We start from the raw sequence: 46,956 nt of genomic DNA on the forward strand, positions 1-46,956 counted from the left end.
GAGCAGCGCGTCGGGGACGCTGGGGGCGATCTCCAGGTTGCCGTTGCCGCCGAAGTCGTCGAACTCGCCCGAGACCCGGGCCTGGACGCCGCCCGTGCCGGTCAGCAGCAGGTAGAGGGCGAGGAAGAAGCCGGCCGTCAGCAGCCGCCCGCGGCCGTCGGGCGAGCGGCGGGCCGCCCAGAGGCCGGCCGTGAGAGCGGCGGCCACGCCCAGGGCGACCAGCCCCGTCACGATGCCGCCGCCCAGTTCGTCGCCGATCTCCGGGAGACCGACGGTGCCCTGCTCCGCGCCGGAGCCGAAGAACCCGAGCCGCCCCTGGACCTGGTACTCCACGGGCACGCCCCAGCCGAGGCCGAGCACCGCGAGGCCGATGTTCGGCAGGATCGGCAGGACGATCAGCAGGGATGTGCCGTCCACCTCGTCGATGTTGGCGTACCAGATGAACCCGGCCAGCGCGCACACCGCGACCAGCACGCCCAGTGCCCGGACCGCCGTACCCAGGGCGCGCACCGCGGCGTGGGCGGCCGGCCGCGCCGCCAGCCACTGCGCGAGGTCGTCGCGCTGGAGGACGCCCAGCGTGACGGTGAGGGAGAGCAGGAGGGCGCCGAGCGCGGCGAGCAGCGGGGAGGAGGACACCTCGACGCCGAGGATCTCGGGCTGGGCGAACAGGCCGAGGACCAGGACGCCCCCGGTGACGAGCACGGAGATCCGCACGGCCGCGTCGACACCCGCGCCGCGGGCGCGCAGCATCCGGGCGCCCAGGTAGAGGGCGCCGATCCACAGGAGGGTGACCGTCAGCGGTACGAGGGAGAGTTCGGCGCCGCCCCGGGCGACGGCCTCGGCGTGGAAGTCCCCCTCGTATCCGTAGTCGGAGCCGTAACGGGACCCGCCGCCGTAGTCCGAGCCGTGCTCCCCGCCGAAGGGCGAGGCCGCCGACGCCGTGATCCGGACGCCGCCGCCGAACGCCTGGAGCAGCAGGGCCAGCGCGATCCGCAGCCGGTCGTCCCAGCGGACGACGACCTCGTCCCCCTGGCCGTAGGAGGGGACGGCCAGCGCGACGGACAGGGCGAGCAGCAGGGCGAGAGGCCAGGCGGCGGCCTTCGCGGCGGCCACCCAGTCACCGCGGAACGCCCGGCCGAGGAACGCCCCCGCGGCGGAAGGCCGCGCGGGCCCGGGTGCGTACACCGGGGGCGGCGGCGTGAGCGGCGCGACCGGCGCCGCAGGTGCGGCCGGGACGGACGGCGCCGCCGAGGGCGGCGGAGGCGTGCCGGGAGCGGTGGCGGGAGGTGTCGTGGCCGGCTCGTCGGCGGCGCCGCCGGCAGGTGCGGTGGGTGGCGCGGCAGGGGGCGGTGGTGCCGCGAGCCGCTCCCGCCCGCATTTCATGCAGAAGCGCGCCTCGTCGGGTGACGGGGTTCCGCAGTGCGGGCAGTACGACGCCATGGGTGCTCCGGGTGACGGGAAGTGAGGGACGGTCACATCTTGCCCGTTGACCGTTCCCCGTCAACTCGGTTCGGCTCAGTGGGCCTTGGTGCCCCGGTGCAGCGCCACGACCCCGCCCGTCAGGTTCCGCCACGCCACCTTCGACCAGCCGGCCTTCTGCAGCAGCCGCGCCAGCTCGGGCTGCTCGGGCCAGCTCTGGATGGACTCGGCGAGGTAGACGTACGCGTCGGGGTTGGAGGAGACGGCGCGCGCGACCGGCGGCAGCGCCCGCATCAGGTACTCCTCGTAGACCGTCCGGAACGGCGCCCAGGTGGGGTGCGAGAACTCGCAGATCACGACCCGGCCGCCCGGCTTGGTGACCCGGTACAGCTCACGCAGCGCCGCCTCCGTGTCCTGGATGTTGCGCAGGCCGAAGGAGATCGTCACGGCGTCGAAGACGTCGTCGCGGAAGGGCAGCTTCATCCCGTCACCGGCGGTCAGCGGCAGCCACGGGTGCCGCCGCTTGCCCTCGCGGAGCATGCCGAGCGAGAAGTCGCACGGCACGACGTACGCGCCGGACTGTGCGAACGGCAGCGAGGACGTGCCGGTGCCGGCCGCCAGGTCGAGGATCTTCCGGCCCGGCCCGGCGTCGACCGCCTTGGCGACCTCCTTGCGCCAGCGGCGGTCCTGCCAGAGGGAGAGCACGTCATTGGTGAGGTCGTAGTTCGCGGCGACGTCGTCGAACATCGAGGCGACTTCGTGCGGCTGCTTGTCCAGGGTGGCGCGGGTCACTGGCGTTGCCTCGCTTGTCTCGTCTGTCCGTCGGCGGTGCGCTGGGCTGCGCCCGCCATTGTCTCAGCCGCCCCGGTCATCGGCGGCGATGGACCAGGCGTCCGTCCACGACGGTCGCCACGCAGGTGGAGGCTCCTCGCCGGACGAGCGCGGCCCGGTCCGGTACGTCGAAGACGGCGAACCGGGCGGGCCCGCCCGGCGTCAGCCGCGGCAGCAGCACCAGCGGCACCGGGGAGAAGGAAGGGGGTCCCGGCAGGACGTCGGGGCGCCGGCCGACGGCGAGTCCGGCCCGGCGCACCGCGTCCAGGGCCGGCCGGGCGTGGAGTTCACCCGCGACGGCGACGGTCCCGTGCGCCAGCATCCGCTGCACTCCGCGGCGCGCGCTGGCGCCCCGCCGTGCCGGGTCGGCGCGGAAGATCTCCCGGGCGCGCTCGCCGGTGATCGGTTCGGTTCCGAACTCGGCGGCCTCGCGCGGGTCCGGGTGGTAGGTGGCTTCGAGCAGCTCGGGCCCGTACGGGTTGAGCAGCCCGGGGGTGAGGATGCCGGGCCACCGCCGCACCCGCGCCGTGGGGTGCGCGGCGGCCAGTTCCTCGTAGTGGCCGACGGCGGCGACGTGCGCGCCGTCGACCAGGACCGCGCTCTCCGGTGAGGCCTCGGCGACGTGGATCGTGCGCACGGCAGCCGCTCAGTTCGCCGGGAGCAGCTTCAGCTCCGGGTGCGCCGTGCCGCCCTCGATCGCCGTGGACGAGATGTGGGACGCGACGCGGTCGTCGACCGGGTCGTTCGCCGGGTCGTCGTGGACGACGATGTGCTCGTACGTGGTGGTGCGCTGGGCCGGGACACGGTCGGCGGTGCGGATCATGTCGATCATCTCGCGCAGGTTGGAGCGGTGCTTCGCGCCGGCCGACGAGACGACGTTCTCCTCCAGCATGATCGACCCGAGGTCGTCCGCGCCGTAGTGCAGCGTCAGCTGCCCGATCTCCTTGCCCGTGGTGAGCCAGGAGCCCTGGATGTGGGCGATGTTGTCCATGAAGAGCCGGGCGATCGCGATCATGCGCAGGTACTCGAAGATGGTCGCCTGCGTGCGGCCCTTCAGGTGGTTGTTCTCCGGCTGGTACGTGTACGGGATGAAGGCCCGGAAGCCGCCGGTGCGGTCCTGCACGTCGCGGATCATGCGCAGGTGCTCGATGCGCTCGGCGTTCGTCTCGCCGGTGCCCATGAGCATCGTGGAGGTGGACTCGACGCCCAGGCCGTGAGCGATCTCCATGATCTCCAGCCAGCGCTCGCCGGACTCCTTGAGCGGCGCGATGGCCTTGCGCGGCCGCTCGGGCAGCAGCTCGGCGCCGGCGCCCGCGAAGGAGTCGAGGCCGGCGGCGTGGATGCGGGTGATGGCCTCCTCGACGGAGACACCGGAGATCCGGGCCATGTGCTCGACCTCGGACGCGCCGAGGGAGTGGATGACCAGCTGAGGAAAGGCCTTCTTGATGGCGGCGAAGTGCGTCTCGTAGTACTCCACGCCGTAGTCGGGGTGGTGCCCGCCCTGGAACATGATCTGGGTGCCGCCGAGTTCGACGGTCTCCGCGCAGCGGCGCAGGATGTCGTCGAGATCGCGGGTCCAGCCCTTGGCGGTGTCCTTCGGCGGAGCGTAGAACGCACAGAACTTGCACGCGGTGACGCACACGTTCGTGTAGTTGATGTTGCGCTCGATGATGTACGTCGCGATGTGCTCCGTGCCCGCGTACCGGCGCCGGCGTACGGCGTCCGCCGCGGCGCCGAGCGCGTGGAGCGGGGCCGACCGGTAGAGGTCGAGCGCCTCCTCCGGGGTGATCCGCCCGCCCTCCGCGGCACGGTCGAGGACGGACTGAAGGTCGGCCTTCTCGGTCACCGGGTGTCACCTTTCGGCGGTTTGCAGGGCTTCTGCGCGGACCGAACCAGCCTACGCCAGGGCCTCCCGCCGGATTCCGGGCCCCTCGGTCGGCGCGTCAGCCGGTCCGCTCCAGGGTCGCGCGCGGGTTGCCGGCCCTCGCCTCGTCCGAGCTGTACACGAGCTGTGCGCCCTTGAGGGTGAGCTTCACGGTGTGGCTGTCGCCGGTGCAGTTGTTGCCGGGCCGGTCGCTCGCCGACCCCTGGGCGACGAGGACGTCCTTGGTGACGCTGCGGAGCACCAGGCTGTCCTCGCAGGTGAAGTTCCCGAGGGCGTCGAACTGGCTGACGGTGCCGATCCGCTCACCGGTGCCGCCGCCCTTGACGACCACGGTGAAGTTGCCGCCGGAAACCTCGGTCCCGAGGACCTCCACCTGGAACGGCCCCTTCCAGGTGCCGATGAACGCCTTCGGAACGGAACCGGTGGGCTCCGCGGCCGCGTCCGACGCGGGCGGACTCGCCGCCACGCCACCGTCCTTGCGCGCGTCGGTCCCGCCGGGCAGCAGGTCCATGAGCATCGCGCCGCCGACGGTGACCACGGCCAGGGCTCCCGCGACTGCGAGGGCGACCGTGCAGCTGAGCCTGCGCCCCCGGCCGGGGGCGGACTCCGACGTCGTACTGACCGACAGCGAGAGCGGCCCCCGCGGTCCGGGCACCGCGTCCGCGAACGGACCGGGCACCGGTCCGGGCCCCTGCCCCGGCACCGCGTCCGCCACCGGGGTCGCGCCCGCCGCCGGCACCGGGTCGACGGGCGGGCCGAAGACCCCGACGGCCGGGCTGCTGAAGGGCACCGGCCCGGAGCCGGCCGGGTCGGCGGCCGCGGGCTCCAGGTCCAGGAGGCGTACCGCCGCCCGGCTGACCTGCTCGACCAGGGCGGACGGCAGCCAGCCGCCGGCCACGAGCGCCCCGGCCCCACCCGGGGCCAGCCTCCGCGCGACCTCACCGGGGTCGGGTCGGGAGGCCGGGTTCTTGGCCAGACAGGCGGTGATCAGCTCGCGCAGCTCCCCGGTGAGGGCGCCGTCCAGCTCGGGCTCCTCGTGGACGACCTTGTAGAGCAGGGCGGCCGAGGAGTCGCCGGGGAAGGGGGCGGTGCCGGTCGCGGCGTACGCGAGGACGGCGCCGAGCGAGAAGACGTCGGCCGCGCCGGTCACACCCTTGCCGAGGATCTGCTCGGGCGCCATGTAGCCGGGCGAGCCGACCGAGACTCCGGTCGAGGTGAGCGAGGCGGTGCCCTCGGTGGCCCGGGCGATGCCGAAGTCGATCAGCCGGGGCCCGTCGAGGGCGAGCAGCACGTTCGACGGCTTGACGTCGCGGTGCACGAGCCCGAGGCCGTGGACCGCTACCAGGGCCTCGGCCAGCCCGGCGCCCAGGGCACGCACCGCGTGCTCCGGGAGCGGCCCGTACTCGGCGACGGCCTGGGAGAGCGGCGGACCGGTCACGTAGCCGGTGGCCACCCACGGCACGGGGGCCTCGGGGTCGGCGTCCAGCACGGGCGCCGTCCACTGGCCGCCGACGCGCCGCGCCGACTCCACCTCGCGCCGGAACCGGGCCCGGAACTCCTCGTCGAGCGCGAAGTGCGGGTGCACGACCTTGACGGCCACGGTGCGTCCGCCCTCGCTGCGGGCCAGGTACACACGGCCCATGCCCCCGGCACCGAGCCTGCCGAGGAGCCGGTACGGGCCGATGACGCGCGGTTCACCCGCTTCCAGCGGCTGCATGTGCCTTCCCCCGATCAGGTACGCCGTCGTGCTTCGACGTCGTCGCGCACAGCAGCGTAGAGGGGCGGGAAGCAACCGGTCGGCGCGTTCCGTCATCTAGCAGGCCGTAATTGCCCCGAAAGACCCGGAGTGCTCCCATGAAACGTCTGCCCAAGGCGCTGACAGCCGCCGTCACTCTCGGCTCGCTCGCCCTGGTCACCGGCTGCTCCGACGAGGGCGAACCCGTTTCCTTCGACGGGCCCAGCGCGTCCGCTCCGGTGCCGGGCAAGGGAGGCCGGGGTGGCGGCAAGGCGGCCGAGGCGGCGGCCAAGACACTGATGCCGACCGGCCCGAAGGCCGAGTTCACCACCCAGAACACCATCGCCGACGGCACCAAGATCGGCGTGACGACCCTGGAGGGCAAGAAGTCGGGGTTCACGGGGAAGGTCTGGGTCTGGGCGCCGCAGCAGTATTTCGATCCCAAGTACGCGAACAGCGGCTTCCCGGTGCTGATCGCGCTGCCCGGCGGCAACGGCTATCCGAACAATTACTGGATGGGCACGGACCTCAAGCTGCAGAGCAGCATCAGCGAGTGGTCGAAGGAAGGCAAGAGCCTGCCCTTCATCGTCGTGATGCCGGTCCTCAACCCCGACAAGAAGTACTACTACGACGGCAGCGATATCCCGGGGCAGCCCAAAATGGGCACCTGGATGACGGAAGACGTTCCCGATTTCGTTCGCGCGAATTTCCGTACGTTCAAGTCCCGGGACGGCTGGGCGTTCATGGGTTCGTCGTCCGGTGGTTTCGTCGGTCTGAAGTCGGTGCTGAAGCACCCCGACAAGTTCAAGGCCGTCATCGCCTCCGGACCGGACACCGTGCCGGACTCACCGCTGTGGGCGGGTCATGAGGCGGAGAAGCGGGCGAACGACCCGGAGCGGCTCGCCCGCGCCCTCGGGGCGAAGCCGAGCACGAAGGACGACGATGTGTACCTCGCCTTCCAGGTCGGGTCCAAGGAGTCCGGCCTGCGCAACGTCAAGTCGTTCATCGGGAAGTACACCAAGGGCCCGGTGAAGACCCGGCTGCAGGTCATCCCGGACGGCGAGCACAACGCCAAGACCTATGTGAAGGGCATGGGGGACGGCTCGATCCAGTGGATCAGCGAGCACATGCAGGCGCCCGTCCCGTCGTCCTGACTACTCCGCGGGGGCGAGCAGCTCGACCCGCACGTCCGCCGGGAAACCGGTGGTCGGTCCGGTGCGGCGGGCGAACTCCCGTACACCGGCGAGCTGCTCCGCCGCGAAGCGGAAGTCGAGGGTGGTGAAGTACTTCTCCAGCAGCGCCGCGTCGAAGGACTCCCAGCGCGCGGCCTGCTCGGCCACCTTCGTGACCTCCTCCAGGGACAGGTCGCGCGAGGCCAGGAACGCCTCGTGCACCTGGCGCACCGTCCGCGGTTCACGCGCCAGGTAGTCCTTGCGGACCGCCCAGACGGCGAAGACGAACGGCAGGCCGGTCCACTCCTTCCACATCAGGCCCAGGTCATGGACCTGCAGGCCCAGCCTCGGCGCGTCGTGCAGGGAGGCCCGCAGCGCGGCGTCGCCGATCAGTACGGCCGCGTCCGCCTCCTGCATCATCGCGGCGAGGTCGGGCGGACACGTGTAGTAGTCGGGCGTCACGCCGTACCGCTCGGCGAGCAACAACTGCGCCAGCCGCACCGAGGTGCGGGAGGTGGAGCCCAGCGCGACCCGCGCCCCGTCGAGCCGCTCCAGGGGCCGCTGCGAGACGATCACGCACGACATGACCGGGCCGTCGCAGCCGACGGCGAGGTCGGGGAAGGCGACGAGCCGGTCGGCGTGGCGGAGGTACTCCACGAGGGTGATCGGCGCGATGTCGAGGTCGCCGCGGACCAGCTGCTCGCTGAGCTTCTCCGGGGTGTCCTTCGTGAGCTCCAGATCGAGCAGCGTCCCGGTGCGCGCCAGGCCCCAGTAGAGCGGCAGGCAGTTCAGGAACTGGATGTGCCCGACACGCGGCCGGCTCCGCAGCTGCTCCGTTGAATTGTCCACATCGTGAGGCTAGACCCGTCCCGGCCCGGCCGCGTGGGCGGGTCCGCCGTCAGCGCGTCTGAGCTGCATCAAACATCCGGGTGAAGTGATCTTTCCCTCTACCCATGCACACACGCTGCGTGCTAGGCTCAACGCAAGTTGCAGTTTGGTTTCCCTTGCAGTACAGAGCCTGCGGAGCATGTGACCCGCAGGCTTTTGTAGTTTTCAGACTTGTTTGCAGGTTCTGGAGCAGGGCAACCCTTTGGCCCAAGGAGGGCTTATGGCTACCGGAACCGTCAAGTGGTTCAACGCTGAAAAGGGCTTCGGCTTCATCGCCCAGGACGGCGGCGGCCCGGATGTCTTCGTCCACTACTCCGCGATCAACGCGACCGGCTTCCGCTCCCTCGAGGAGAACCAGGTCGTGAACTTCGACGTCACCCAGGGTCCGAAGGGCCCGCAGGCGGAGAACGTCACCCCGGCCTAAGTTGCCCGGGTCGGCGATCGCGCACGACTTAGCAGTACCCAAGGAGCCCTGCTCCGTGTTTTGCGCACGGGGCGGGGCTCCTGCCTTTGAGCCGGCCGGTTCCGGGCTCATCCGCCCTTCCCCGCTCAGCCCCCCGCGGCTTGCGGCTCGGGAGGGCCGCCCGGTGCCGGGGGGCTGCCGTAGAGCTTGTCGATCTCGGCGGCGTACCGCTCCAGCACCGCCCGGCGGCGCACCTTCAGCGTGGGTGTGAGTGTGCCGGCCGCCACCGAGAGGTCCTCGTCCAGCACCGTGAAGGCCCTGATCCGGGCCGGGCGGGAGACCCGGGCGTTCGCCGCGTCCACCGCCGCCCGCACCCGCGCCCGCACCGCGTCGGCGGACAGGCCCCGCGCGGCGTCCGCGTCCACGGTGATCAGTGCGACGGGGTAGGGGCGGCGGTCCCCGGCCATCACCGCGTGCGACACCACCGGGTCCCGCTCGACGGCGAGCTCCACCTGCGCGGGGCTCAGGTTCTTCCCGGACGAAGTGATCACGATGTCCTTCTTCCGGCCCGTGATCGTCAGATAGCCGTCCTCGTCCAGGGCTCCGAGGTCGCCGGTGTGCAGCCAGCCGTCGGCGTCGGTCTCCCCGGCCGCCACCATCGGCCCGCGCACCCGGATCTCCCCGTCCTCGGCGATCCGCACCTCGCACCCCGCCACGGGCCGGCCCACCGTGCCGTACCGCATCGCGCCGGGGTGGTTCAGCGAGATCACCCCGGCCGACTCGGTCATCCCGTACCCCTCGAAGACCCGGATGCCGCAGTCCAGCAGGAACCGCAGCGTCTCGGGGGCGATCGGCGCGGCGCCGGTCATCGCCCAGCCCAGCCGGCCGCCGAGGGCCTGCCGTACCTGTTCCGGCGTGGCGCCGTACGCCCGCGCCATGCCGTGGATCTTCTCGAAGAGACGCGGCACCGAGGGCAGATGGGTCGGCCGCGTCTCCGCAAGCTCGCTCACGACGTCCTCGATCCGGCCGCCGAAATAGCAGAGTTCGCTCCCCCGCAGCAGGGTGGTGAACTGGATCAGCTGGGCGAGCAGATGCGCGAGCGGCAGGTAGAGGTAGGTGCGGTCGCCCGGGCCGCCCTCGACGAGCGGCAGCGTCGCGTCCTGGACCGCGCCGATGTTGCCGTGGGTGAGGAGGACGCCCTTGGGCGGGCCGGTCGTGCCCGAGGTGTAGACGAGCGCGGCGCCGTCGCCGGGCGTCACGGCGGCCGCGCGGGCGGGCAACGCGGAGGGAGCACGGGCGCCGCCCGCCGGGACCGCGACCCGGTCGCCGCTCGTCAGGGCCGCCGGTTCGACGACGTGCCGCAGCGCGGGGAGCTCGGCCCGGACGGCCGCCACCCGGGCCGCCCCGGCCGCGTCCTCGACGATCACGACGGAGGCGCGTGAGTCGCTCAGGACCCAGGTCAGCTCCTCCTCGCCGGCCGTCGGATAGACCGGTACGACGACCGCGCCCGCGGCGAGGACGGCGAAGTGCGCGTACGTCCACTCCACCCGGGTCTCCGAGAGGATCGCGACCCGGTCGCCCGGCGCGACACCCAGCGCGATCAGTGCCTGTCCCGCCCCCCGTACCGTGTCGCGGAGCCGGGTGTACGTGATCGAGGTCCAGGCCCCGTCCCGCTTGAACCGCAGCGCGGGCCGCTCCCCGTGCCGCTCGGCCGCCCATTCGGTGAACACCGCGAGAGTTTCCGGACGTCGTGTCATGACCCGACGGTAGGTTCGGGTGCGGGCCGGGCGGCATGACGGAAAACGTCACCGGCACTGACCCGGGCGCTCAACCCCGCTACCGTCGACGACCATGGCCGAGCGGACCATCAGCGTGCATCACGTGCGGGCCCTGCTGCGCGGCGCGGAGCGCCGGCACCTGGACACGGTGCCGCTCCTGCAGACCGCCGGCATCCCGCCCCTGTTGCTCGGGGACGACCGGGCACGGGTCACCGCGGACCGGTTCGCGCTGTTGTTCCGGGCCCTGTACCGGGCGACGGGCGACGAGTTCCTGGGGCTCGGTACGTCGCCCAGCCGCCCGGGGACGTTCGCGATGATGTGCCAGGCGTCGCTGGGCTGCCGGAACCTCGGCGACGCCATGCTGCGGGGCATCACCTTCTACCGGCTCTTCCCCGGCGGCCCCGACCTCGGCGTGCACCGCGAGGGCGACGACGCGGCGTTCTCGGTGCGCGGACGCCTCGGCGACGACGACCGGTTCCTCAGCGAGTGCGTGATGATCATCTGGCACCGGCTGAGCAGCTGGCTCGTCGGCCGCCGGATCACACTGACCCGGGCCTCGTTCCGCCATCCCCCACCGCCGCACGAGGACGAGTACGCGGGACTCTTCGGCTGTCCCGTCCGCTTCGGGGCGCCCGCCACCGAGGCCCTGTTCGGCGCCCACTGGCTCGCCGCCCCCCTCGTGCGCGACGAGGACGAGCTGGGCCACATGCTGCGACATTCACCCTTCGAACTGTTGAGCCGGCATGCGTACGGCACGACCGTCGCGGAGCAGGTGCACCGCACCCTGGCCCGTGACCTGCGGTCGTCCCCGCGCCTGCCGTCCCTCGGCGAGGTCGCCGCCCGCCTCGCGGTCAGCCCGGCGACGCTGCGCCGCCGTCTCCAGCGGGAAGGGACCTCCTACCAGCGACTGAAGGACACCGTGCGGAGGGACGCGGCGATCGCGGGGCTCGCCGAGGGGCGCGAGCCGATCGCCGAACTGGCGGCACGGCTCGGCTTCTCCGAGGACACCTCGTTCCACCGGGCGTTCCGGCGGTGGACGGGGACGACACCGGGTGCGTACCGGGGTCAGTCAACCTGAGCTTCCCGGTCAGCCCGGTACTTACTCCCGAGTCATTACGGTCTCCCTACCTTCCCCACCCCCACTGGACGTATGGGAGAGCCGCAAATGCGTGTACGGAACCGGGTGCTGGCCTGTCTGGCCGCGCTCGCCCTGTCCTCCGCCCTGCCGACGGCGAACGCCTCGGCCGGGACGGGGTCCCCCGGCGACATCGTCGGCTCCGAGGACTCCGCCTTCCATGCCCTGCCCGGGCAGCCGACCGACACCGACGCCTGGAAGATCCACTACCGCTCGACATCGGCGACCGGCACGCCGAACGTCGTCTCCGGCACGGTCATCGTCCCCGACGACGGCCGCACCGGGCCGCGCCCGCTGATCACGTACGCCGTCGGCACGGTCGGGCTGGGCGACTCCTGTGCGCCCAGCGCCGGTTTCCCGAAGGGCACCACGGCGGAGGCCAACCTGATCCAGCAGCTCGTCCGGCGCGGCTGGGCGGTCGTCGTCACCGACTACGAGGGCCTCGGCACACCCGGCGAGCACACGTACACCGCCGGACGCTCGGCCGGCCACGCCATGCTCGACGCCGCACGCGCGGCGCTCCGGCACCCCGGGGCCGCCGCCGCCGGCCTCTCCGCCTCCAGTCCGATCGGCATCATGGGCTACTCGCAGGGTGGCCAGGCCGCCGGCTGGGCGGCCGAACTGCACTCCTCCTACGCCCCCGAGCTGAAGGTGAGGGGGACGGCGACCGGCGGCGTCCCCGCCGAGCTGACCGGCCTCGTCCCCGTGCACGACGGTTCGTTCGCGTCCGGCCTGCTGTTCATGGCGGCGGCCGGGCAGGACGCCGCGTACCCGGAGCTGCGGCTCGACTCGTACCTCAACGCCGACGGCAGGTCCCTGATCGGCTTCCTGCGGCAGAACTGCGTGGCGGCGGCCACGACGGTCGGGGCGTTCAAGAAGATCTCCGACATGACGGTGCGCAACCCGCTGGAGACGCCGGAGTGGCAGCGCCGCCTGCACGAGTCCGACCTCGGCACCAAGGCGCCCGGCCACCCGGTGTACCTGTACCACGCGCTCGCCGACGAACTGATCCCGTACGCACAGGGCTCGGGGCTGCGCCGGGACTGGTGCGCCGGGGGCGGCACCGTGCAGTGGCGCACGATCCTGATCGGCGAGCACGGCTCGGGCGTGGTCACGGAGTCGCCGAGGGCGGCGGACTGGCTGGCGGACCGCTTCGCCGGGGAGCCGGCGTCCGGGAACTGCTGAACGTACGATCGGAAGCATGACCGAACGCAAACCGCCCGGCGTCAGCTTCGAGTCATGGGTCGACAAGCAGATCCGCGAGGCGACGGAACGCGGTGAGTTCCGGGACCTCGCCGGCTTCGGGAAACCCCTGCCCGACGACACCGCCCCCTACGACGAACTGTGGTGGGTCAAGGGCAAGTTGCACCGCGAGGGCGTCTCCGTCCTGCCGCCCGCCCTCGCCCTGCGCAAGGAGGCCGAGGACGCGCGGGAGGCGGTGGCCCGGGCGGCCACCGAGGCGCAGGTGCGCCGGATCGTCGCGGAGATCAACGAGAAGATCTCCGCGGCGGTCCGCCGTCCGCCGCCGGGTCCTCCGCTCCACCTCACCCCGTTCGACGTGGAGGAGCTGCTGGCCGAGTGGCGATCGGGCCGGGCCTCCTGAACGGGGGCCGTCACGCGTACCGCACCCGGTAGCGCAGGTGCGTGACCTCCTTGCCCTCGGCGACCGAGAGCGGGCCCTCCAGCACGACCGGGGCGTCCTTCAGATTCCCGAAGAACGGTGTCCCGCCGCCGAGCAGCACGGGGACGAGGTCGACCCCCACCTCGTCCAGGAGCCCGGCGGCCAGGCACTGTTCGGCGATGGTCCCGCCGTTGACCCCGACGTTCTTCCCGGCCGCCAGTTCCCTGGCCAGCTCGACGGCGTGCTCGATGCCGTCGGTGACGAAGTGGAAGGGCGCCCCCTCCCGCGGCCATCCGCCGGGCACGGAGTGCGTGACGACCACGACCGGCACCCCCATGGGGTGGTTGCCGCCCCACCCGTCCGTCAAGTCGAAGAGCTTCCGCCCCACGACGAGGGCGCCGGTCTCCTCCACCTGGCGCCGCCAGTGCGTGGCGCTGACGTCGGTGAGCCGGAACGTCAGCTCGGGGTGCGTGGTCTCCACCGTCACATCGCCGTTCTCGTACCACCTGAACAGCTGGTCGAAGCCGGTTTCGCCCGGTCCGGAGATGTAGCCGTCGAGGGACATGCTGGCTCCGGTGTACACCTTGGTCATGGTGCCGCTCCTGATCATCGGGATCCGCGTCGGTCGCTCCAGGGTGGACCGGAGGGCGCGGCGGAACTCGTCGGGCGCACCGGAAGCCCTCCACCGAGTCCTGACTTTCCAGTAACCTTACTCCCGCGTAAGTACCCTGCGGCTGGAGGAGTCGCACCGTGAACACCGCGCTCACCCTTGCGTTCGGGGCTCTCGCCTCCCCCTTCAAGCGGCCCCGGACCGGCGCCGCCACCGCGCCCTCGCGTCGGGTGGCCGTGCCGGACGTGCCCGTCGATCCGGGGCGGCTCGCCGCCTACGCCCGGGTGTGCGGACCCCGGGGGCCGGCACCTCGGCCGACCGCCCGGCCCCGCTGCCGGCCCGGGCCGAATGGCGACTGCCCGCCGGCCTCGGCCGCCGGTACGGCGCCGTCTCCGGCGACCGCAATCCGATCCACCTGCACCCGCTCACCGCGCGGCTGTTCGGCTTTCCCGGCACCGTCGCGCACGGCATGTGGACCTTCGCACGGTGTCTGGCGGAGCGGGAACCGCAGGCCGCGGTCCACGTGCGCGCCGACTTCCGCGCGCCCGTGCCGCTCCCCGGCACCGTCACCCACGCCGCCGAGGGTGGGGCGTTCTCGCTGCGCGCGGGCGAGCGCGTCCACCTCACCGGGACGGTGACCAGCGCTGCCCGTCCATGAGGTTCCCCAGTCCGGTCCAGGCGAAGTTCATCAGGGTTCCGGCCGCCTCCTTCGCGGACACCCCGGACGTCTCGTTCGCCCAGCCCGCGAGCGACTCCGCCGCCCCCACCAGCGCCTGCGCGAGAGCCGCCGCGTCCCGGTCGCCGAAAGCCGGCGCCCGGTGCACCTCGCGCGCCGCCTCCCCGATCAGCTCCGTCACGAACGCGGCTATCTCGTCCCGCATCGCCGCGACCTCCGCCGCGAACGGCTCCCCGTGCGTACGCGCCTGACGGTGCAGCACCGCCCAGCCGTCGGGGTTCTCGGCGGTGTGCGTGAAGAACGCGGTCAGACCGGCCCACAGCTGCCGGTCGGCCGGCAGCCCGGGCCGCACGGCGCCCTGCACGGCCGCGATCAGCGCGGCGGCCTCCCGCCGGATGCAGGCGGTGAAGAGGTCTTCCTTGGAGTTCAGATAGAGGTAGACCAACGGTTTCGAGACGCCCGCCAGTTCGGCGATCTCGTCCATCGAGGCCGCCCGGTAGCCGCGCTGCCCGAACGTCCGTACGGCAGCGTCCATCATCTGCTGCTCGCGCACGGCCCGCGGCATCCGCTTGCTCCTACCGGCACTCGCTGCGCCCATCCCCGGCACCCCTCCCACACGCCACACGCACACCGCGGGTCGTACTCAGCGGTAAGAGTACGGCCCACCGGAAGCACCCCGTCCCGGACGTGGGACGGGGCGCTCGGTGAAAGCTGCGGCTCAGGCGTTGGGGCGCTTGCCGTGGTTGGGCCTCTTCTTCTTACGGGCGCGCCGTTTGTTGCCTCGCTTGGACATGGTGCATATCTCCTTTGTCAGGACTTTTCCATGCCCTCGTCAGTCTAGGTGCGCCCCCACGGGCCCGCTACGCGGTGACCGGCACGGCGACCTTCCGCTCGGCCTCACGCGGGTCGTACTCGTCGACCGGGGAGGCGGTCGCGGAGTTGTACGCGTCGTGGTCGAGGATCTTCTCGCGGGCGGCGACGACGACCGGGACCAGCGCCTGGCCGGCCACGTTCGTGGCCGTGCGCATCATGTCCAGGATCGGGTCGATCGCCATCAGCAGGCCCACGCCCTCCAGCGGGAGGCCCAGCGTGGAGAGGGTGAGGGTCAGCATGACGGTGGCGCCGGTCAGACCGGCGGTGGCCGCCGAGCCGATCACCGAGACGAAGGCGATCAGGACGTAGTCCGTGACGCCCAGCTCGACGCCGAAGATCTGCGCGATGAAGATCGCGGCGAGCGCCGGGTAGATCGCGGCGCAGCCGTCCATCTTGGTCGTGGCGCCGAACGGCACGGCGAAGGAGGTGTACTCCTTCGGCACACCGAGGCGCTCGGTGACCTTGACCGTGACCGGCATGGTGCCGACGGAGGAGCGGGAGACGAAGGCGAGCTGGATGGCGGGCCAGGCACCCCGGAAGAACTGGAGCGGGTTGACCTTGGCGACGGTGGCGAGCAGCAGCGGGTAGACGCCGAAGAGGACGAGCGCGCAGCCGATGTAGACGTCGGCGGTGAAGGTCGCGTACTTGCTGATCAGGTTCCAGCCGTAGTCGGCGATGGCGTGGCCGATGAGGCCGACGGTGCCGATGGGGGCGAGGCGGATGACCCACCACAGGGCCTTCTGGAGCAGCTCCAGGACGGACTCGCTGAGGGTGAGGAGCGGCGCCGCCTTCTCGCCCAGCTTCAGGGCGGCGATGCCGGCGACGGCGGCCATGAAGACGATCTGAAGGACGTTCAGCTCGGTGAAGGGGGTGACGACGTCCGTCGGGACGATGCCGGTGAGGAAGTCGATCCAGGTGCCCTTGTTCTCGGGCAGCTTGCCGTCCTTCGGCGTGAGGCCGGTGCCGGCCCCGGGGTTGGTCAGCAGGCCGATCGCGAGGCCGATGGCGACGGCGATCAGCGACGTGATCATGAACCAGACCAGCGTCCTGGTGGCCAGCCGGGCCGCGTTGTTCACCTTCCGCAGGTTGGTGATCGACACCAGGATGGCGAAGAACACGAGCGGGGCGACGGCCAGCTTGAGCAGCTGGACGAAGATGCCGCCAACCTGCTCCAGGGTCTGCTTGAGCCAGCTGATGTCCTGGCTGCGGGCGAGCCAGCCGAGCAGGACACCGAGGACGAGGCCGGCGGCTATCTGCACCCAGAAGGGGATCTTGGGTATGCGACGGGCGCGCGCGGTCTCGGGGTTCGCGGTATTCGCGGACACGGACACACTCCAGTAGTGCGTATCAGTACATACGGGGACGGGGGTGCGGCGCCCGCGCGCGAGGCGGGGGCCGCTGCATGATGCCGGGTCAGACCTCGCGGCAACAGACCGCGGAAATACAGCGGCAGAGGTCGACATGCAGGCGCGCCACGAGCGGAATGCTCACGGCGTCGTGGGGGCGCACTGCTGTCTTCATGCCGACACGTTAACACTTGAACTTTGAGAACCTCAAAGCGTGCCTTTGGGACACCGGTGCCCGGCAGGGCCGCCGAAACAGCCGACACCCCGGCCGGAAGCGGTTGTTCCGGCCGGGGTGTCGGCTGCGTGTGTGACGAAGGTCTTAGCCAGGGGCGGCGCCTACTGGACGGCGCTGTCCTCCTGCGACCGGTTGGCCTCCAGCCGCGCCTTGGCGCTGTCGACCTTCTCGGCGATCTGCGCGGACATCGCGTCGCGCTGCTTGCGCAGCAGGACGAAGCTGAGCGGCGCCGAGATCACGATCGAGAGCAGGAGCACCCACAGCAGGTTGGAGTCGCCCAGGCCGCGCGGCAGCACACCGACGTAGACGAGTCCCCACAGGGCGAAGAAGCAGCCGGCGAAGATGCCGAGGCGCATGAGGGTGTACCGGATCGTGGCGCTCGTCCTGGCAGCAGCGGACACGGCGGGCCTTCTTTCCTTCTCCGTACGGGGGAACCTGCCCAACCAGTGAAGCACGCGGCGAATCGATCAATTCAGCGGGTTAGGGGCAGATACATGATGACGTCGTCACGGTCGTCGCCGTCCGCGACGCGAATCCCGTCCGGCACCCGGCCGACCTCCTTGTAGCCGCAGGAGGCGTAGAACCGTTCGAGACCGGAGCCGCCGCGGCAGGTGAGCCGTATCGCCTCGATGCCCTCCAGGCCGCGCACCGCGTCCTCGGTCGCCGCCAGCAGGTCGCGGCCGTACCCCTTGCCCTGGTGCTTCGGGTGGACCATCACCGTGAACAGCCAGACCCAGTGCCGCATCAGCCGGTGGGTGTTGTGCGTGATGAACGACGTGGCCGCCACGGCGCCGTCCTCGTCGTACCCGACGAGGAGCCGGCTGCGGCCCTCGCCGAGCGACGCCAGGTGCTTCAGCCAGTCCGGCCGGACGTCCTCGACCGTGACCGGCGGTACGAAGCCGACGGCGCCGCCCGCGTTGGACACGTCCGCCCACAGGGCGAGGACCCCGTCACGCAGGGTGGCGTCGATGCGGGGGTCCAGTTCGAAGTTCAGCGGCATGTCCTCGACGATAGGAGGTTCAGCCCAGAGCCCGGGCGGCGATCCGCAGATCGGACACCAGCCCCGCGTAGACCGCCTCCCGGTCGTCGGCGCGCAGCACGGCCGAGGGGTGGATGGTGGCGAGCAGACACTCCCCGCGGTCCTCGTAGGGGAGCAGCGTCCCGCGCTGTTTGCTCACCCGGAAGGAGGAGCCCAGCAGCGCCTTGCCGGCGGTGGCGCCGAGCGCCACGATGACCTCCGGGTCGACCAGGCCCATCTCGGCGTTCAGCCACGGCTTGCAGGCGGTCATCTCGCGCAGGCTGGGCGCCTTGTGGATACGGCGTTTGCCCCGCTCGGGCACGACCTCGAACTTGAAGTGCTTGACCGCGTTGGTGACGTAGGTGTCGTCGGGGTCGATCCCGGCCTCGTCCAGCGCCCGGTTCAGCACCTTGCCCGCCGGGCCGACGAACGGCGCGCCCTGCCGGTCCTCCTGGTCACCGGGCTGCTCGCCGACGAGCAGGACGCGCGCATGGGGGTTCCCGGCGCCGAAGACGGTCCGGGTGGCGTTCCGGTGCAGCGGGCACCCGCGGCAGCCGGCGGCGGCCTCGCGCAGCGCGTTCAGCCCGCCGCGCCCGGGCAGGAAGGGCTCGGCGGTGTACGCGTCCTCGGGGGCCGCCTGTGTGTGGTGGGCCATGCCGGCCGGGTACCCCCGGCCGGCCGGCTGATTCGGCCACCCGCCAGGGTGCCTGCGCGGGGCCTCACGGGCCCACCCGATCAGAGGCGCATGGGCTGGGGAGCCTCGCGGCGGTCGGCGTCGGGGCCCGGGTACTCGCGGATGACCTCGTACCGCGTGTTCCGCTCGACCGGGCGGAAACCGGCGTCGCGGATCAGGTCCAGCAGGTCGTCGCGGGTCAGCTTGTTCGGCGTGCCGTAGTTGTCCGCGTCGTGCGTGATCTTGTACTCGACGACCGAGCCGTCCATGTCGTCGGCGCCGTGCTGGAGCGCGAGCTGGGCGGTCTGCACACCGTGCATGACCCAGAAGACCTTGACGTGCTGGATGTTGTCGAAGAGCAGCCGGGAGACGGCGAAGGTCTTCAGCGCCTCCGCTCCGGTGGCCATGGTGGTGCGCGCCTGGAGCCGGTTGCGGATCTTGCCGTCCTGCATGTCGACGAAGTCGTGCTGGTAGCGCAGCGGGATGAAGACCTGGAAGCCACCGGTCTCGTCCTGCAGCTCACGCAGCCGCAGCACGTGGTCGACCCGGTGGCGGGGCTCCTCGATGTGGCCGTACAGCATCGTGCACGGGGTCTTGAGCCCCTTCTCGTGCGCGAGACGGTGGATCCGCGACCAGTCCTCCCAGTGGGTGCGGTGGTCCACGATGTGCTGGCGGACCTCCCAGTCGAAGATCTCCGCGCCGCCGCCGGTCAGCGACTCCAGACCGGCCTCGATGAGTTCGTCGAGGATCTCGGAGGCCGTGAGCCCGGAGATCGTCTCGAAGTGGTGGATCTCCGTCGCGGTGAAGGCCTTCAGCGAGACGTTCGGCAGGGCCTTCTTCAGCTCGCTGAGGGAGCGCGGGTAGTAGCGCCAGGGGAGGTTGGGGTGGAGCCCGTTGACGATGTGCAGCTCGGTGAGGTTCTCGTTCTCCATCGCCTTGGCGAGGCGGACGGCCTCCTCGATGCGCATGGTGTACGCGTCCTTCTCGCCCGGCTTGCGCTGGAACGAGCAGTAGGCGCACGACGCGGTGCACACGTTCGTCATGTTGAGGTGGCGGTTGACGTTGAAGTGGACGACGTCACCGTTCTTGCGGGTCCTGACTTCGTGCGCCAGGCCGCCGAGCCAGGCCAGGTCGTCGGACTCGTACAGCGCGATGCCGTCCTCGCGGGTCAGCCGCTCACCGGCCCGGACCTTCTGCTCCAGCTCGCGCTTGAGTCCCGCGTCCATGCGGCCGCCTCCCAATCTCTACGTAAAACGGGCTCCACCACCGTACTCCCCCGCACTTCACGGGCGGGGGGACCCCCAGGTCGCCGCGCGCCCTACTCCTCGGGCAGATCGCCGACGCGGTTCTCCCACTTGGTGGAGAGCACGATCGTGGTCCGGGTGCGGGAGACGCCCTTGGTCCCCGACAGCCTGCGGATCGTCTTCTCCAGTCCGTCCACGTCGCTCGCCCGCACCTTGAGCATGTACGAGTCGTCTCCCGCGATGAACCAGCAGTCCTCGATCTCCGCGAGGTCCCGCAGCCGGCGCGCGACGTCCTCGTGGTCGGCGGCGTCCGAGAGTGAGATGCCGATCAGCGCCGTGACGCCGAGGCCCAGCGAGGCGGAGTCGACGGTGGCGCGGTAGCCGGTGATGACCCCCGCCGCCTCCAGACGGTTGATGCGGTCCGTGACGGAGGGCCCGGAGAGCCCCACGAGCCGACCGAGCTCGGCGTACGAAGCCCTGCCGTTCTCCCGCAGAGCCTGGATGAGCTGCCTATCCACGGCGTCCATATGCCTGAAGCCTTCCATTGTCCAGCGAAACCGCGCGTACGAGTGTAGAATCTAAGGCACACAGGGCCGACACCCTGTGAATCTTTCAGATGATCAAAGACGATCCTTCAGGAGATGAAACTCATCGTGTACACGATCGAGATGGCCTACGCCCACATGCGCTCGCTGCAGGAGCTGGCCAACCGCTCGCGTGCCCACCAGCCGGCCGCCGCCCGGCGCGCCGACAGGGTCGCCGCCCGCGCGACCTCGCAGCGCGCGCGCAAGCGCTGACCCGGCTACTCATCACGAGAGCTCCCCCTCGCTCCGCCGGGGGCACCCCCACCGAGCTCTCCCTTCCAACGGCGGTACAGCTGGTGCGGCACACCCGCCGCGTCCAGCACCCGCCCCGCGACGAAGTCCACCAGATCCTGGATGTGCGTCGCCCCCGCGTAGAACGCCGGAGAGGCGGGCAGCACCACGGCGCCCGCCTCGTCCAGCGCCACCAGATGCTTGAGTGTCTGCCCGTTCAGCGGAGTCTCCCGCACCGCGACGACCAGGGTGCGCCGCTCCTTCAGCGTCACGCTCGCCGTCCGCTGCAGCAGGTCCTTCGACAGCCCGAGCGCCACGCCGGCCACGCACGCCGTGGACGCCGGCACGATCAGCATCCCCTTGACGGGGTACGAACCCGACGACGGCCCGGCGGCCAGATCACCCGCCGGCCAGTACCGCACGTCGTCCACGTCCACCACGTCCACGTCGAACGTGCCGGGCTTCCCGTCCGCGCCCCGGGACAGCCATGCCCTCAGGTCCTCGCGCCAGTGCGCGTCCCGGAAGGCGATGCCCGTCTCGTCCAGCAGCGTCAGCCGCGACGCCCGGGACACCACCAGATCCACGCTCTCCCTCGCGGCGATCAGCCCGCGCAGCACGGCGGCGGCGTAAGGGGTTCCCGACGCCCCCGACACCCCGACGACCCACGGACGACGCTGCGCTGATACCGGCTCCACGCGGCTGAGCCTATCCGGCCGAGCCGGTGCGGAACCGACTAAGGTGGCCCGGACGTTTCCGGGGGGAGACGCGCGACACCGCGGGGGCTGCCATGACACGGACGAGGAGCGGCGACGTCACCGAATGGCGCGGCGCCGACAGGGTCAGGGCCGCGGCCACGTTGTTGCTCGTGTGGGTGGCACTGCTGTGGGCGCTGGAGATCCTTGACCTGGTGACCGGCCACGCCCTCGACACCTACGGCCTCACGCCCCGCGACCTCGGCGAACTGCGCGACGTCGTGCCATCGGCCTTCCTCCACTTCGGCTTCGGACACCTCGCGGCCAACACGGTGCCGCTGCTCGTCCTCGGCTTCCTCGCCGCGCTCGGCGGGATTCGCCGCTTCCTCGCCGTCGCCGCGATGATCGTCGTGATCGACGGCCTGGGCGTCTGGCTCGTGTCCCCGTCGTACAGCAACACCGCGGGCGCGTCCGGACTGATCTTCGGCCTCTTCGGCTATCTGGTGGCGCGCGGCTTCGTCGACCGCAAGCCGCTGGACATCGGCGTCGGCGTGATGATCGCCGCGCTGTGGGGCAGCACGATCCTGCTCGGCATCTCGCCCACCCAGTCCGGCGTGAGCTGGCAGGGCCATCTCTTCGGCCTGCTGGCGGGCGTGGCGGCCGCCTTCGTGTTCCGCCGCCCCCGGACGGCTCCGGGGATCACGGCCGGCTGACGCCCGGGTCCACGGGCAGCTCGGCGGTGTCGACGGTCAGCTTGCCCAGTCCGGTCTCCACCACGACCTGGTCGCCGTACCGGATCTCGTCCCGGCCGCGGTAGCCGTCCGGACCCGGGTTCCACAGGGTGACCAGGTGGCCCCTGCGCGGATCGAAGATCAGGTAATTCCCGATGCCCCGACGCGCGTACTCACGGTTCTTGATCTCGTAGTCGTTGCGCACGCTGCTCGGCGATACCACCTCGGCCGCCAGCTCGATCAGGTCCGCCGGGTAGACGCTGAGGTTGCGCGACTCTTCCACGGCGGGGATGACCGCAAGGTCGGGGCAGAACTCGAAGTCCTCACTGAACGGGAAGGCCACGTCACTCACGCATTCCCATTCGGGGGCCAACTGCGGCTCCAACTGGTTCCAGACCAGCCGAATCGTCTTGGCGTGGAACGCCTTCACCGGACTCATCACGATGTTGCCCTCGACAATCTCCGTCCGGTACCCCGGGAACATGTCCTCGAACCGGCTGAGCTGCGAGTGCAGGCGGTCGCTCTCCGAGATGGTCACGTCGGCCTCCCTTCCTGCACTCGATGGTAGGCCGCACGGTAGTGACGGGGTCAGACCTCGAACGAGAAGATCGGGCGAAGCACACACGATCGAGCTACACCGTGAGGCCCCGGACCAGCAGGTCGAGCAGAGCACACACGAACAGGGCGATACCGATGAAGCCGTTGACCGTGAAGAACGCCCGGTTCAGGCGGGACAGGTCGTGCGGGCGCACGATCGTGTGTTCGTAGAGGAACGCCGCCACGACGATCACCAGGCCCGCCCAGAAGAAGACGCCCGCGTCCGTCGCCAGGGCGTACCAGACCAGCAGGGCCGTCGTGACGGCGTGGCTGGCACGGGCGCCCCAGAGTGCGGCGGGGACGCCGAAGCGGGCCGGGACCGACTTCACGCCCTCGGCGCGGTCGGCCTGGACGTCCTGGCAGGCGAAGATCAGGTCGAAGCCGCCGATCCACACGCCGACGGCCAGGCCGAGGATCACCGCGTCCCAGGACCAGGAGCCGGTGACCGCGAGCCAGGCCCCGACCGGGCCGATGGCCTGGGCCAGGCCGAGGATCGCGTGCGGGAAGTCGGTGAACCGCTTGCCGTAGGGGTAGACCACCATCGGCACGACGGCGACGGGCGCGAGCGCCAGGCAGAGCGGGTTCAGCAGCGCCGCGGCGCCCAGGAAGACCACCACGGCCACCAGGGCGCCGGTCCACGCGGAGCGGACGGAGACGGCTCCGGTGACCAGTTCCCGGCCGGCGGTACGCGGGTTCCTGGCGTCGATCTCGCGGTCGATGATCCGGTTGCAGGCCATGGCGAACGTCCGCAGGCCCACCATCGCGACCGTGACCAGCAGCAGCGTGAGCCAGTCGATCCGCCTGTCGAGCTGGTACATCGCGGTCAGCGAGGCGATGTAGGCGAAGGGCAGCGCGAAGACCGAGTGCTCGATCATCACCAGCCGCAGGAACGCCTTGACCTTCCCGGCCGGCCGCGGGGCGGCGCCCGGCCCCACGACCCCGTCGGTGGTCGTCATCATGCGAGGCTCCCGAGGAACGCGTCGATGTCGGCGAGGAGCCCGGCCGCCGGCACGGGTCCCGTCCGCACGGTGAGCGTCGCCTCCGGGTCGTCGGGCGGGGTGACGTGCGCCGTGAAGGCGTACGCGTCCGCGCCGGCCGGGGCGGCGTCCAGGCGCAGCACGGCACCGCCGTCCACGGTGAACGGCCCGGACGCCGCGGCGAGCTCGGCGCGCAGGCGCTCGGCGAAGCCGGCCGGTTCGGAGTCGCGTACACCGGGCAGCTCGAACCCGTCGCCGTCGCCGTCACTCTCGACGAGGACCGCCCAGACGTCCCCGGCGCCGGCGAACTCCTCGGGGGAGACGCCCGCCTGCTCGGCCGCGTACCGGACACCGTCGTCGCCGGGGTCGAGCGCCGGGCGCACCAGGGCCACGTAGTCGGTGTCAGTACCGATGAAGAGGGCCGGTCCGCCCACGTCCACGGCGCTCACAGGCCGTACTCCTTCCAGCGGCGGTCGACGAGCGCCGCCGTCGCCGGGTCCGACTCGACCATGTCGGGCCAGCCGCCGTCCCGGGTGTAGCCCTCCTCGGGCCACTTCCTCGTCGCGTCGACGCCCATCTTCCCGCCCCAGAACTGCTGGTAGGAGGCATGGTCGAGGTGGTCGACGGGACCTTCGGTGATCAACACGTCGCGGGCGTAGTCGACGTTGCCGAGCGCCCGCCACGACACCTCGTGGTAGTCGTGCACGTCGCAGTCGGCGTCGACGACCACGATCAGCTTCTCCAGGGAGAGCATGTGCGCGCCCCAGATGGCGCTCATGACCTTCTGCGCGTGCTTGGGGTACTTCTTGTCGATCGAGACGATGATGCAGTTGTGGAAGCCGCCGGACTCGGGCAGGTGGTAGTCCACGATGTCCGGCACGATGATCTTGAGCAGCGGCAGGAAGAACCGCTCCGTGGCCCGGCCGAGCGGACCGTCCTCCGTGGGCGGGCGGCCCACGACAATCGACTGGAGCAGCGGGCGCCGCCGCATCGTGACGCAGTCGATCTTCAGCGCGGGGAAGTCCTCCTGCGGCGTGTAGAAGCCGGTGTGGTCGCCGAACGGCCCCTCCGGGAGCATCTCGCCCGGCTCCAGCCAGCCCTCCAGGACGACCTCCGCGTCCGCCGGGACCTGCAGCGGCACCGTCTTGCAGTCGACCATTTCGACGCGCTTGCCCTGCAGGAAGCCCGCGAACAGGTACTCGTCGATGTCCTCCGGCAGCGGCGCCGTCGAGGCGTACGTCACGGCCGGGGGCGCCCCGAAGGCGATCGCGATCGGCAGCTTCTCACCGCGCCGGGCGGCCACCTGGTAGTGGTTGCGGCTGTCCTTGTGGATCTGCCAGTGCATGCCGATGGTGCGCTTGTCGTGGCGCTGCAGGCGGTACAGCCCGAGGTTGCGGATGCCGGTCTCGGGGTGCTTGGTGTGGGTCAGCCCCAGGTTGAAGAAGGAGCCGCCGTCCTTCGGCCAGGTGAACAGGGCGGGCAGCCGGTCGAGATCCACGTCGTCGCCGTGCAGGACCACCTCCTGCACGGGGGCGTCCTTCACCTTCTTCGGCGGTACGTGCGCCATGGCGCCGAGCTTGCCGAAGGCCTCGCGCACCCCGATGAAGCCCCTGGGGAGTTCCGGCTTGAGCAGCCCGGCGACCTTGTCGCTGATCTCGTCGTACGACTTCAGGCCCAGCGCCTTCAGCAGCCTGCGGTCGGTACCGAAGACGTTCATGGCCAGGGGCATGGAGGAGCCCTTGACGTTCTCGAAGAGGAGCGCCGGGCCGCCTGACTTCTGGACCCGGTCGACGATCTCCCCGACCTCCAGATACGGGTCGACTTCGGCCTTGATGCGCTTGAGGTCGCCCTCGCGCTCCAGCGCCCTGAGCAGCGAACGGAGATCGTCATAAGCCATGACCACAAGTATGTCCGAACCGTCCGTGTCGCCCCGCCCCGGGGCGGGCGGTGCCCGCCGGAGGTCCAGGGGTCGTCCCCGGGATGGCCCCACGGCCACCGGCTACTCTGGGCCTGTCACCGGGGCTGTCGAAACGCGGCCCGCCACTGCTCACAGGGGGCTGTCCGACATGTTCAGGGCACTGCTGTACATCCTGCCGCTGGCGCTGACGATCTATGCGTTCATCGACTGCCTGAACACCCCCGAGGACGAGGCCAAGCACCTGCCGAAGCTGGCCTGGATCTTCATCATCCTGCTCTTCTGGATCGTCGGTCCGATCGTCTGGTTCGCCGCCGGGAAGATGCGGCACGCCCCGGCCGGCGGCCGCACGCCGTCCGAGTGGCACCGCAACCACCGCCAGAAGTGGGTCGCCCCCGACGACAACCCCGAGTTCCTCAAGTCCCTCCGCGACGAGAACAAGAAGGACGAGGCGCTCCTCAAGGACTGGGAGGCCGACCTGCGCCGCCGCGAGGAGGAGCTGAAGAAGCGCGAGCAGGACGGCGACGAGCCCGAGAAGCCGTGACCCCGTGGAGATCCGCCTCCTGGTGACCTTCGAGAAGGTCGCCACCGTGCTCAGCTTCACGCGGGCCGCGGCCGAGCTGACGTACGCCCAGTCCAGCGTGACCGCCCAGATCCGCGCCCTGGAGTCGTCCCTCGGCGCCGAGCTCTTCGAGCGACTCGGCTCCCGTATCCGCCTCACCGAGTCCGGCGAACGCCTGCTGCCGTACGCCCGGCAGATCATCGAGCTCGCCGACGAGGCCAGGGCCGCGGTCGCGGCGAGCGACGAGCCGTCCGGCGCGATCGCCGTCGGCACCATGGAGTCGCTCACCTCCTACCGGCTGCCCCCGCTCCTGGAGCTCTTCCACCACCGCTATCCCCGGGTGCAGCTGGCGCTGCGCCCCACGCTCGGCGACGCCACCCGGCAGGCGCTGCGCCAGGGCACCTACGACCTCGGGCTCCTGATGGAACGGGAGACCGCGCACGAGGGCCTGGAGAGCGAGGTCCTCACGCAGGAGCCGCTGGTCCTGGTGTCCGCGCCGCGGCATCCGCTGGCCGGCCGGGCCGGGCTGACGGCCGCGGACCTGGCGTCGACGAGCCTGGTCGGAACGGAGCCGGGCTGCGCCTACCGGGACCTGTTCGAGGCGGAACTGGCTCCGCTCGGGCCCGCGTTCCTGGAGTTCGGCACGATCGAGGCCAGCAAGCGCGGGGTCGCCGCCGGGCTCGGGATCGCGCTGCTGCCCCGGATCACCGTCCGCGAGGAACTGGCGTCCGGGGCGCTGGTGGCGCTGGACTGGGAGCCGCCGTTCCGGCTCTTCACGCAGATCGCGTGGCGGCGGGGGAAGCGGCTTCCGGCACACGTCCGGCTGTTCGTGGAGCAGGCGCGGCGCCTCGTGCGAGAGTCACCTTGAGGCTCGCGAGGACGATCAGCGGGAGGCCGAGCGCCTGGACGAGGCCGATGTGGTGCCCGTACACGGCCCAGTCGGCGAGCATCGCGACGGCCGGGTAGGTGAAGGCGAGCACCGCGATCCTGTCGGTGGGCAGCTTCTGGTAAGCCGCGTACATCAGGACGTACATCAGGCCGGTGTGGATCACGCCGAGGCCGGCGAGCCAGGCCCAGCCGGTGCCGAGCCCGCTCGCGGCGGCGAGGTCCGCGAAGGGCAGCAGCAGGGGTATGCCGACCAGTACCTGGACGAGGGCGACGAGGTGCGGACGGACGCCGGTGATCCGTTTGGTCACCACGGTGGAGATCGCGTAGAAGACGGCGGCCAGCAGGGCGAACCCGAGTCCGGTGAGCGAGCCCGTGTCGCCCGGCCGGACCCCGGCGACGAGGACCAGTCCGGTGAAGGCGACGGCGAGCCAGCCGAGCTTGCCGGCGGTGATCCGCTCGCGCAGCAGCAGCGCGCCGAGCAGCACCACGTAGAAGGGCTGGGTGTGGTAGACGACGGTCGCGAAGGAGATCGACGTCGCCTCGTACGCCTCGAAGAGGAACACCCAGTTGAAGACGATGAACACGCCCCCGAGCGCGGCGAGCGCGAGCTTCCTCGCGGTGAGGCCGTGGTCCTTGAAGTACCCGCGGGCCAGGGCGTAGCCGCCGAGCGCCAGCGCCCCGAACAGGCAGCGGAAGAAGACCACGACGAACGGGGACGCCCCCGATTCGACGACGAAGATGCCGAGGGTGCCGGACAGCACCATCGCGAGGGTCAGCTCCACCGTGCCCTTGGTTTCGTTTCTCATGGCAGCGACGCTACGAACGGGGCCGGTATCCGGTCCACGAGCCAGTGGGGCGTCCTGCCGATGGGGTCATCGGCCCGGCCGATGACCCACGACGACCGCGCCTGCCCGCGGTGAGGAGAGCTGATGAGTACGACACACGGTGCGCGGATTCCGGCCGTCGACCTGCGGGCCTGGTCCGGCGGCGACGCCGCCGCGCGGGCCGGCGTCGAGCGGACCGTCGACGCGGCGCTGCGGAACGCCGGTTTCCTGCTGGTGACCGGGCACGGCGTGGACGAGGGGCTGCGGGCGGCGATCCGGGCGGCGGCGCGGGGCTTCTTCCTGCTGCCGGAGGAGGCCAAGCAGCCGTACGCGGTGAAGGTCGGCGGGCGGGGCTGGCTCGGGCCGGGCGCGGAGACCAACGCGTACGCGGAGGGCACCGAGACCCCGCCGGACCTGAAGGAGTCGCTGTCGTTCGCCTCCGAGGAGCCGACCGGCGACCCGCGGGTGGACGCCGAGTGGTTCCTGCCCAACACCTGGCCGGCCGAGACCCCGGAGCTGAGGCCGCTCGTGCAGGCGTACCTGGAACGGATGCGGGCGCTGTCGGACCGGCTGCTGGAGCTGCTGGGGGCGGCGCTCGGTGAGGGCGAGGACTTCTTCACCCGGCACACCGGCCACCCGACCTGGGGGTTCAACATCAACTGGTATCCGGGGCGGGACCGGCTCGGCGAGCCGCAGGAGGGTCAGTTCCGGATCGGTCCGCACACCGACTTCGGCACGGTGACGGTGCTGGACCGGCAGGCGGGCAAGGGCGGGCTCCAGGTGTTCACCGACGAGGGCGGCTGGGAGGACGCGCCGTACGCCCCGGACGCGTTCACCATCAACATCGGGGACCTGATGGCCCGCTGGACCGGCGGCCGCTGGCGGTCGGGCCGGCACCGGGTGCTGCCGCCGCCGGCGGACGCGCCGGCCGAGGAGCTGATGTCGCTGGTGTACTTCTACGAGTGCGACCCCGGCACCGATGTGCGGGGCGTCGACTCCCACACGTATCTGCGCGCGCAGCTCGACGCGATCACAACACCATGACGTAGTTGCCGGACCCCTCACGCGCTCAACGGTTCGAAAGTAACCTTGACTTGACGCTGAGTCACGGGGGGTGGCGGTGGACAGAGAGCTGTACGGCCGCGAGGCGGTTCTCGATGCGGGAGGTCTGGCCGCGCGCCTGACCGGCCTCACTCCGTACGGCTTCGCCCGGGCCGAGTACGAGCACGGCGACGATCCGCCCGTCACGGTCTTCACCGGCGGCCGCGGCATGGGCAAGACCGCCCTGCTCAAGCAGGTGCGCAACGCCTATCGCGGCGGGACCCCGCTGGCGCTGCTGGACTGCGCGCACATCGAGGCACCGGTCGACCACGGCCCCGGATGGAACCCCCTGACCGGTGCGCTCGCCGAGCTCGCCGTGCAGCTCGCGCCGCGGGTGCACACGGCGAAGGCGGTGCAGTTCCCCCGGCTCGCGCTCGGTCTCGCGGCGGTGGCCAGCATCAGCTGGTCGCAGGAGGACGACGAGCGGGCCAGGCGCGATCTGCAGCGGCTGGGCCCGGTCCTGGCGACCGTCGACGAGGCGAAGGGCGCCGCCACCACCTGGGTGTCGAAGGTCCTGGCGAAGCTGGCGGCCACGGCCGCGGAGTCCACCTCGCCCATGGCGGGGCTGCTCGCCGAGGCCACCGTGGAGACCGTCCTTGAAGAGGTGTTCGGCCGCTACCAGCGCAGGTCGGAAGCCTGGTACGGGACGTACCGGAACGCGGGCGGCAAGGGCAAGATCGGGCTGCACCAGCTTGCCGTGGACTTCGAGCAGGGCGGCCGCCGGCGCGCGGAGGCCGAGGGGTTCCTGGTGGGGGCGCTCGTCGAGGACGTGCGGCGGGCCTATCTGGGGCTGGCGAACCGCGGCACCCGCCGGGGCAGGCCCGTGATCCTGCTGGACAACGCGCATCTGCCGCTCGGGCGGCGGCTCGTCGAGCCGGTCCTGCGGGACCGCAGCGCCGGCCGCCGCGACCAGCTCGTGGTGTTCGCCGCGTCCCGCGACGGCGACCACGAGGGGCTGCGCCGCGCCACCCGCCACCGGCTGCCCGAGGTGGCGCACCGGGCGCCGTGCCCGCGCGGGCCGGACATCACCTCCGGCATCCTCGCGGTGGAACTCACCCCGCTGAGCCCGGCCCAGACCCGCGGTGTCTTCGACCGGTACGACCCGGCCGGGCGGGCACCGGCCGAACTGCCGCGCGCGGTCCACCGGCTGACCGGCGGCCGGCCGCTCGGGGTGGCACTGCTGGCCCGGGCCACGGGCGGGACGCCCGCGCCCGAGCGGGCCGCGCTGACACCGGGCGCGCTGCTGGACCTGACGGTGGAGCTGCGCGAGGACAGCCCTGCCGTCCCGGTCGCCGGGACGCTCCTGACGGAGCTGCTGCCGGAGCTGCGCCCGCAGGCGGCGGCGGTGCTGGCCGCCGCCTACGACGAGGAGTCGGCGCGGGTGCTGGCCCGGACCCGGCTGCGCGCCGAGTCCCTCGACGGCGACCTGGTGCTGCGGGTGCGGGACGCACTGCGGTCCGACGGCTGGCAGGCCGGTCCCGACCACTTCGTCGGCGACCCGCTGCTGCGGGCGCTGCTGCTGCACCGGCTGCGTTTCCACGACGACGACGCGCCGGAGTACGCGGCCTGGCGGGCCGTCCACGAGACGCTGCACCGGCACTACGGCCCCGGGCCCACCCCGCACCGCCTGCGGCAGGAGCTGGCGCTCGGCCGGACCGAGGATGCGGTGACGTGGCTGCGGCTGTCCTTCCCGGACGCCGACGTACGAGGCTGGCTGCGACGGCTGCGGTTCAACACCTCCGCGCCCCACCCCCGCGAGCGGCACCGTACCGGACCCGATCCGCGCCGGGCGGTGGCCCTGGGGCAGGACCCGGGCGGGCCGTTGCCGGACGGTCTCGACGCCGGGGCCACCGGACTGCATCTGTGCGTACGGCGGCTGTTGCACGCGGTGTGGCTGCTGACCGACCCGCTCGCCCTGCCCGACGACGAGGTGATCGAGAAGATGGCGCACGAGCTGCGCCACCTCTCCGGCCGTCATCTGACCGGCAACAGCCCACTGTGGGACGCGGCCACGCAGTGGCCGACGGACATCCGTGCCTGGCGGGCGCCGTCGGTGCCGCCGGGGCGGGAGGACGGAGTCTGACCAGCCATGGACAACCCGTTTCGCTATCGCGTCTTCTACACGACCCGGCAGAGGATCATCACGAGCGTGCTGGTGCTGGCCCTGCTGACATGGGGCACGGTCACGCTCGTCGACCGGGCGACGAGCCCCGAGAACCGCTCCTGCGCGGCGGGGGTGGAACGGCCGCCGGGCAGCGACGAGTGCGTGGGGGTCTCCGGTGACGGCTTCGACTTCCGGGTGGGGGCGCTCACCGATGTCGCCGCGGCGATCGACCGGGAGAACGACTCGCTGAAGCCCGGCGCGTACGCCACGGTGGCACTGCTGCTGCCGCTCACCTCGACGAGCACCGGTATGCGGATCAAGGTGCTGCACGAGGTGCAGGGCGCCTTCGCCCAGCAGTACCGTGCCAATCACGAGTCGAACAACGAGACCCCCAAGATCCGCCTGGTCCTCGCCAACACGGGCAACGGCAACGCGCACTGGCGGGCCACCGTGGAGCGGCTGAAGGCCATGACCGGTGCCCCGCACCGGTTGCGCGCCGTCTCCGGCATAGCCACCAGCAGCGCCCCGGTCAGGGCGGCGGTCGGCGAGCTCACCCGGGCCGGGATCGCGGTGGTCGGCACCACCATCACCGCCGACGACATCGCCAACGGTTCCGGCAGGACCCCCTTCCCGGGGCTGGCCCGGGTCTCCCCCACCAACAGCGACGAGGCCCGTGCGCTGGCCGCCTTCGGCAGGGTCGACGCGGCGAAGGCCCTCCTCGTCCACGACACCCGCACCGGCGACCACTACACCGACACCCTCAAGGACGCGTTCACCGGCCTGCTGTCGAAGTCGCCCTACGAGCCCCAGCTGTTCACCTCCCCCAAGGACCCGACCGACGAGGGCACCACGGCCAACACGTTCCGGCAGATCACCCATCTCGTCTGCGACACGCGTGCGGAGACGGTGTTCTTCGCCGGACGCCACACCCAGCTGCGCCAGTTCATCAACGCCCTCGGCGCCCGTGGCTGCACGGACCGCAGGTTCACCCTGCTCACCGGTGACGAGGGCTCCTACCTGGGCGCGGATCCCCAGCTCGATCCGGCCGCCCTGCACTCCGGGCTGACTGTGCGCTACGCGGCGCTGGCCCACCCGGAGTCGTGGCGGACGGTGCGCGGCAGGAGCAACCCCGTGACGGGCGGGGCGACCCCTGCGTACGAGCAGTTCCTGCGGATGATGAACACGGCCGCCAGGGCACCGGTCGGGCCGATGGGAGCGGTCCAGCTGGCGGACGGCCAGGCGATCATCGCGTACGACGCGATGGCGACGGCCGTCCACGCGATCCGGCAGGCCACGCCCCGGGGGCAGCGCCTGCCGGCCCTGGAGGACGTCGGCAAGCAGTGGCCGCAGGTGAAGGGCTCACTGCGGGTGAACGGCGCGAGCGGCTGGATCTGCCTGGACAACTACGGCAACCCCTACAACAAGGCGGTTCCCATCGTGGAGCTGACCGGCGGCACCCTGCGGTTCGTGCAGATCGCCTGGCCGGAGGGGAAGCCGCCGGCCCGGGACTGCCTGCCGCCGCGGCGGCCCCAGAAACGCCCGTGACGGGCTCGGCCGGTCCGGTCGGCCGGAACCGCGGACGGACCGGCCGGCGGGGCGGGCCCGCCGGCCGGTCCGTCCGGGTCAGGCGCCGGCGTAGGAGTGCAGGCTGTTCACGAAGAGGTTGACGCCGTAGTAGTTGAACAGCCAACAGGCGAACGCGATCAGCGCGATGTACGCGGCCTTGCGGCCCTTCCAGCCGGCGGTCGCGCGGGCGTGCAGGTAGGCGGCGTAGGCGACCCAGGTGATGAAGGACCAGACCTCCTTGGCGTCCCAGCCCCAGTAGCGGCCCCAGGCGTCGCCGGCCCAGATCGCGCCCGCGATGATCGTGAACGTCCACAGCGGGAAGATCGCGGCGTTGACGCGGTAGGCGAACTTGTCGAGGGTGGCGGCCGACGGCAGCCGCTCCAGCACGGAGCGGGCGAAGCGGGAGGGGGTGCCGCCCTGGGCGAGCTTGTTCTCGTGGCTGTCGCGGAAGAGGTACACCACCGTGCTGACGGCGCCCAGGTAGAAGGCGGAGCCGCAGAAGATGGCGGTGGAGACGTGGATCCACAGCCAGTACGAGTCCAGGGCCGGCACGAGCTGGTCACTGGCGGTGTACAGCCGGGTGACGGCGATGCCCAGGTCGAGCAGGACGGTGGTGACCAGCGGCAGGCCGATCCAGCGGACGTTCTTCTTCGCGGCGAGGAGCCCGAGGTAGACGCCCACCGCCACGGTGGAGAAGGTGATCGAGAACTCGTACATGTTGCCCCACGGGGCACGCTGCACCGACAGGGCACGGGCGACGACGCCCGCTGCCTCGATCAGGAACGCCAGGGTGGTCAGGGAGACGGCGATCCGCCCGTACAGGTCGCCCTTCTCGTCACCGCCGGCCGCGCCCGGTCCGTCCGGCACGTCGCGCGCACCGGCCGCGGCCCGGGTGATGACCGCGGGCTTCTCCAGGACGGCGGTCCCGCCGCCCTGCTGCGTGACCCGGATGCCGACCGCGGCGGCCGGACGGCCGCCGGCGGCGCCCGTCAGCGCGGCCGCGGTGCGGCCGACCCGGCTGCGGCTGCCGAGGACCCACTCGGCGATGTGGGCCAGGAAGGCCAGCGTGTAGACGGCCATCGACGAGTAGATGAGCACATTGCTGGTGTGCGCCAGGCTCTCGTTGGTCGCGGCGGCGAGATTCACTTCACTTGCCCTTCGGCAGGTTCTGCTGCGGGTTCTTCGGGTTCGGGCGCGGTCGGCGCCTGCGCGTTGAGCGTGACGGCCAGGTCGCCCAGCTCCTCGGGGAGCCTCGCGGACTCGCTCCGTCCCAGACCGGCCATCTCGACGACGGTGACGCCGTCGTCACCCCGTACGGCCCGGACCCAGACGCGGCGCCGCTGGATGAACAGCGAGCCGGTCAGGCCGGCGATCGCGGCGACGGCGCCGGCGAGCGCGAGGCCGTTGCCGGGCTGCTGGGAGATCTGGAAGCTGGCCCACTCCTTGATCTCCTTCTCGAAGGTGACCGAGCCGGCGCCACCGGGCAGCTTCATCGTCTCGCCGGGCAGCAGCGTCTGCTTGAAGATGTCGCCGTTGGCGTCCTTGTACGGCGTCATCTTGCTGGTGTTCAGCTGGTACACGTTCTGCGGGAGGCCGCCGTCGACCCGGAGGTCGCCGTGGTAGGCGCTGAGGTTCAGCGCCGGGAAGACGAGCCCCGGGAACTGGGAGAACATCTGGCCCTCGCCCTTGCCCGCGTAGGTCGGGACGAAGAAGGCCGGGAAGCCCAGCTGGACCTTCTTGCCGCTCTTGTCGCGGTAGCCGTCCATCACCTTGATCACACCGGTCGAGGTGATCTTGTCGTCGATGGGCAGCAGGGGCACGGCGCCCTTGTAGACGACGTCGCCCTTGCCGTCCCGGACGGTGACGACCGGCGCGTAGCCGTGCGAGAGCAGGTAGACCTTGGAGCCACCCACCTCCAGCGGCTCGTTGACCCTGATCACGGCCTTCTTGCGAGGGCCGCCGTCCTCGCGGTAGGTGACGTCGGCCTCGAAGGTGCGCGGGGTGCCGCGCTGAGGGCCGCTGAGCTCGTAGGTGCCGGTGAACTGCTTGAGGGTGAAACTGAACGGCTCCAGCTCGTCCGTGCCGAACAGGGAGCCGGACTTGAAGTCGTCGTACTGCGTGAGCGTGTTGGCGAAGCCGTCGCCCTCCACGATCAGTTTGCCGCCCTCGGACTTGAAGAGCTGCCCGGTGGCGAACGCGACGAGCATCACGATCAGCGCGATGTGGAAGACGAGGTTGCCGACCTCGCGCAGATAGCCCTTCTCCGCGGCGACCGCGTCATCGGTGCAGTGGGCGCGGAAGCGGCGCCCACGCAGCATCGCGAGCGCGGCCTCGCGGACCTCCTCGGGCGCGGCCTCGGTGCGCCAGGTGGTGTACACGGGCAGGCGGGTGAGCCGCTTGGGCGCGGCCGGCGGGCGTCCGCGCAGCTGGCCGGCGAACTGCCAGGTGCGCGGGACGATGCAGCCGATGAGGGAGACGAACAGCAGGATGTAGATCGCGGAGAACCACACCGAGCTGTAGACGTCGAAGAGCTGGAGCTTCTCGAAGACGGGCGTCCAGAACTCGTTGTTCTCCTTCCAGGTGGCCACCTTCAGCTCGTCCACGTTGTTCTGCGGGACGAGTGAGCCGGGGATGGCACCGAGGGAGAGCAGGAAGAGCAGGATCAGCGCGACCCGCATGGAGGTCAGCTGGCGCCAGAACCAGCGGATCCAGCCGATCGCCCCGAGGGTGGGGCCGCCGGTGGGTTCTTCCCGGGGGGCGGTGGAGAGCTGCGACCCGGCCGCACCGAGGTCGCGCTCTTCCGTCGTTTCGGTCTTGCTCATGGAAGTCAGATCCCCACCTGGAAGCCGCTGGACCAGCTCTGCATCTCCTGCACGAGGGTGTCCCACGCGCCGGTGAGCAGCAGCAGACCGGTCCCGATCATCATGCCGCCTCCGATCCGCATCACCCACGCATAGTGCCGCTTGACCCAGGAAAAGGCGCCGAGCGCCTTGCGGAAGGCGACGGCGGCGAGCACGAACGGCACGCCGAGGCCGAGGCAGTAGGCGACCGTCAGCAGTGCTCCGCGGCCCGCGCTGGCCTCGTTCGCGGCGAGGGCGTTGACGGAGGCGAGCGTCGGGCCGATGCACGGCGCCCAGCCGATGCCGAACAGCGCCCCGAGCAGCGGCGCGCCGGCGAGCCCGGCGACCGGCCGCTTGTGGAAGCGGAACTCGCGCTGGGTGAACCACGGCATGAGCCCCAGGAAGAAGACGCCCATCAGGATCATCAGGACGCCCAGGACGGTGGTGAGCGTCTCGCGGTACGACTGGAGGGTCCAGCCGAAGTAGCCGAAGAGGGCGCCGCCGGAGACGAAGACGGCGGAGAAGCCGAGGACGAAGAGACCGGCGCCGGCCACCATCCGTCCCCGCCGGGCGTCGGCCAGGTCGGTGCCGGTGACCCCGGTCACGTACGAGAGGTAGCCGGGGACGAGCGGCAGGACACAGGGCGAGAAGAACGAGACCAGGCCGCCGAGTACGGCGAGGGGCAGGGCGAGCAGGAGCGCCCCGCTGAATACCGTCTCGTTGCGGCCCAGCTCGGCGGCCAGGAGGATCACAGGATCACCGCTCCGTCACTTCTCCGCCTGCAGCGGCTTGATCATGTCGCGCAGCTTGGTCTCGTTCAGGGCCATGAGCGAGCGTGCGGCGATCTTTCCCTCGCGGTCGAGGACCACCGTGGACGGAATGGCCTGCGGATTGAGCGTGCCCTTGGGGAATCCGTAGAGGACGATCTCCCCGGCCGGGTCGTACAGGCTCGGATAACCGACCTGGTAATCCTTCTCGAAGGCGATGGCGGGCTGCTTGTTGGCGTCGCGGGTGTTGATGCCGACGAATTCGACGCCCTGCGGCTTGAGGTCCTTGGCCACCTTCGCGAAGTGCTTCGCCTCCGCCCGGCACGGGCCGCACCACGAGCCCCAGGCGTTAAGGACGACGATCTTGCCCTTGAGGTCGGCGACATCGAGCCGCTTGCCGTCGAGGGTTTCGCCCGCCAGGTCCTTGGGCGCCTTGCGCTCGCCCTTGGCGACGGTGTCGATACCGCCGGTGTTGGTGACGAAGTTGGTGTTGCCGCCACCGCCGGACGTGCCGTTGGAGCCGCCGCCGCACGCTGTCAGCGTGAGCGCGGCGGCGAGGGCGCCGGTGGCGAGCAGGATGCCTCGGGGGGTGCGGCTGGGCCTCATGTGAAAAGTTTCGCATGGGCGTTCCCGGGATCTTCCGCACCCCCCTGGGTGACCGTGAAGCCCGATGTCAGGCGGGCTTGAGGAAGGTGTTCCAGCCACCCGCGGGAGACTGCCCGACCTCGAGCGTACGGAGTTTCTCAAGGATCTTGGGGTCCTGGACGTCCAGCCAGTCGCAGAACTGCTTGAAGGAGACCAGCCGTACGTCCTTCTTGGCGGCCATGCCCTTGAGGGCTTCCTCGACGGCATCCATGTAGATACCGCCGTTCCACTGCTCGAAGTGGTTGCCGATGAAGAACGGCGCGCGATTCGATGCGTACGCCCGGTTGAATCCGGCGAGATAGGCATCGGTGGCCTGCTTCTTCCAGGCCGGATAGCGCGACGGCATGCCCTTGGTCGAATTCTTCGACTGATTGGCGAGCATGTTGTAGTCCATCGAGAGGACCTCGAACGAGTGGCCGGGGAAGGGCACGGCCTGCAGCGGAAGGTCCCACAGCCCCTGGCGCTTGGTGGGCCACTTCTGGTGACCGCCCGGCGAGCTGGCGTCGTAGCGCCAGCCGAGCTTCTTGGCCGTGGGCAGGAGGTTGTCCTGGCCGAGGAGGCAGGGCGTGCGGGCTCCGACGAGTTCCTTGCGGTAGTCGAAGGGCAGCGGGTCGAGGTCCTTCCAGCCGCTGATGGTCTTCCACTCGGTGACGAACTTCACCGCCTGGTCGATCTCGCTCTGCCACTGGGCCGGGGTCCACTTTTCGACCGAGCCCGAGCCGGCGCAGAAGTGACCGTTGAAGTGGGTGCCTATCTCATGGCCGTCGAGCCACGCCTGGCGGACGTACTTCAGCGTCTGCTTGATGTGGTCGTCGGTGAGGTAGCCGATGTCGGAGGCGCCCAACCGGTTGTTCGGCGGACGGTAGAGCGTCTTCTTCGACTCGGGCAGCAGATAGAGCCCGGAGAGGAAGAACGTCATGCCCGCGCCGTGGTCTTTGGCCAGTTCCAGGAAACGGGGGAAGAGGCCGTTGCCGACCTCTCCCGCCCCGTCCCAGGAGAAGATCACGAACTGCGGAGGGGTCTGGCCCGGTTCGAGGGGGACGGGCTTGTCGGGCTGATTCGGCTGCTTGCCGGTGTCCGAGGTGGAGCCGTCCCCGATGAGGCGGCCCTCCGGCTTGCCGGCGTTCTGGCCTCCCCGGCCTTCGTCACCCTTGCCCGGCTGTCCGGATTGCCCTTTGTTGTCCTTGTCGTTGAGACCGCAACCGGCGACTCCGATCGCGGCCGCGGCCCCAACTCCTGCTCCCAGCAGTCCCCTTCGGCTTATCCCGCGCATATCGTCCCCATCCGCGCTCGCTTTTTGCCGGATATGTCAGCGAAACCGGCAAAGAGTGAGATGCGTACAGCAGGACGAGGGTTCCCAGGATCATCGGATAATCCTCTGAGTGACCGCCCAGTGACCCGCCGGCCGCGGCGAGCGGCCGTGACCGGCGGAACGGACGGGCCCGGCGAACGGCCGTGCCCGGCCGAGCGGACGAGCCGGCGCGCACGGCCCCGTACGGACAGGCCCGGCGGGGTCGGCCCGGGGTGTGTCTCGAAAGTGGCGTCGTCCGCCCGGAGGGCGCGGCCCCCGGCCGGACGGGACTTTCGAAACACGCCTAGGCGCCGAACGCCTTCGACTTGCCCTTCACCGGCTTGGCGCCGGCGAGGAGGTGCGCCGGAACGAGATCGCGGGCCGGCTCGCTGTAGCCCACGGAAACGATCCTGTCCCCCTGGTAGGTGAACGTCGTCAGCGACGCCAGCGTGCACTGCCGACGGCGCGGGTCGTGCCACAGCCTGCGCCGCTCGACGAAGCTGCGCACGATCCAGATCGGCAGCTGATGGCTGACGCACACCGCCTCGTGGCCGCGGGCGGCGTCCCGCGCCGCGTTCAGCGCGCCCATCATCCGCACCACCTGGTCGATGTACGGCTCGCCCCAGGAGGGGCGGAACGGATTCGTCAGGTGCTTCCAGTTCGACGGCCTGCGCAGCGCGCCGTCGCCCACCCCGAAGGTCTTGCCCTCGAAGACGTTGCCCGCCTCGATCAGCCGCTCGTCGGTGGCCAGGTCCAGCGCGTGCGCCTTGGCGATCGGCGTGGCCGTCTCCTGCGCGCGTTCCAGCGGCGAGGCCACCACATGCGTGATGTCCCGGCCCGCCAGGTGCTCGGCGACCCGGTCGGCCATCTGCCGGCCGAGCTCCGACAGGTGGTAGCCGGCCCGGCGGCCGTACAGCACGCCGTCCGGATTGTGCACCTCGCCGTGGCGCATCAGATGGACGACGGTGATCTCGCCGCCCGCGTCGTTCGCCGTCATGCCGTGGCCTCCGCGGCTGCGCGGGCGGCAGCGGGCAGCGCGGCCGCGATCCGCTCCACGGCCCGCTCGTCGTGCGCGGTGGACACGAACCACGACTCGAAGGCGGACGGTGGCAGGTAGACACCGTCGGCCAGCATCGAGTGGAAGAAGGCGTTGAAGCGGAAGGCCTCCTGCTTCTTCGCGTCGTCGTAGTTCCGCACCTCGTCGGCCGTGAAGAACACCGAGAACATGTTGGACGCGGTCTGCAGCCGGTGCGCCACGCCCTCCTTGGTCAGCGCGCCGGTCACGAGCGACTGGATCTCGCGCGAGACGGCGTTCACCTTCTCGTACGCGGCCTCGTCGAGCAGCCGCAGCTGCGCGAGACCGGCGGCGGTCGCGATCGGGTTACCGGAGAGCGTGCCCGCCTGGTAGACGGGGCCCGCCGGGGCGAGATGCCCCATGACGTCGGCCCGGCCGCCGAAGGCCGCGGCCGGGAAGCCACCGCCCATGACCTTGCCGAAGGTCATCAGGTCCGGGCGCACGCCGTCGACTCCGTACCAGCCCGCCCGGGAGGTACGGAAGCCGGTCATCACCTCGTCGGAGATGTACAGCGCGCCGTTCTCGGCGCAGGCGTCCTTCAGGCCCTGGTTGAACCCCGGCAGCGGCGGCACCACGCCCATGTTGCCGGGCGAGGCCTCCGTGATCACGCAGGCGATCTCGCCCGGGTGCGCGCGGAACGCCGCGCGCACGGCGTCCAGGTCGTTGTACGGCAGGACGATCGTGTCGCCGGCCTGGGCGCCCGTCACCCCCGGCGTGTCCGGCAGGCCGAAGGTCGCCACGCCCGAGCCGGCGGCGGCCAGCAGCGCGTCCACATGACCGTGGTAGCAGCCGGCGAACTTGATCACCTTCGCGCGCCCGGTGAAACCGCGGGCCAGCCGGATCGCCGACATCGTCGCCTCGGTGCCGCTCGACACCAGCCGCACCTGCTCGACGGGCCCGACCCGGGCCACGATCTCCTCGGCGAGCGCCACCTCGCCCTCACCCGGCGTACCGAACGAGGTACCACGGGCGACCGCCTCCTGCACGGCGGCGATCACGTCGGGATGCGAGTGACCGAGAATCATCGGCCCCCACGAGCAGACGAGATCGACGTACTCGCGCCCGTCCGCATCCGTGAGGTACGGACCCGTACCGGACACCATGAAGCGGGGCGTACCGCCCACGGCCCGGAAGGCACGCACGGGAGAGTTCACGCCGCCGGGCGTCACAAGGGACGCGCGGTCGAAAAGCGTCTGTGAGACTGGGGCTTCGTATGAATACGGCACTTTGGTCCTGACCTGCGGGAACGAGTTGACGGACGGGCAATGCGGAGGCACGGCCGCCGGAAGGCGACTACGTTGAGCATCCTGGCTCACCATCGCGTATACAGCGGTGTGCACCTTGTTTACGACGGGGCGTCGGTCCTCCGCGTCTGCGAAACTGGGGCGTCATAGGGAAAGCTCACGGAATCCATGGTGTCAGAGGCCCGGACGTTCTCGCGGACAGGTGTTTCGCCGCACGTGCGTGGGGGAGGTCACTGTCACGATGATCGGGTTGCGCGGCGGGGACTGTGCTACCTAAAAAGCAGTCGGGTGGAGATATGCATCGCGGTGGCGGACTGGGCGAGGGGACCGACGACCTGGGACCCGAGCCTGCCCGGCGGGGGAGGCACCGACGCGAGCGGGACAAGCCCATCGGGCCGATCGGAAGCGGGAATGGGGGTGGCCGGATGGGCGTGACCTACAAATACTTCGGCGCGCCCAACGGCGCCACGGCGGCCCGCGTGCCGATCTCCATGCGCCCCGAGGAACTGGGCGGCGACGAACTCGGCATGGGTGGCATGTTCACCAAGATCAAACCCGAGACGATAGCCGCGATGGTGCTGACCGGAATCCAGGGCATGCCGCTGCACAAGGTGCCGCCACTGGAGCTGGTGGTCCTCCACCCGGACTACGCCGTGGTGAAGCTCCCCATGACGGTCGTCGACCCGCTGCGCGGCATCGGCGAGGAATCGGTGGGCGCGGCGGCCTTCATATGGTCGACGGTCCCGGACCGCGGCGGGCCGCGGGACGCGTTCAACGTCTATCAGCTGCTGCACGAGTGGCAGGACTTCTCGGTACGGCTCCACGAGGCGGGCCACCAGCCGTACTGCCTGGTCTGGCCCTGAGCCCCGGCGGTCCGCCGAGCCGGCCCACTCCGTGAGAAGCGGGGCCGGGTACGGCCTGCGTGCTGTGCGGGCCGCGTCCGGAGCCGGCGCCGTGCGGGCCGGGTGTGAGCCGGGGCCGCACCGACCGCGTCCGGGTCAGCGCCCCGCGGGCCGGGTGTGAGCCGGCGCACGCGGGCCGCGTCCGGAGCCGGCGCCGTGCGGGCCGGGTGTGAGCCGGGGCCGCGCCGACCGCGTCCGGGTCAGCGCCCCGCGGGCCGGGTGTGAGCCGGCGCACGCGGGCCGCGTCCGGGTCAGTGCCGCGCCGACCGCGTCCGGGTCAGTGCCGCACGGGCCGGGTGTGGGTCAGTGCTCCGGCGACGTCGTGGAGGAAGCGGGCGCAGGCCGCGGGGCTGGGCGGGGCCTCCGGGTTCCAGTCCGCGGTGTGGACGTCGGGAAGCCGGTCCTTCTCCGGCGGGGCCGCATGGACCCGGCTGTCCACGAGGAGCAGATCGGGGCGGAGCTCGACGGCCCGCTCCCAGTCGGTCGTGAGCCAGCTGGTGCCACCACCCGGTCCGGGGTCGATCAGCCGGACTCCCAGATCCCTCAGGTGCCGCAAATCGGGCCAGGCCTCGGGGCGGGCCAGATGCACCTGGTCGGGACCGCCGCCCGAGAGGGCGAGAACCCGCGGGGGCGAGGTCGTCCCGCTCGCGTCGTGCACGGCCCGCTCGGCCGCCCGGAGGCCGTTGTCGTCGCCGGCGTCCGGGTGCCCCAGAGCCGCCGCGAGTTCGCGGAAGCGCCCGAGGATGCTCGAGAGGGACGTCCCGCCGACGGAGAGAGACACCAGCGGCACACCGTGCGTCTCCCAGATCCCGTAGGGCGTGCTGTCGTCGTAGGTGACGTCGACGAGGAGGTCCGGCCGCACGGCGTCCAGTGCCTCGCCGGTCAGGTTCTTGCCCGGGCCGAGATACGGCACGTCCGCCGCGGTGAGGGGGCCCGCCTTGGCCGGATCGAGTACGTCGCCGTCATGGCCCGACCCGTAGACGGCGACGGGCCGCACGCCCAGGTCGTGGAGGGCGGCTCCGGCCCGTATGTACGCCACCAGCCGTTCCGGCCGGTGGGCCGTCCGTATCGTCTGTCCCCTGTCGTCCGTGAACTCCCACACAGCCGTTCCCCTCCCTGCCCACACCGTGTTCGGTGGCCGGACTTCGCCCCCACCTTGGAGCGGTTCCCGGTCGCGCACAAGACCGCCTCCTGTCGCACCCCCGGCCTACAGTTCCTCGTATGGGAGTGCGTATCGAGGCATGGTCGGAGAGGGACTTGCCGCTGCTCCGGGCGGCGAACGCGGCGGAGCTGATGGCTCATCTGGGCGGCCCCGAGACGGAGGAGCAGCTCGTCAAGCGCCACCAGCGGTACGTCGACCTGAGCGCGGACCGCACGGGCGCGGGCCGGATGTACCGGATCGTCCTGCTTCCGGAGGAGCTTCCGGTGGGGACGATCGGTTTCTGGGAGCAGACCTGGGACGGCATGCGCGTCTACGAGACGGGCTGGACCGTGCTGTCCGGCTTCCAGGGGCGGGGCGTGGCGACGGCGGCGACGGTCGCGGTCGTGGAGCGGGCACGGGCGGCGGACAAGCACCGCTATCTGCACGCCTTCCCGTCCGTGGACAACGCGGCGTCGAACGCCGTGTGCCGGAAGGCCGGCTTCGAGCTGCGCGGCGAGCGCGACTTCGAGTACCCGCCGGGGAACCCGCTGCGCAGCAACGACTGGCGGTTCGACCTCAGGGCCGCGCCAGCTCCTTCAGGAAGCTGAAGGCGACGATGTCCAGGCGCTCGCGCAGGTAGAAGCGGTGGGCGTCGGTGCGTTGCGTGCCCGAGTCCAGACCGAGGGAGTGACAGCCCTCGTCGCGGGCCCGCCGCTCCAGGTGGGCGAGGAGGGCGCGGCCCACACCGGTGGAGCGGGCGTCCTCGGCGGTGACCAGGTCGTCGATGTAGAGCTTGCGGATGTCGACGGTGTTGTCGACGATCCGCCACCCCGCCACGCCCAGGCACCGGCCGCCGCCTTCGCCGGTGCCGCCACCCGCGCCCGCGACGGCGTCGGCGTCGGTGCCGGTGCCGGTGCCGTCGGCCGCGCCCGCGCCCGCGCCCGCGACGGCGTCTGCGTCGTACGCGGCGGAGAAGCGCAGGCCCTGCGCGTACCCCCTGGCGTACACCTCCCCGAACAGCTCACCGGTGAGGTGGGGACGCAACTGCCGCAGTACGGGGAGGACTTCGGCACCCAGCCGGGGATCGCCCGGGTCCAGATCGATGATCTTCACAACGGCACCGTACAGCAGTGCACTAATGGTTTATGATCACTTAACCATTAGGACCATGAGGCGCGGTTTCGCGCGCGGTTCAACGGAGGGGGCTCCTGTGCTGCTGGCACACATCAGCGATCTGCATCTCGACGGCACCGAGCGGGCGACGGAGCGGACCGAGCGCGTCGTCACCTACCTGAACGCGATGCCCCGGCGACCGGACGCCGTGCTGGTCACCGGCGACATCGCCGATCACGGCGCACCCGACGAATACGCCGAGGCGGCCGAGCTGCTGGGGCGCCTGGAAGGACCCGTGCTCACCTGCCCGGGCAACCACGACGACCGGGCCGCCTACCGCAAGGGGCTGCTGGGCGAGGAGGACGGCGGCACCGGGCCGGTCAACCGGCTCCACCACGTGGCGGGTCGCGCGCTGCTGCTCTGCGACTCGTCGATCCCCGGCGAGGCGGCGGGGCTGTTCGACGACGAGACGCTCACATGGCTCACGCGCACGCTCGACGAACTGGGCGACACTCCGGCCCTGCCCGCTTTCCACCACCCGCCGGCTTTCCTGCACCACCCGTACATCGACTCGATCCACCTGACGAACGCGGACCGGCTGGCCGAGGTCCTGGAGGGCCGGCCGAACGTGCCGGCCCTGGTGACGGGCCACGCGCACACGGGCGCCGCGACGACGTTCGCGGGACGCCCGCTGCTGGTGGCGCCGGGGGTCGTGTCGACCTTGCGCCTGCCCTGGGAAGGCGGCGAGGGGCTGACGGACCGGATGGCACCGCCCGGGGTCGCCTTCCATGTACTGGAGGACGACGGCCGGGTGACCACGCACTTCCGCGTCGTTCCGTAGAGAACAACTCTCCGAACAACTCGACACCGGCCGGTTCCGGGACCCGCGGGCCGGCCGCGAGCAGCGCACGCCCCCGCCCGTAAACGGTTTGACGGACGGGGGCGCCTGCCGCATATTTATCTGCGTCACGCAGATTCTTCCTCACGCAAGGGAAAGGTTCCCTGTCATGAACGTCCTCGTCACCGGCAGCCGTGGCCGCGTCGGCTCCACACTTGTGCACCTCCTGCACGACAAGGGGGTGAAGGTACGGGCCGCCTCCAAGAGCCCGGCGGATCTCACCCCGCCGGTCGGCGTCGAGACCGTACGGTGCGACCTCGGTGACCCCACCACCTTCGAAGCGGCTCTCACGGGCGTCGACTCGGTGTTCCTGTACGCCGACCCCACGCACATCGACACGTTCCTGGCGCAGGCGCGGGAGGCGGGCGTCCGGCATATCGTGCTGCTGTCCTCCAGCTCCGTCCTCACGCCCGGCGCCGCGGACAATCCGGTCGCGGCCCCGCACCTGCGGGCCGAGCGGGCCCTGGCCGCCGCGGCGGAGGACGGCTCCCTGGACGTGACCCACCTGCAGCCCGGCGCCTTCGCGACCAACGCCCTGCAGTGGGCATGGGCGGTGAAGTCCGGTCGCGCCGTGGAGCTGCCCTACCCCGGTGCCCACGGCGATCCGATCCACGAGGCGGACATCGCCGACGTGGCGTACGCCGTGCTGACCGACGAGCGGCTGCGCGGCTCGTCCTACCTCCTGACCGGCCCCGAGTCGCTGACCTTCGCCGAGCAGATCGCGATCGTGGGGCATGCGGCGGGCCGTGAGATCCCCGTCGCCGAACTCACGCCGGAGGCCTGGAAGGCCTCGGTCGCGGAGTACCTGCCGGGCGCGTTCGCCGACGCGCTCCTGGAGTACTGGGCCGGCAGTGACGGTTCCCCGGTGGCGCTGACCCGGACCGTCGAGGAGCTGACCGGGCGACCCGCCCGCACCTTCGCCCAGTGGGCGGCCGAGCACGCGGACGCCTTCCGCAGCTGAGCCCCGCCGGGGCCGACCGCCGCGGGGTGCCCCCGCTGCCGGGGCGGGCCACCGTCCGGCGCTCCCGCCGTGCCGGAGCGAGACCGGAGCAAGACCGGAGCCGGAGGCGGACCGGAGCCGACGCGGGCCGAAGCCGACGTGGACCGGAGCCGGCGCAGGCGCAGGCGACGCTGGCCGGAGCCGCGCCGGAGCGACACCGGAGCCGGAGGCGGAGCGGACGGTGTCGCCCGGAGCCGGAGCCGAAATGGCCTGGCTGGGCCGACGGGCCTGGTGGCATGCTGGCGGCGTGAACGGACCGGAGATCCACATCAGTTTCTCGCCCGACCTGGGTCTTTTCGTCGCGGCCCCACGCCGCGACGGCCGCACGGCCCTGGTGACGGACGGCGCCTCGACGCTCGGGCACGTCGTCGAGTCGCTCGGCGTTCCGCTCACCGAGGCGGGCCGGCTGCTCGTGGACGGCCGTCCGGTCACCACCTCGCACATCCCGGTGGCCGGGGAGCACGTCGAAGTGCTCGGCGTCGAGCGCCCCCAGCCCGTCCCGGGCGCGCCGCTCCGATTCCTGCTGGATGTCCATCTCGGCACGCTGGCGCGCCGGTTGCGGCTGCTCGGCGTCGACGCGGCCTACGAGAGCGAGGACATCGGCGACGCGGCGCTGGCCGCGCTGTCGGCGAAGGAGCGGCGCGTGATGCTCTCCCGGGACCGGGGGCTGCTGCGCCGCCGCGAGCTGTGGGCCGGGGCCTACGTCTACAGCGACCGGCCGGACGACCAACTGCGGGACGTGCTGGAGCGGTTCGCGCCTCCACTCGCCCCGTGGACGCGCTGCACGGCCTGCAACGGCCGGCTCACGGACGCGGACAAGGACGAGGTGAGCGAGCAGCTGGAGCAGGGCACGCAGCGCACGTACGACGTGTTCGCGCAGTGCACCGCCTGCCGACGGGTGTACTGGCGCGGTGCGCACCATGCCCGGCTGGAGGCCATCGTCCAGGACGCCCTGCGCGAGTTCGGGGACGCGGCGGCCTAGGGAGCGCAGCCTGATCCAGAAGAAGCGCTCTGGCCGGGCCGGTCCAGCTCGCCCGAGCGGAGGCGCTCCATCTGGCGGGCGCTGAGTTCCGTCGTCCGCCGCATATGGGTGATGAGGAGGGCGATCTCCTCGTCGCTGTACGCGTCGAACATCGCCGCCCAGGCGCCGTTCAGCCGGTCCCAGACAGCGCCCAATTCGGCCATCCGCTCGGGGACGGTGACGACGAGGACGCGCCTGCGGTCGTGGGCGTCGCGCTCCCGGGTGACGTAGCCGGCCCGCTCCAGGCGGTCGACGAGCCGGGTCGCGGAGCCGGTGGTGAGCCCGGTCAGTTCGGCGATGCGTCCCGTGGTGACGGGCGTGGTCTCCATGGACAGCAGGTTGAGGCACTGCAGGTCGGTGGGGTGCAGCCGCAGATGGTCGGCGAGGGACTGGTTGAACAGCGCGTACGCGGCCATGTAGCGGCGCGACTCGCCGAACAGTTCGGCCATCAGGGCGGGGCGCCCGGCGTTGGCCGGGGCGTCCGGCTCGGTGGAACTCTTCTGCGGCATGCAGAGAGTGTACGAAACAGACTTCTGAAGGGCCTCTGCCTGAGGAAGCTCCGCCCGGGGAACCCCGGGCGTCACCGCCGTCACCGCGTCACGCCCTCACCGCGTCATCGCGTCACGGCCTCACCGCGTCATCGCGTCACGGCCTCACCGCGTCACCGCGTCACGGCCTCACCGCGTCACCGCGTCACGGCCTCAC

49 protein-coding genes and 2 pseudogenes (1 of these 51 running past the window's edge) are annotated in these 46,956 nt (G+C 71.4%); 18 read left to right on the plus strand and 33 right to left on the minus strand.

Annotation, left to right across the window (positions count from 1 at the left end; all coding sequences use genetic code 11):
• From ACY34K_RS04560 to ACY34K_RS04585, 6 genes and pseudogenes are all read right to left on the minus strand, one after another.
• Window positions 1–1,113, minus strand: the 5' portion of a protein-coding gene (locus ACY34K_RS04560) for a hypothetical protein (protein WP_462744031.1). It extends 1,041 nt beyond the left edge of the window; 1,113 of the gene's 2,154 nt are visible here — the first part of the coding sequence; its start codon is at window positions 1,111–1,113; its stop codon lies beyond the left edge, outside the window.
• 282 nt (window positions 1,114–1,395) lie between these two features.
• A pseudogene (locus ACY34K_RS04565) lies at window positions 1,396–1,440 on the minus strand (hypothetical protein); the annotation flags it as partial.
• Window positions 1,441–1,515: 75 nt separating this feature from the next.
• Complete coding sequence (locus ACY34K_RS04570) at window positions 1,516–2,211, minus strand: demethylmenaquinone methyltransferase (RefSeq protein WP_462743908.1); 696 nt, start codon at window positions 2,209–2,211, stop codon at window positions 1,516–1,518.
• A gap of 76 nt (window positions 2,212–2,287) precedes the next feature.
• The gene (locus tag ACY34K_RS04575) at window positions 2,288–2,887 is read right to left on the minus strand and encodes an imidazolonepropionase-like domain-containing protein (RefSeq protein ID WP_462743909.1); all 600 of its coding nucleotides are present in this window, start codon (window positions 2,885–2,887) and stop codon (window positions 2,288–2,290) included.
• Between the two features lie 9 nt (window positions 2,888–2,896).
• Window positions 2,897–4,096, minus strand: a complete 1,200-nt coding sequence (gene mqnC, locus ACY34K_RS04580; protein WP_462743911.1) for a cyclic dehypoxanthinyl futalosine synthase — start codon at window positions 4,094–4,096, stop codon at window positions 2,897–2,899.
• A gap of 97 nt (window positions 4,097–4,193) precedes the next feature.
• Window positions 4,194–5,852 (minus strand): serine/threonine-protein kinase, encoded by a 1,659-nt coding sequence (locus tag ACY34K_RS04585; RefSeq protein WP_462743913.1) that lies wholly within the window; start codon window positions 5,850–5,852, stop codon window positions 4,194–4,196.
• Window positions 5,853–5,989: 137 nt separating this feature from the next.
• On the opposite strand from ACY34K_RS04585, the gene ACY34K_RS04590 reads away from it, so the two are divergent.
• Window positions 5,990–7,024, plus strand: a complete 1,035-nt coding sequence (locus tag ACY34K_RS04590; RefSeq protein ID WP_462743915.1) for an alpha/beta hydrolase — start codon at window positions 5,990–5,992, stop codon at window positions 7,022–7,024.
• On the opposite strand, the gene ACY34K_RS04595 is transcribed toward ACY34K_RS04590, so the two are convergent.
• Entirely contained in the window at window positions 7,025–7,891 is an 867-nt protein-coding gene (locus ACY34K_RS04595; protein WP_462743917.1) for a menaquinone biosynthetic enzyme MqnA/MqnD family protein, read from the minus strand.
• A gap of 259 nt (window positions 7,892–8,150) precedes the next feature.
• On the opposite strand from ACY34K_RS04595, the gene ACY34K_RS04600 reads away from it, so the two are divergent.
• Window positions 8,151–8,354, plus strand: a complete 204-nt coding sequence (locus ACY34K_RS04600; protein ID WP_017948713.1) for a cold-shock protein — start codon at window positions 8,151–8,153, stop codon at window positions 8,352–8,354.
• A 125-nt stretch (window positions 8,355–8,479) separates the two neighbouring features.
• Here the strand turns inward: ACY34K_RS04600 and ACY34K_RS04605 are convergent, their stop codons facing one another.
• Complete coding sequence (locus ACY34K_RS04605; protein ID WP_462743919.1) at window positions 8,480–10,090, minus strand: AMP-dependent synthetase/ligase; 1,611 nt, start codon at window positions 10,088–10,090, stop codon at window positions 8,480–8,482.
• 94 nt (window positions 10,091–10,184) lie between these two features.
• On the opposite strand from ACY34K_RS04605, the gene ACY34K_RS04610 reads away from it, so the two are divergent.
• From ACY34K_RS04610 to ACY34K_RS04620, 3 genes are all read left to right on the plus strand, one after another.
• The gene (locus tag ACY34K_RS04610) at window positions 10,185–11,189 is read left to right on the plus strand and encodes an AraC family transcriptional regulator (protein WP_462743920.1); all 1,005 of its coding nucleotides are present in this window, start codon (window positions 10,185–10,187) and stop codon (window positions 11,187–11,189) included.
• 87 nt (window positions 11,190–11,276) lie between these two features.
• Entirely contained in the window at window positions 11,277–12,431 is a 1,155-nt protein-coding gene (locus tag ACY34K_RS04615) for a lipase family protein (RefSeq protein ID WP_462743922.1), read from the plus strand.
• A 16-nt stretch (window positions 12,432–12,447) separates the two neighbouring features.
• Window positions 12,448–12,849 carry a DnaJ family domain-containing protein gene (locus tag ACY34K_RS04620; RefSeq protein ID WP_462743924.1) on the plus strand — a complete coding sequence of 134 codons (402 nt, stop codon included), beginning with the start codon at window positions 12,448–12,450 and terminating at the stop codon, window positions 12,847–12,849.
• 10 nt (window positions 12,850–12,859) lie between these two features.
• Here the strand turns inward: ACY34K_RS04620 and ACY34K_RS04625 are convergent, their stop codons facing one another.
• Window positions 12,860–13,459: a dihydrofolate reductase family protein gene (locus tag ACY34K_RS04625; protein WP_462743926.1), complete on the minus strand. Its 600-nt coding sequence runs from the start codon at window positions 13,457–13,459 to the stop codon at window positions 12,860–12,862.
• A 271-nt stretch (window positions 13,460–13,730) separates the two neighbouring features.
• Here ACY34K_RS04625 and ACY34K_RS04630 point away from each other — a divergent pair.
• Window positions 13,731–14,135, plus strand: a pseudogene (locus ACY34K_RS04630) (MaoC family dehydratase); the annotation flags it as partial.
• On the opposite strand, the gene ACY34K_RS04635 reads toward ACY34K_RS04630, so the two are convergent.
• From ACY34K_RS04635 to ACY34K_RS04670, 8 genes are all read right to left on the minus strand, one after another.
• Window positions 14,101–14,718 carry a TetR/AcrR family transcriptional regulator gene (locus tag ACY34K_RS04635; RefSeq protein ID WP_462743928.1) on the minus strand — a complete coding sequence of 206 codons (618 nt, stop codon included), beginning with the start codon at window positions 14,716–14,718 and terminating at the stop codon, window positions 14,101–14,103. The pseudogene ACY34K_RS04630 and the gene ACY34K_RS04635 overlap by 35 nt on opposite strands.
• Before the next feature lie 153 nt (window positions 14,719–14,871).
• The gene (locus ACY34K_RS04640; protein ID WP_462744027.1) at window positions 14,872–14,946 is read right to left on the minus strand and encodes a 50S ribosomal protein bL37; all 75 of its coding nucleotides are present in this window, start codon (window positions 14,944–14,946) and stop codon (window positions 14,872–14,874) included.
• 67 nt (window positions 14,947–15,013) lie between these two features.
• Window positions 15,014–16,351 carry a dicarboxylate/amino acid:cation symporter gene (locus ACY34K_RS04645; protein WP_462743930.1) on the minus strand — a complete coding sequence of 446 codons (1,338 nt, stop codon included), beginning with the start codon at window positions 16,349–16,351 and terminating at the stop codon, window positions 15,014–15,016.
• Between the two features lie 357 nt (window positions 16,352–16,708).
• Window positions 16,709–16,963, minus strand: coding sequence for a DUF4229 domain-containing protein (locus tag ACY34K_RS04650; protein ID WP_462744029.1), 255 nt, complete (start codon window positions 16,961–16,963; stop codon window positions 16,709–16,711).
• Window positions 16,964–17,079: 116 nt separating this feature from the next.
• Window positions 17,080–17,607: an N-acetyltransferase family protein gene (locus ACY34K_RS04655; protein WP_462743932.1), complete on the minus strand. Its 528-nt coding sequence runs from the start codon at window positions 17,605–17,607 to the stop codon at window positions 17,080–17,082.
• 19 nt (window positions 17,608–17,626) lie between these two features.
• A complete protein-coding gene (locus ACY34K_RS04660; RefSeq protein WP_462743934.1) occupies window positions 17,627–18,280 on the minus strand; it encodes a UdgX family uracil-DNA binding protein in 654 nt (217 codons plus the stop codon).
• 80 nt (window positions 18,281–18,360) lie between these two features.
• On the minus strand, window positions 18,361–19,524 hold the full coding sequence (gene mqnE, locus ACY34K_RS04665) for an aminofutalosine synthase MqnE (protein WP_462743936.1): 1,164 nt from the start codon (window positions 19,522–19,524) through the stop codon (window positions 18,361–18,363).
• A 92-nt stretch (window positions 19,525–19,616) separates the two neighbouring features.
• Window positions 19,617–20,069, minus strand: coding sequence for an Lrp/AsnC family transcriptional regulator (locus ACY34K_RS04670; protein ID WP_462743938.1), 453 nt, complete (start codon window positions 20,067–20,069; stop codon window positions 19,617–19,619).
• Window positions 20,070–20,183: 114 nt separating this feature from the next.
• On the opposite strand from ACY34K_RS04670, the gene ACY34K_RS04675 reads away from it, so the two are divergent.
• On the plus strand, window positions 20,184–20,339 hold the full coding sequence (locus tag ACY34K_RS04675; RefSeq protein WP_462743940.1) for a hypothetical protein: 156 nt from the start codon (window positions 20,184–20,186) through the stop codon (window positions 20,337–20,339).
• Between the two features lie 5 nt (window positions 20,340–20,344).
• Here the strand turns inward: ACY34K_RS04675 and ACY34K_RS04680 are convergent, their stop codons facing one another.
• Window positions 20,345–21,052 carry a UbiX family flavin prenyltransferase gene (locus ACY34K_RS04680; RefSeq protein ID WP_462743942.1) on the minus strand — a complete coding sequence of 236 codons (708 nt, stop codon included), beginning with the start codon at window positions 21,050–21,052 and terminating at the stop codon, window positions 20,345–20,347.
• A 92-nt stretch (window positions 21,053–21,144) separates the two neighbouring features.
• On the opposite strand from ACY34K_RS04680, the gene ACY34K_RS04685 reads away from it, so the two are divergent.
• Complete coding sequence (locus ACY34K_RS04685; protein ID WP_462743944.1) at window positions 21,145–21,762, plus strand: rhomboid family intramembrane serine protease; 618 nt, start codon at window positions 21,145–21,147, stop codon at window positions 21,760–21,762.
• Here the strand turns inward: ACY34K_RS04685 and ACY34K_RS04690 are convergent.
• From ACY34K_RS04690 to ACY34K_RS04705, 4 genes are all read right to left on the minus strand, one after another.
• A complete protein-coding gene (locus ACY34K_RS04690) occupies window positions 21,749–22,318 on the minus strand; it encodes a Uma2 family endonuclease (RefSeq protein ID WP_462743946.1) in 570 nt (189 codons plus the stop codon). The genes ACY34K_RS04685 and ACY34K_RS04690 overlap by 14 nt on opposite strands.
• 94 nt (window positions 22,319–22,412) lie before the next feature.
• Window positions 22,413–23,336: a menaquinone biosynthesis prenyltransferase MqnP gene (gene mqnP / locus ACY34K_RS04695; protein ID WP_462743948.1), complete on the minus strand. Its 924-nt coding sequence runs from the start codon at window positions 23,334–23,336 to the stop codon at window positions 22,413–22,415.
• Complete coding sequence (locus ACY34K_RS04700) at window positions 23,333–23,803, minus strand: hypothetical protein (protein WP_462743950.1); 471 nt, start codon at window positions 23,801–23,803, stop codon at window positions 23,333–23,335. The genes mqnP and ACY34K_RS04700 overlap by 4 nt, the downstream gene beginning before the upstream one ends.
• The gene (locus ACY34K_RS04705; RefSeq protein WP_462743952.1) at window positions 23,800–25,251 is read right to left on the minus strand and encodes a menaquinone biosynthesis decarboxylase; all 1,452 of its coding nucleotides are present in this window, start codon (window positions 25,249–25,251) and stop codon (window positions 23,800–23,802) included. The genes ACY34K_RS04700 and ACY34K_RS04705 overlap by 4 nt, the downstream gene beginning before the upstream one ends.
• Before the next feature lie 169 nt (window positions 25,252–25,420).
• Between ACY34K_RS04705 and ACY34K_RS04710 the strand changes: the two genes are divergently transcribed.
• On the plus strand, window positions 25,421–25,813 hold the full coding sequence (locus tag ACY34K_RS04710) for a PLD nuclease N-terminal domain-containing protein (RefSeq protein WP_462743954.1): 393 nt from the start codon (window positions 25,421–25,423) through the stop codon (window positions 25,811–25,813).
• Between the two features lie 4 nt (window positions 25,814–25,817).
• Window positions 25,818–26,699: a LysR family transcriptional regulator gene (locus ACY34K_RS04715; protein ID WP_462743956.1), complete on the plus strand. Its 882-nt coding sequence runs from the start codon at window positions 25,818–25,820 to the stop codon at window positions 26,697–26,699.
• Here the strand turns inward: ACY34K_RS04715 and ACY34K_RS04720 are convergent.
• Window positions 26,605–27,525, minus strand: a complete 921-nt coding sequence (locus tag ACY34K_RS04720; protein ID WP_462743958.1) for a DMT family transporter — start codon at window positions 27,523–27,525, stop codon at window positions 26,605–26,607. The genes ACY34K_RS04715 and ACY34K_RS04720 overlap by 95 nt on opposite strands.
• A 123-nt stretch (window positions 27,526–27,648) precedes the next feature.
• On the opposite strand from ACY34K_RS04720, the gene ACY34K_RS04725 reads away from it, so the two are divergent.
• The 3 genes from ACY34K_RS04725 to ACY34K_RS04735 all read left to right on the plus strand — a co-directional run bounded on the left by ACY34K_RS04725 (window position 27,649) and on the right by ACY34K_RS04735 (window position 32,293).
• Window positions 27,649–28,587 (plus strand): isopenicillin N synthase family dioxygenase, encoded by a 939-nt coding sequence (locus ACY34K_RS04725; RefSeq protein WP_462743960.1) that lies wholly within the window; start codon window positions 27,649–27,651, stop codon window positions 28,585–28,587.
• A 76-nt stretch (window positions 28,588–28,663) separates the two neighbouring features.
• Window positions 28,664–30,727: a hypothetical protein gene (locus ACY34K_RS04730; RefSeq protein WP_462743962.1), complete on the plus strand. Its 2,064-nt coding sequence runs from the start codon at window positions 28,664–28,666 to the stop codon at window positions 30,725–30,727.
• A 6-nt stretch (window positions 30,728–30,733) separates the two neighbouring features.
• Complete coding sequence (locus ACY34K_RS04735; RefSeq protein WP_462743964.1) at window positions 30,734–32,293, plus strand: hypothetical protein; 1,560 nt, start codon at window positions 30,734–30,736, stop codon at window positions 32,291–32,293.
• A gap of 78 nt (window positions 32,294–32,371) precedes the next feature.
• Here ACY34K_RS04735 and ccsB read toward each other — a convergent pair whose 3' ends face one another.
• The 7 genes from ccsB to hemL all read right to left on the minus strand — a co-directional run bounded on the left by ccsB (window position 32,372) and on the right by hemL (window position 40,158).
• Window positions 32,372–33,460, minus strand: a complete 1,089-nt coding sequence (ccsB, locus tag ACY34K_RS04740) for a c-type cytochrome biogenesis protein CcsB (RefSeq protein ID WP_462743966.1) — start codon at window positions 33,458–33,460, stop codon at window positions 32,372–32,374.
• Window positions 33,457–35,136, minus strand: coding sequence for a cytochrome c biogenesis protein ResB (gene resB / locus ACY34K_RS04745; protein ID WP_462743968.1), 1,680 nt, complete (start codon window positions 35,134–35,136; stop codon window positions 33,457–33,459). The genes ccsB and resB overlap by 4 nt, the downstream gene beginning before the upstream one ends.
• Before the next feature lie 5 nt (window positions 35,137–35,141).
• The gene (locus ACY34K_RS04750) at window positions 35,142–35,906 is read right to left on the minus strand and encodes a cytochrome c biogenesis CcdA family protein (protein ID WP_462743970.1); all 765 of its coding nucleotides are present in this window, start codon (window positions 35,904–35,906) and stop codon (window positions 35,142–35,144) included.
• 15 nt (window positions 35,907–35,921) lie between these two features.
• Complete coding sequence (locus tag ACY34K_RS04755) at window positions 35,922–36,527, minus strand: TlpA family protein disulfide reductase (protein ID WP_462743972.1); 606 nt, start codon at window positions 36,525–36,527, stop codon at window positions 35,922–35,924.
• Between the two features lie 67 nt (window positions 36,528–36,594).
• A complete protein-coding gene (locus tag ACY34K_RS04760) occupies window positions 36,595–37,839 on the minus strand; it encodes a polysaccharide deacetylase family protein (protein WP_462743974.1) in 1,245 nt (414 codons plus the stop codon).
• A 322-nt stretch (window positions 37,840–38,161) separates the two neighbouring features.
• A complete protein-coding gene (locus tag ACY34K_RS04765) occupies window positions 38,162–38,854 on the minus strand; it encodes a histidine phosphatase family protein (protein ID WP_462743976.1) in 693 nt (230 codons plus the stop codon).
• Window positions 38,851–40,158: a glutamate-1-semialdehyde 2,1-aminomutase gene (gene hemL, locus ACY34K_RS04770; protein ID WP_462743978.1), complete on the minus strand. Its 1,308-nt coding sequence runs from the start codon at window positions 40,156–40,158 to the stop codon at window positions 38,851–38,853. The genes ACY34K_RS04765 and hemL overlap by 4 nt, the downstream gene beginning before the upstream one ends.
• A gap of 314 nt (window positions 40,159–40,472) precedes the next feature.
• On the opposite strand from hemL, the gene ACY34K_RS04775 reads away from it, so the two are divergent.
• A complete protein-coding gene (locus ACY34K_RS04775) occupies window positions 40,473–41,039 on the plus strand; it encodes a hypothetical protein (RefSeq protein WP_462743980.1) in 567 nt (188 codons plus the stop codon).
• Between the two features lie 316 nt (window positions 41,040–41,355).
• Here ACY34K_RS04775 and ACY34K_RS04780 read toward each other — a convergent pair whose 3' ends face one another.
• A complete protein-coding gene (locus tag ACY34K_RS04780; protein WP_462743982.1) occupies window positions 41,356–42,180 on the minus strand; it encodes an ABC transporter substrate-binding protein in 825 nt (274 codons plus the stop codon).
• A gap of 119 nt (window positions 42,181–42,299) precedes the next feature.
• On the opposite strand from ACY34K_RS04780, the gene ACY34K_RS04785 reads away from it, so the two are divergent.
• Window positions 42,300–42,827, plus strand: coding sequence for a GNAT family N-acetyltransferase (locus ACY34K_RS04785; protein ID WP_462743984.1), 528 nt, complete (start codon window positions 42,300–42,302; stop codon window positions 42,825–42,827).
• On the opposite strand, the gene ACY34K_RS04790 is transcribed toward ACY34K_RS04785, so the two are convergent.
• Complete coding sequence (locus tag ACY34K_RS04790) at window positions 42,796–43,332, minus strand: GNAT family N-acetyltransferase (RefSeq protein ID WP_462743986.1); 537 nt, start codon at window positions 43,330–43,332, stop codon at window positions 42,796–42,798. The two genes, ACY34K_RS04785 and ACY34K_RS04790, sit on opposite strands and share 32 nt — an antisense overlap.
• 55 nt (window positions 43,333–43,387) lie before the next feature.
• Here ACY34K_RS04790 and ACY34K_RS04795 point away from each other — a divergent pair, with 55 nt between their 5' ends.
• The 3 genes from ACY34K_RS04795 (at window position 43,388) to ACY34K_RS04805 (ending at window position 46,212) form a co-directional block, all read left to right on the plus strand.
• Window positions 43,388–44,173 carry a phosphodiesterase gene (locus ACY34K_RS04795; RefSeq protein WP_462743988.1) on the plus strand — a complete coding sequence of 262 codons (786 nt, stop codon included), beginning with the start codon at window positions 43,388–43,390 and terminating at the stop codon, window positions 44,171–44,173.
• A 166-nt stretch (window positions 44,174–44,339) separates the two neighbouring features.
• Window positions 44,340–45,191 carry an NAD(P)H-binding protein gene (locus tag ACY34K_RS04800; protein WP_462743990.1) on the plus strand — a complete coding sequence of 284 codons (852 nt, stop codon included), beginning with the start codon at window positions 44,340–44,342 and terminating at the stop codon, window positions 45,189–45,191.
• 286 nt (window positions 45,192–45,477) lie between these two features.
• Window positions 45,478–46,212 (plus strand): Mut7-C RNAse domain-containing protein, encoded by a 735-nt coding sequence (locus ACY34K_RS04805; RefSeq protein ID WP_462743992.1) that lies wholly within the window; start codon window positions 45,478–45,480, stop codon window positions 46,210–46,212.
• Here ACY34K_RS04805 and ACY34K_RS04810 read toward each other — a convergent pair.
• Window positions 46,209–46,760 (minus strand): MarR family winged helix-turn-helix transcriptional regulator, encoded by a 552-nt coding sequence (locus ACY34K_RS04810; RefSeq protein ID WP_462743994.1) that lies wholly within the window; start codon window positions 46,758–46,760, stop codon window positions 46,209–46,211. The two genes, ACY34K_RS04805 and ACY34K_RS04810, sit on opposite strands and share 4 nt — an antisense overlap.
• Between the last annotated feature and the right edge of the window lie 196 nt (window positions 46,761–46,956).

This window comes from Streptomyces sp. STAM6 (assembly GCF_054963715.1).

What these genes read in the sequence shown, in the direction of transcription:
- ACY34K_RS04590 (WP_462743915.1), top strand. Translation starts at nt 5,990, where the DNA reads ATGAAACGTCTGCCCAAGGCGCTGACAGCCGCCGTCACTCTCGGCTCG.
- ACY34K_RS04600 (WP_017948713.1), top strand. Translation starts at nt 8,151, where the DNA reads ATGGCTACCGGAACCGTCAAGTGGTTCAACGCTGAAAAGGGCTTCGGC.
- ACY34K_RS04760 (WP_462743974.1), bottom strand. Translation starts at nt 37,839, where the DNA reads ATGCGCGGGATAAGCCGAAGGGGACTGCTGGGAGCAGGAGTTGGGGCC.
- ACY34K_RS04675 (WP_462743940.1), top strand. Translation starts at nt 20,184, where the DNA reads ATGAAACTCATCGTGTACACGATCGAGATGGCCTACGCCCACATGCGC.
- ACY34K_RS04625 (WP_462743926.1), bottom strand. Translation starts at nt 13,459, where the DNA reads ATGACCAAGGTGTACACCGGAGCCAGCATGTCCCTCGACGGCTACATC.
- ACY34K_RS04685 (WP_462743944.1), top strand. Translation starts at nt 21,145, where the DNA reads ATGACACGGACGAGGAGCGGCGACGTCACCGAATGGCGCGGCGCCGAC.
- ACY34K_RS04670 (WP_462743938.1), bottom strand. Translation starts at nt 20,069, where the DNA reads ATGGACGCCGTGGATAGGCAGCTCATCCAGGCTCTGCGGGAGAACGGC.
- ACY34K_RS04660 (WP_462743934.1), bottom strand. Translation starts at nt 18,280, where the DNA reads ATGGCCCACCACACACAGGCGGCCCCCGAGGACGCGTACACCGCCGAG.
- ACY34K_RS04795 (WP_462743988.1), top strand. Translation starts at nt 43,388, where the DNA reads ATGAGGCGCGGTTTCGCGCGCGGTTCAACGGAGGGGGCTCCTGTGCTG.
- ACY34K_RS04735 (WP_462743964.1), top strand. Translation starts at nt 30,734, where the DNA reads ATGGACAACCCGTTTCGCTATCGCGTCTTCTACACGACCCGGCAGAGG.
- ACY34K_RS04615 (WP_462743922.1), top strand. Translation starts at nt 11,277, where the DNA reads ATGCGTGTACGGAACCGGGTGCTGGCCTGTCTGGCCGCGCTCGCCCTG.
- ACY34K_RS04650 (WP_462744029.1), bottom strand. Translation starts at nt 16,963, where the DNA reads ATGCGCCTCGGCATCTTCGCCGGCTGCTTCTTCGCCCTGTGGGGACTC.
- ACY34K_RS04655 (WP_462743932.1), bottom strand. Translation starts at nt 17,607, where the DNA reads ATGCCGCTGAACTTCGAACTGGACCCCCGCATCGACGCCACCCTGCGT.
- mqnE (WP_462743936.1), bottom strand. Translation starts at nt 19,524, where the DNA reads ATGGACGCGGGACTCAAGCGCGAGCTGGAGCAGAAGGTCCGGGCCGGT.
- ACY34K_RS04620 (WP_462743924.1), top strand. Translation starts at nt 12,448, where the DNA reads ATGACCGAACGCAAACCGCCCGGCGTCAGCTTCGAGTCATGGGTCGAC.
- resB (WP_462743968.1), bottom strand. Translation starts at nt 35,136, where the DNA reads ATGAGCAAGACCGAAACGACGGAAGAGCGCGACCTCGGTGCGGCCGGG.
- ACY34K_RS04705 (WP_462743952.1), bottom strand. Translation starts at nt 25,251, where the DNA reads ATGGCTTATGACGATCTCCGTTCGCTGCTCAGGGCGCTGGAGCGCGAG.
- ACY34K_RS04585 (WP_462743913.1), bottom strand. Translation starts at nt 5,852, where the DNA reads ATGCAGCCGCTGGAAGCGGGTGAACCGCGCGTCATCGGCCCGTACCGG.
- ACY34K_RS04765 (WP_462743976.1), bottom strand. Translation starts at nt 38,854, where the DNA reads ATGACGGCGAACGACGCGGGCGGCGAGATCACCGTCGTCCATCTGATG.
- ACY34K_RS04785 (WP_462743984.1), top strand. Translation starts at nt 42,300, where the DNA reads ATGGGAGTGCGTATCGAGGCATGGTCGGAGAGGGACTTGCCGCTGCTC.
- ACY34K_RS04610 (WP_462743920.1), top strand. Translation starts at nt 10,185, where the DNA reads ATGGCCGAGCGGACCATCAGCGTGCATCACGTGCGGGCCCTGCTGCGC.
- ACY34K_RS04800 (WP_462743990.1), top strand. Translation starts at nt 44,340, where the DNA reads ATGAACGTCCTCGTCACCGGCAGCCGTGGCCGCGTCGGCTCCACACTT.
- ACY34K_RS04605 (WP_462743919.1), bottom strand. Translation starts at nt 10,090, where the DNA reads ATGACACGACGTCCGGAAACTCTCGCGGTGTTCACCGAATGGGCGGCC.
- ACY34K_RS04755 (WP_462743972.1), bottom strand. Translation starts at nt 36,527, where the DNA reads ATGAGGCCCAGCCGCACCCCCCGAGGCATCCTGCTCGCCACCGGCGCC.
- ACY34K_RS04635 (WP_462743928.1), bottom strand. Translation starts at nt 14,718, where the DNA reads ATGCCGCGGGCCGTGCGCGAGCAGCAGATGATGGACGCTGCCGTACGG.
- ACY34K_RS04810 (WP_462743994.1), bottom strand. Translation starts at nt 46,760, where the DNA reads ATGCCGCAGAAGAGTTCCACCGAGCCGGACGCCCCGGCCAACGCCGGG.
- ACY34K_RS04720 (WP_462743958.1), bottom strand. Translation starts at nt 27,525, where the DNA reads ATGAGAAACGAAACCAAGGGCACGGTGGAGCTGACCCTCGCGATGGTG.
- ACY34K_RS04725 (WP_462743960.1), top strand. Translation starts at nt 27,649, where the DNA reads ATGAGTACGACACACGGTGCGCGGATTCCGGCCGTCGACCTGCGGGCC.
- ACY34K_RS04775 (WP_462743980.1), top strand. Translation starts at nt 40,473, where the DNA reads ATGCATCGCGGTGGCGGACTGGGCGAGGGGACCGACGACCTGGGACCC.
- mqnP (WP_462743948.1), bottom strand. Translation starts at nt 23,336, where the DNA reads ATGATGACGACCACCGACGGGGTCGTGGGGCCGGGCGCCGCCCCGCGG.
- ACY34K_RS04710 (WP_462743954.1), top strand. Translation starts at nt 25,421, where the DNA reads ATGTTCAGGGCACTGCTGTACATCCTGCCGCTGGCGCTGACGATCTAT.